Annotated in this window: 40 protein-coding genes and 1 pseudogene; 12 read left to right on the forward strand and 29 right to left on the reverse strand. The window is 60.0% G+C overall.

From position 1 onward, the window contains the following. Positions 1-74: 74 nt before the first annotated feature. The 7 genes from N5J71_RS16955 to N5J71_RS16985 form a co-directional block, all read right to left on the reverse strand. On the reverse strand, positions 75-986 hold the full coding sequence (locus tag N5J71_RS16955) for a DMT family transporter (protein WP_257598743.1): 912 nt from the start codon (positions 984-986) through the stop codon (positions 75-77). Positions 987-995: 9 nt separating this feature from the next. Beyond that, positions 996-1,955 (reverse strand): class I SAM-dependent methyltransferase, encoded by a 960-nt coding sequence (locus N5J71_RS16960; RefSeq protein ID WP_279917276.1) that lies wholly within the window; start codon positions 1,953-1,955, stop codon positions 996-998. 327 nt (positions 1,956-2,282) lie between these two features. After that, entirely contained in the window at positions 2,283-2,855 is a 573-nt protein-coding gene (locus tag N5J71_RS16965) for an acyl-homoserine-lactone synthase (protein ID WP_278325479.1), read from the reverse strand. Between the two features lie 115 nt (positions 2,856-2,970). Then, a complete protein-coding gene (locus tag N5J71_RS16970; RefSeq protein ID WP_279917277.1) occupies positions 2,971-3,693 on the reverse strand; it encodes a helix-turn-helix transcriptional regulator in 723 nt (240 codons plus the stop codon). A gap of 769 nt (positions 3,694-4,462) precedes the next feature. Next, complete coding sequence (locus N5J71_RS16975; RefSeq protein WP_257598702.1) at positions 4,463-5,119, reverse strand: hypothetical protein; 657 nt, start codon at positions 5,117-5,119, stop codon at positions 4,463-4,465. Positions 5,120-5,329: 210 nt separating this feature from the next. Further along, positions 5,330-5,791, reverse strand: a complete 462-nt coding sequence (locus N5J71_RS16980; protein ID WP_279917278.1) for a DUF6957 family protein — start codon at positions 5,789-5,791, stop codon at positions 5,330-5,332. Between the two features lie 2 nt (positions 5,792-5,793). Beyond that, positions 5,794-6,231 (reverse strand): hypothetical protein, encoded by a 438-nt coding sequence (locus N5J71_RS16985; RefSeq protein WP_257598700.1) that lies wholly within the window; start codon positions 6,229-6,231, stop codon positions 5,794-5,796. Positions 6,232-6,330: 99 nt separating this feature from the next. On the opposite strand from N5J71_RS16985, the gene N5J71_RS16990 reads away from it, so the two are divergent. Beyond that, positions 6,331-6,624: a helix-turn-helix domain-containing protein gene (locus N5J71_RS16990; RefSeq protein WP_257598699.1), complete on the forward strand. Its 294-nt coding sequence runs from the start codon at positions 6,331-6,333 to the stop codon at positions 6,622-6,624. Positions 6,625-6,730: 106 nt separating this feature from the next. On the opposite strand, the gene N5J71_RS16995 is transcribed toward N5J71_RS16990, so the two are convergent. Further along, on the reverse strand, positions 6,731-6,970 hold the full coding sequence (locus tag N5J71_RS16995; RefSeq protein WP_279917279.1) for a hypothetical protein: 240 nt from the start codon (positions 6,968-6,970) through the stop codon (positions 6,731-6,733). A 387-nt stretch (positions 6,971-7,357) separates the two neighbouring features. Here N5J71_RS16995 and N5J71_RS17000 point away from each other — a divergent pair, with 387 nt between their 5' ends. Beyond that, positions 7,358-8,266, forward strand: a complete 909-nt coding sequence (locus N5J71_RS17000) for an Abi family protein (protein ID WP_257598697.1) — start codon at positions 7,358-7,360, stop codon at positions 8,264-8,266. A gap of 224 nt (positions 8,267-8,490) precedes the next feature. Here N5J71_RS17000 and N5J71_RS17005 read toward each other — a convergent pair whose 3' ends face one another. Together N5J71_RS17005 and N5J71_RS17010 are read right to left on the reverse strand one after the other, a co-directional pair. Then, entirely contained in the window at positions 8,491-9,651 is a 1,161-nt protein-coding gene (locus N5J71_RS17005; protein ID WP_257598696.1) for an AlbA family DNA-binding domain-containing protein, read from the reverse strand. An 88-nt stretch (positions 9,652-9,739) separates the two neighbouring features. Continuing rightward, the gene (locus tag N5J71_RS17010; protein ID WP_257598695.1) at positions 9,740-10,438 is read right to left on the reverse strand and encodes a hypothetical protein; all 699 of its coding nucleotides are present in this window, start codon (positions 10,436-10,438) and stop codon (positions 9,740-9,742) included. 388 nt (positions 10,439-10,826) lie between these two features. On the opposite strand from N5J71_RS17010, the gene N5J71_RS17015 reads away from it, so the two are divergent. The 3 genes and pseudogenes from N5J71_RS17015 (at position 10,827) to N5J71_RS17025 (ending at position 13,131) form a co-directional block, all read left to right on the forward strand. Beyond that, positions 10,827-11,885: a DUF4365 domain-containing protein gene (locus N5J71_RS17015; RefSeq protein WP_279917280.1), complete on the forward strand. Its 1,059-nt coding sequence runs from the start codon at positions 10,827-10,829 to the stop codon at positions 11,883-11,885. A 306-nt stretch (positions 11,886-12,191) separates the two neighbouring features. After that, positions 12,192-12,473, forward strand: a pseudogene (gene thyA / locus N5J71_RS17020) (thymidylate synthase); the annotation flags it as partial. A 130-nt stretch (positions 12,474-12,603) separates the two neighbouring features. Next, positions 12,604-13,131 (forward strand): REP-associated tyrosine transposase, encoded by a 528-nt coding sequence (locus N5J71_RS17025; protein ID WP_003464065.1) that lies wholly within the window; start codon positions 12,604-12,606, stop codon positions 13,129-13,131. 78 nt (positions 13,132-13,209) lie between these two features. Here the strand turns inward: N5J71_RS17025 and N5J71_RS17030 are convergent, their stop codons facing one another. From N5J71_RS17030 to N5J71_RS17040, 3 genes are all read right to left on the reverse strand, one after another. Then, a complete protein-coding gene (locus tag N5J71_RS17030; RefSeq protein ID WP_003464063.1) occupies positions 13,210-14,592 on the reverse strand; it encodes a GTPase/DUF3482 domain-containing protein in 1,383 nt (460 codons plus the stop codon). 138 nt (positions 14,593-14,730) lie between these two features. Further along, a complete protein-coding gene (locus N5J71_RS17035; RefSeq protein WP_279917281.1) occupies positions 14,731-16,137 on the reverse strand; it encodes a DUF2868 domain-containing protein in 1,407 nt (468 codons plus the stop codon). Positions 16,138-16,182: 45 nt separating this feature from the next. Then, positions 16,183-17,325: a glycerophosphodiester phosphodiesterase gene (locus N5J71_RS17040; protein WP_279869976.1), complete on the reverse strand. Its 1,143-nt coding sequence runs from the start codon at positions 17,323-17,325 to the stop codon at positions 16,183-16,185. A gap of 115 nt (positions 17,326-17,440) precedes the next feature. On the opposite strand from N5J71_RS17040, the gene N5J71_RS17045 reads away from it, so the two are divergent. Continuing rightward, entirely contained in the window at positions 17,441-17,971 is a 531-nt protein-coding gene (locus N5J71_RS17045; RefSeq protein ID WP_279917282.1) for a dihydrofolate reductase, read from the forward strand. A 114-nt stretch (positions 17,972-18,085) separates the two neighbouring features. Next, positions 18,086-18,733: a YitT family protein gene (locus N5J71_RS17050; protein WP_279917283.1), complete on the forward strand. Its 648-nt coding sequence runs from the start codon at positions 18,086-18,088 to the stop codon at positions 18,731-18,733. Between the two features lie 72 nt (positions 18,734-18,805). On the opposite strand, the gene gloA is transcribed toward N5J71_RS17050, so the two are convergent. The 12 genes from gloA to N5J71_RS17110 all read right to left on the reverse strand — a co-directional run bounded on the left by gloA (position 18,806) and on the right by N5J71_RS17110 (position 40,011). After that, the gene (gene gloA, locus N5J71_RS17055) at positions 18,806-19,333 is read right to left on the reverse strand and encodes a lactoylglutathione lyase (protein WP_279917284.1); all 528 of its coding nucleotides are present in this window, start codon (positions 19,331-19,333) and stop codon (positions 18,806-18,808) included. A 240-nt stretch (positions 19,334-19,573) separates the two neighbouring features. Further along, positions 19,574-20,032, reverse strand: a complete 459-nt coding sequence (locus N5J71_RS17060; protein WP_279917285.1) for a metallophosphoesterase family protein — start codon at positions 20,030-20,032, stop codon at positions 19,574-19,576. Beyond that, on the reverse strand, positions 20,032-24,099 hold the full coding sequence (locus N5J71_RS17065) for a DEAD/DEAH box helicase (RefSeq protein ID WP_279917286.1): 4,068 nt from the start codon (positions 24,097-24,099) through the stop codon (positions 20,032-20,034). The genes N5J71_RS17060 and N5J71_RS17065 overlap by 1 nt, the downstream gene beginning before the upstream one ends. A 105-nt stretch (positions 24,100-24,204) precedes the next feature. Continuing rightward, positions 24,205-26,043, reverse strand: a complete 1,839-nt coding sequence (gene ilvD / locus N5J71_RS17070) for a dihydroxy-acid dehydratase (protein WP_279917287.1) — start codon at positions 26,041-26,043, stop codon at positions 24,205-24,207. 247 nt (positions 26,044-26,290) lie between these two features. After that, positions 26,291-31,147: an MBG domain-containing protein gene (locus N5J71_RS17075; protein ID WP_003464050.1), complete on the reverse strand. Its 4,857-nt coding sequence runs from the start codon at positions 31,145-31,147 to the stop codon at positions 26,291-26,293. Positions 31,148-31,224: 77 nt separating this feature from the next. Continuing rightward, positions 31,225-32,889, reverse strand: a complete 1,665-nt coding sequence (locus N5J71_RS17080; RefSeq protein ID WP_279917288.1) for a ShlB/FhaC/HecB family hemolysin secretion/activation protein — start codon at positions 32,887-32,889, stop codon at positions 31,225-31,227. A gap of 124 nt (positions 32,890-33,013) precedes the next feature. Continuing rightward, positions 33,014-33,961 carry an AraC family transcriptional regulator gene (locus N5J71_RS17085; protein ID WP_003464047.1) on the reverse strand — a complete coding sequence of 316 codons (948 nt, stop codon included), beginning with the start codon at positions 33,959-33,961 and terminating at the stop codon, positions 33,014-33,016. Between the two features lie 122 nt (positions 33,962-34,083). Next, the gene (locus N5J71_RS17090) at positions 34,084-34,938 is read right to left on the reverse strand and encodes an ABC transporter permease (protein WP_003464045.1); all 855 of its coding nucleotides are present in this window, start codon (positions 34,936-34,938) and stop codon (positions 34,084-34,086) included. A 7-nt stretch (positions 34,939-34,945) separates the two neighbouring features. Next, positions 34,946-36,181 carry an ABC transporter permease gene (locus N5J71_RS17095; RefSeq protein WP_279917289.1) on the reverse strand — a complete coding sequence of 412 codons (1,236 nt, stop codon included), beginning with the start codon at positions 36,179-36,181 and terminating at the stop codon, positions 34,946-34,948. A 146-nt stretch (positions 36,182-36,327) separates the two neighbouring features. Then, on the reverse strand, positions 36,328-37,401 hold the full coding sequence (locus N5J71_RS17100) for an ABC transporter substrate-binding protein (protein ID WP_074855351.1): 1,074 nt from the start codon (positions 37,399-37,401) through the stop codon (positions 36,328-36,330). A 22-nt stretch (positions 37,402-37,423) separates the two neighbouring features. After that, positions 37,424-38,542 (reverse strand): ABC transporter ATP-binding protein, encoded by a 1,119-nt coding sequence (locus N5J71_RS17105; RefSeq protein ID WP_279917290.1) that lies wholly within the window; start codon positions 38,540-38,542, stop codon positions 37,424-37,426. 269 nt (positions 38,543-38,811) lie between these two features. Next, the gene (locus tag N5J71_RS17110; RefSeq protein ID WP_279917291.1) at positions 38,812-40,011 is read right to left on the reverse strand and encodes a class I SAM-dependent rRNA methyltransferase; all 1,200 of its coding nucleotides are present in this window, start codon (positions 40,009-40,011) and stop codon (positions 38,812-38,814) included. A gap of 137 nt (positions 40,012-40,148) precedes the next feature. On the opposite strand from N5J71_RS17110, the gene N5J71_RS17115 reads away from it, so the two are divergent. The 5 genes from N5J71_RS17115 to N5J71_RS17135 all read left to right on the forward strand — a co-directional run bounded on the left by N5J71_RS17115 (position 40,149) and on the right by N5J71_RS17135 (position 44,987). Next, positions 40,149-41,015, forward strand: a complete 867-nt coding sequence (locus N5J71_RS17115) for an HDOD domain-containing protein (RefSeq protein ID WP_074855354.1) — start codon at positions 40,149-40,151, stop codon at positions 41,013-41,015. Between the two features lie 111 nt (positions 41,016-41,126). Further along, a complete protein-coding gene (gene mutM / locus N5J71_RS17120) occupies positions 41,127-41,939 on the forward strand; it encodes a bifunctional DNA-formamidopyrimidine glycosylase/DNA-(apurinic or apyrimidinic site) lyase (RefSeq protein WP_074855355.1) in 813 nt (270 codons plus the stop codon). Between the two features lie 116 nt (positions 41,940-42,055). Then, entirely contained in the window at positions 42,056-42,634 is a 579-nt protein-coding gene (locus N5J71_RS17125; protein ID WP_279917292.1) for a lysophospholipid acyltransferase family protein, read from the forward strand. A 76-nt stretch (positions 42,635-42,710) separates the two neighbouring features. Continuing rightward, positions 42,711-43,049, forward strand: coding sequence for a multidrug transporter (locus tag N5J71_RS17130; protein WP_100547311.1), 339 nt, complete (start codon positions 42,711-42,713; stop codon positions 43,047-43,049). Between the two features lie 102 nt (positions 43,050-43,151). Continuing rightward, positions 43,152-44,987 carry a Na/Pi cotransporter family protein gene (locus tag N5J71_RS17135; protein WP_257597207.1) on the forward strand — a complete coding sequence of 612 codons (1,836 nt, stop codon included), beginning with the start codon at positions 43,152-43,154 and terminating at the stop codon, positions 44,985-44,987. Positions 44,988-45,082: 95 nt separating this feature from the next. Here N5J71_RS17135 and ggt read toward each other — a convergent pair whose 3' ends face one another. The 4 genes from ggt to N5J71_RS17155 form a co-directional block, all read right to left on the reverse strand. Next, a complete protein-coding gene (gene ggt / locus N5J71_RS17140) occupies positions 45,083-46,741 on the reverse strand; it encodes a gamma-glutamyltransferase (protein WP_279917293.1) in 1,659 nt (552 codons plus the stop codon). Between the two features lie 110 nt (positions 46,742-46,851). After that, a complete protein-coding gene (locus N5J71_RS17145; RefSeq protein ID WP_003464019.1) occupies positions 46,852-47,103 on the reverse strand; it encodes a YfhL family 4Fe-4S dicluster ferredoxin in 252 nt (83 codons plus the stop codon). 197 nt (positions 47,104-47,300) lie between these two features. Then, positions 47,301-47,783: a pantetheine-phosphate adenylyltransferase gene (coaD, locus tag N5J71_RS17150; RefSeq protein ID WP_279917294.1), complete on the reverse strand. Its 483-nt coding sequence runs from the start codon at positions 47,781-47,783 to the stop codon at positions 47,301-47,303. A 104-nt stretch (positions 47,784-47,887) separates the two neighbouring features. Further along, a complete protein-coding gene (locus N5J71_RS17155; RefSeq protein WP_279917295.1) occupies positions 47,888-49,486 on the reverse strand; it encodes a GMC family oxidoreductase in 1,599 nt (532 codons plus the stop codon). Positions 49,487-49,495: the final 9 nt, after the last annotated feature.

The following is a 49,495-nucleotide window of genomic DNA, read 5'->3' on the forward strand; positions in this document are numbered from 1 at the left end:
TTCTGCCTCTGCTTCCTGAAAAAACCCGTCCGCCAGGACGGGGTTTATGGAGCGGTTACGTATTGCCGGAGATCTTACGCCGCTTCAATTGCTCTTTGTCGCGATGGGGCCAGACCTAATAGGACACCTAAAACAACAAGAGCCATGGAGGCCAACTGCGCCAAAGATATCGTCTCACCCAGAAATGCCATGGAGAATATAATGGTAAAAATAGGAACAAGATTGAAATACATCGCCCCTTGCGCAACAGAGGTTTTTGAAATACCTACATTAAATAGCGTGTAAGCTCCGGCAGTAACGATTAACCCTAGATATATAACTGCAATGGCTGAGGTGGCGCCAATTGTCACGCCCTGGGCAAAATCATAGATTCCGAAGGGTAGAAAGAAAATCGCTCCAGTGAAACTCTGGACTGCTGCCAAAAAGAATGGAGAATATGTCCCGCTAAGCCGCTTTAGAAGTACGGTATATACGGCTGCGCTAGCCATGGCCAGCAATTCCAAAAAATTTCCGAATGCCGGCGAGGAAGCATCTGCCGATGGGCTGCCTGATAAACAAAGTATTACCACCCCTATAACAGCAATTACTCCGCCTATGACCTGAGCAAAGCTAGGCTTTTCCCGATGTAAAATATACGAGAATACCAATATCAAGATTGGCAAAAATGCAAATACAACCCCGGCTTGTGATGCTGTGGTGTACATTAGCGCCTTGGTTTCAAATAAAAAATACAAGCAGGGTTCAAAAATACTCATCAACAGAAGAAGCCAGCGATCTTTCGAGGCCACTACCTCTCTAAAGCTAACCCTCCAAAATGCCAAGAAAAAAACACTACCAAGAATTAGGCGTAAGAATATTAGTGCGAAGGGAGGTATATCATTAAGTGCAATCTTGATTGCGATAAATGCGCTACCCCACAATGCCATAGCGCCCGCTAAGCAGAGAAACACAAGTAAGCTTGAGCCTTGGTGCGTATTGGGTGCCATAATAATTATCTAACTGACTGAGGGTGAATTTGAACAAGTATCAACAATCGCCAGGATGTGATTAGCGAAGTTAAGGTAGCGTGAATCCAAGGATGCTCTTGCCTCAAGCGAAAGTAGGTCGTCGATGGGTAGTAGCTTAGCGGTTGGATCATCTCCCACCCATCGCGGATCCGGAGTTAGTCTAGATATGAGCACATCTAGACCGACATATTCTGCGTTTACGGAGAATGGCTGTAATGCATCTATGAGTTGCTGATGAGAAATTAAATTCGATCTAAGAACGTGAAAGCTGCCAGATCGATCTAAAGCATACAAGTGCTCATTTCTTCTATCGAAGTGAAGAATTTCCGACATCGGGGCTGCATAAAATGTTAGTCGACTGAATGGCGGCTTTACAGATAAATAGAGATAGCCATGTGTGGATGTAACAAGCTCTGCAATAGCAAACGCCAGGGCTTTTGCAGGCAAGTGATTCAAGACAGTATGCAAACAAAGAGTGACATCAAATCCTTTTGTCTTTATATGAGCCGGAAGCCCAGAGGACAAGTCGCATATTTCATATGTCACATAAATGTCATCTGCCCCGCATTGAGAAAAAAAGTCATCAAACTGCTTTTTAGCGCTCTCCAGCATCGCAGGAGATAAGTCTAGGCAGGTGATACAAACTGACTGACCTTTACTGAAGCAATAGTGAGCGATACGAAGTGCCCAAGTACCGTCACCACACCCCACATCCAGCAAATTAATCGGCGTGCTGTCACCAGTTTTACGCCGCTGTTCTATCTTAAGCTCAAGCGACTCCTCAATAGCCTGCCACGTCTGAACGTCCCCCCAAGAGAACGCCCTGTTAACATCGCTTTCCTTTAGCTCTAAAAGTTCAGCGAGAGCAGACGTGCCATTAGCATAATTGGTGTAAGACCTGGAGAATCTATCATAAAAATCTTTCACGCCTTCAGTGGCATTTGTCACGGCGAATAGTCCCTATTGATTCAACGGAACAAGCATAGCTGGAAGCCTTTCAAAGTCGAACTATCAATTCTGATAGTCGCTGGCTGGCCAGGCTCGTGTAATGAATTACAAAGCATCCCTTCGTTAGAGACCTTAGAAATGCACGCTTACAAGCCTGGCGATCTAGTGCGACTACAATCTGAAACGACAGCCATGAGAGTGTCAGACACTGATCCACTTTTCCCACTGAAAAGTCCGTGCTTAGTATTTTGCGAGCACGTGAGGAAAACCTTCAAGGAAGAAGGCATATATAGAGCTAGCTACCTTGTTAGACTCCAGCGATAGCTACTATTTCAGCTCAAGTGCAGCGCAAGTCTCTTCTCCTAGGGATATACGCAGGGCAACGGCATTCTCGACCCCGATCTGCTGGGGCCTCCCGAGTCGGTCAGTTCTGATTCCAAGTTTCCGGAGCATTCGCTCTACGCCGACCGTAGTGACTGTCACATAGCTGTGCAGTTTTTGGTTAACTCCAAAGGCAACTATTTCTCTAATAGCATGACGAGCGGTATCTGAGAACTGCATTGATGTACGTTCTTTGGCTTGAACGGCAAAGCGACTTAGCTCCCACACATCTTCTGCCTCTGGAATTTGTTCCTCACAAAGCTCAGGAAAAGTATCCTTAAGCATGTAAGGGCCTGTTGTTGGAAGAATTCGCCAACAGCCCATAATCGACTTGGAATCGCTTGGGTCATCTATGAGGAGATAAAATGGATTGAGCGCGTCGTACCCATCTATCTCCATCCCAGAAAGCAGGGTCACATCCCACCCCTTTCTATGTTTAAAAACCTCAGCGCGCAAAAAATGCATTGAGTTTAACTTGGCGTTATTAAAGTCTGTCCTACGCCCAATTTGAAATTGCATTCTCTCTCTCCTTGCTCGGGGAGGAAAACGCTATTCAAATCAAAACAAGGAGTCACCTATCAAAACAGGTAGTGTAATTGAGGAAAATTAAGTGATAGCCTTTCAATGCGTGTCGTTAGATTGTAACTAGCCCTAGCGAAATGGCTTTTATACATGCAGCTCGCCTAGTCCCAACCCCAAACTTAGAACGAATATTCTTCATATGATACTCTATGTTTGCTTCAGAGCAGTTGCAGATAATAGATATCTCCCAGGTCGTTTTCCCGATAGCGCTCCACTTTAGGATTTCGCACTCTCTACTAGAAAGCTCGATTGGCGCCTCACTAGACATTGGTTTTAGCTGCAATATCAGCTTCTGAAGGATGGTGTCTTTTGCCATTGAAAGGTAGGGCATACTCCGGTAAAGAATGGCAGCTGCTTCAGGCCCCTTTGCTCCTATTTGAAAGCTAAGTGTACCAAACTCGCCTGATGCCCCATGTAGAGGGAATGTCACTCCAGAACCTAAATTAAATGACTTTGCCTCTTCCAAAAAGCCCTTTTGCTCTTCGGTTTTGTAAATCTCGTCACCCCACAAGATCGGAGTTACATTAGAGCGAGCATGTTCCACAACCGGATCTATATCAGCGAAGCCTTTCCTATCGTATATTTCTCGCCAGGCAGAGTTGTAGCTAGTAAAGATTTGTGCTGTGCTGAGGTCACTTTTCGAAGTGTCGATGATTCCAGCCAGGGTGCTTTCCAAGCCTAAATGGTGGGTTAGCTTAAGCACTTTAGGAAACCAATCATCGGGAGAGTAGCTTTGTTCAATTTCAATGAGAAGCTGCAACACCTCAGCGTGCATCGTAGAGCTCCCGATCAGATTTCGGGATTGGCCCATGGTGAGCAAACAGGTCGAAAACCTGTTGGTTTTGAAAAGGTACTTGGTTACCCATAAGCATCCTGTCCGCAGGATGGTGTGATTGTCGGCTAGCCCGGGGAGCCTATGAAAATTTCTTGCATGCGACACACAATATCAAATCCGAGACGCGGCATGCACGGCGGTGTGTAAATTCTGATGTTAGGAAGGGCTGAACCATGCCATATGCGCGACGGGGGTGTTGCTTAGCCCAACCACCTGCTCCACTGTGCTTCGCCCACCCTCCAGATGGGCAGCAGCCTGGCTGTCCCTTGCGCCTGCCCTACGGAATCCAATCCAACTGACCGCAGTCATCTAGCAGAACTGGAAGGGCTGCTTGAAATTCGGGAAATAGATCCGCCAACCCTATCGGTCTCTCGGGCCTCTACAACTCCCCACATACGTTTCGCCTCCCGCTGTAAGGGCTCGGACAGATCCGCTTCATTTTGGCCGTTTGCTGCCATCCGTGGCCGCCTATGTGGCCCGCGCCACCGAGAAGCTCCGCGCTCAGAACTCGCTGTGCAGCACGATCCAAGTAGCTTCAGACTCAGTTAGCGGATGTCGACGGGCCGCGTTACGCCAACGCAGTGAAGCTGGCCTTGCTTGCGCCTACTGATGACACGAGAGAGATTTTGGCACTCGCCCAGAGAGGCCTAGGTCAGATCTACCGCCCAGGGTACCTCAGCCGGAAAACGCTGCAACAGCACATGGAAGCTTAGGGACTCTGAGTCCTTTTGAGTTCGTGGAAACCATGCAGATCTTCATCCTCCCAAAGAAATCCCGCTAGCTTTGAAACGCTGACGAACCACTCTGCGCGCTCGCCTTCAATGATCAGCACGACTCGTCTGTTACTGATGAAGTCACCGTCATAGCTCATCGAGTAGCCATCGACTTGCAGGCGCTCGCCCGGCTGGATGACGGATCCGGCTGCGATGCCATCCTCGAAAGCGCTGCCCGCAGCTGTGTACTCATCGATGCCGTCATCTGCACTCGCAAAAGCGTACAAGCGGCGACGAATGTATGTGACAGCCTGGCTCGTTCTATTCACCAAGAACACGGGCTGTTTATCAGAGCACCAGCAGAAGTAGGGGATAGCCAGGAACAGCCCATCAGCTTTTTCCTGCTCGAAAGCTTCAAGGTTGGCCATGGCCAGTAGATCTGCGATGCCCCTTCGACGCTGGGCAAGAGAATCGAAGACGTCATCGTCCTCAGGTGGCCGGCAGCCAGTGAAAGCGTCGAAGGTGGCGCAGGCGGTATCAAGACGTGCATAGCGGGCCAGATGCGCAGCGTGCTCTTCCGCAACACTCTTGTGACATCTCTGCGCGAGCCGAGATGTCAGTTTCATCACTTCGTCGCTGATTGACTGTCGCATCAAGGCCTCGGCTGTTTTTTGTGCTCAATAACCAGCTCGTGCTCTTGACTCAAATACATTAAAGCACTGAGGAAGCAGCCCTGGCATAGAGGAGCAAAGTAGAGGTCACTTCCCCCATTGTCGTTCGGGTAGTCTCCATGCAAGGCGCCATAACGGCCTTCAAGGCATGGATTACCACATACAAAACAGTGGAAGGGTACTTTATTCTGATTAACCATCATGATCACCTCGCATTTGGACGTTGGCTGTAGAGGGCAGGAGGCCCTGTTTGCGGTCAAAAAAGCTGGCCACCGTTTCCAAGGAGGCTCGCTTGCGGACGCCGTCGCCCATTAAGAGATATGCGGAATTGAGCGTGGCAAAGATGAAGCCCTCTTCCCATTTATACAGTGGGCTCGTGCGCACCAAGTCTCCCACGTCGAAGCGTCGCGAGCTGTCGTAGATGACCGTGTGCGCAAAGATGAGCGACGGCTTACGCTGGTTTCTGGCGAAAGCAGCGCTTTGCTCGGGGGTTAGGTCGAGATCAATCCAGATCCAATCTCGTACTAGGCAGTACTCGAAATACGGAAAGTGCTTGCGCATGATCCGGACGGCCTCGTCCTGGGGCACTTCCACTCCAGGCATAGGAATTCCTTCGCTGTAGATAAGATCGGCAGCTTGTTGGAGGTTGGCCATGATCAGTTCGAGTAATAACGCTTGGGCGGTCGTGCACTGGAGTAAATCCTCACGCTCCAATCGAGATTTTCATGGCTCGATAGCAGGTGGGCCGGGCCGCCGAATCTGAACACGCCGTATTTCGTTTTGAGCCGGTAGAACACTTCCTTCTTCTTCGTCTTTCCTTCAATCAGCTCATAGACCTCTGCCACGCCCACCCCTAAGTTATCGGGGAAGTCAGAAGCGAAGACCACTTGGAATGAACGTACGAAGAGACCTTCTCCAGGCGACATGAGCGTCTGCTTCACGAGCTCGATGTCATTCGATGAGATCGCACGGACAACGACCTGGTCGGCTGAGCTTGCGAGAGTGAGGAGCATCCATGGTTCCCGCCCTTCTAATGAAAGGTTCCACGTGCCCGGAGCAGTGGAGCCAAATGCAAAGTCTGTCTTGCCCTTCATTGCTGCGTCTTGTCCTATCTGAAAATGAACAGTATACGGTGTAGCTGTATACGGTTCAAAAGCAGATAAAGCCCAATTTCCACTATTCAAAATTGGGTTATGAATCTTAAACAGGGGCTCGGCGCAGCTCTCCGAGCTATGCGCAAGCAAAAAGGTCTGAGCCAGGAAGATTTCTCAGAGGTCAGCGGCAGGACTTACATGAGTACGCTGGAGCGGGGGATGTATAGCCCGACCATCGACAAGCTCGATGAACTGGCTTCAGTGATGGGGGTGCATCCGGTGACGCTTCTGGTGGCGGGCTACCTGAAAGCAGAGCCTGGGATGAGTTCAGGAGAGCTCATGTCGCGGGTGCATAGAGAGCTGACAGAGGCAGGGCTGGCTGGATCGGGGTAAGACTGCCCCTTGATCGCCAGGCTACTGATCAGAGCTAGGGGCGTTCCTGATAAATGAGGGCCGCGCTGCCCCATACGTGTATGCGATAGGCAGGAAACTACATTGTTCAACCCTTGAGCTTGCAGGCTACGCTATTTTCTTCCACTGCAACCGTTCTATCCTGCTTCGTTAATGGTTTTATGGTTTGTCCCTCTGCAAGCGCCTCCAAGTGGATCGGGCTCATGACGTCGTAACGCCATAGAGTGGTAGATCCCTTCTGGCAGAATGTGAAACTCTTCGGATATCCAGTTTCAACCAGGGTTGCATCAGTGAAGCCGTTCTTTTTTAGTTCGTTATTGGCCCACATGGAATAGTCCGGTGGCGCTGCGCTTGCAATAGTTGATGCAAGCGGAAACAACGTGGTCGATATTAGAACCGCTTTGAGATACCTCAAACACTACCCCTTCATAGAAAACTGATTGCCCCAGCACGGCTTGGAACGCATGAGTTGCTCATTTTTCGAACGGCTCTACTATCACATAAGCCACGATAAGGGTGTAAATTAACTGTATGTAAATCTCTGGAAGGATTCGGGCTGCATGGGGGGGGCGAGGGCACCGATATTGCTTGGAGCGCTCATTTTCGAGATCGCTTCCTTGGGCCGGGAAGGAGGATGGTGGCTGCTTACGAGTGCATGCGGTGAGCAAAGTCGGATAGAATATAGGCCAGTAAAATGTACGGGTAGGGAAAGAAATTGCGTCCGACTGATGTTTCCCCATTTATTGGCGCTATATCTGCAATTCGATTGAGCAACTACAATTCGTATTTCTCGGCTGTTGATCATCAAGATCTTTATGCTTGCTACCAATGGAATGGAGAACTTTCTCGATCATTTTTGCCATTAATCCATTTGGTGGAAGTGGCACTTCGTAACGCTTATCATCGGGCCCTTAGTGCGCACTATTCGCAGGTTCACACGGGGGTGAGGAGCGACTCATATCGCTGGTATCTTCATACTAATTTCGTGCGTAACTCTCAGAAATCTCTAGAAAAAGCAGCGAATGGGGCAGCAAATTTACCGACGGCCAAGCCAGACGATATTGTATCCAAGCAAACATTTGGTTTCTGGACAAACATTTTGGCGGAGCCTTTAACTCCTTGGGGTGTAGTATTGGGTAGTGTGTTTCCGAATACGACAAAAAGCTGGGTTCATGGTCGAAATAGGGATTTTCTGACCTGCCGGAAACGGCTGATCAATGACCTGCGAAACCGAATTTCCCACTGGGAGCCAGTGTGGAAGCAGCCGGATCTTATGGAGGAGAGAATACTACGCACAGGCTCAAGCCCATTGAGGGTTTACGCGCCTGCTACCACTAATCCGGCTGAGAGTATTGCTCGGCTTCAGTTGATACACGACCGGACAGTGTCTTTGCTGGAAATGATGAATCGAGATCTCTCTAATGCTTATAAAGATTCGTACTCATACGAGCATTTTGTTTGGGTATGCAGCGAGGCCGGTTTGGAATCGTTTCGAGGCTATGAGCGGCGCAAGCAGATGTCGATGACGAATGCAAAACGCAGCTTCTCAAGCATTATGGCTAGCAAATCCATTTTGACGGTTACAAATGGTAAGACGCGAGTCAGGATCCAGCCGCTGGGCTAAATAAAAGGCATAAAAAAACCACCTCAAGAGAGGTGGTTTTAGGTACATCTCGCGGTATCTGATTCCCCAAGACGGGCTTTGAGTTGTCTTGAAGAGGTCTTTTTCCTAGCAAGCTAGGTTTTGGCATCAGACACATTCGCGATCATATTAATACGAATCTTGAGTTTTTGTCAATACGACAGACGCATCGTGCTCTAATTAGTGGTGATGGCTTATGGCTATATTCACTTTTGATGCATTGCCTTTGTTTGCAAATAGCGCATGAAGCCTGAGAAATCTAAAGCGTGAGCTTCTCCTGTGGCCTCCAGTAGGTGCTCCTTTTCAACAGGAACAGCTAGCTCTGCTCCCAGGATGCGTAAGCTCAGGCGAAGCCTGCCTGGTGCATGTGGGATGATCGCGAGAGTTTCAGATCGGGCCTGCTCCCCAGGCAGGAGAGTCCCCAGGCGGATGTGGCATACCTGAGCTAGGCCGTTGTCATCCACTACTAGGTTCAAGTCCTGCTTAGCCAGCACATCCTGCATGGATACAAGGTTGGTCACGTTCCAAGTCGTTTGGGGGGCGTCGGGCAAATCACGGCCAGGGATCATTTCACAAGGTTGAGAGTCGAGTGCTTCGACCGAGACTTCAATCTTCGCGTTGGAAAGCTGTATGCCAGATTGATTAGTCAGCACGAATCGCATAGTAATGAGCGCTTCGTTGATCTGCGTGTACTCAGCGTACTCCCGCCAGAAGTCGCTGTTATCTCTATCAAGACCGATGAACTCCGGTGGGTCAAAGGGCCCGCGTGGTTGCCTTGGTCTCTCGAAATCCGGGAATTCCTCTGTAAACCTTAAGTAGGTATGCGCGAAGCTGTTGGGGAATTCTGTGTTCTCAGGCGTCAGCAAGGACAATTCAATCTTCGGGGCGCTACGCCCGCTATCCTCATTCGCCATTGCTATGGTTTCGACTGGCTCTGCTTCGTCAGTGCTACTGCCTCGGCGCACATACACCACATTGCTCTTAAGCTTGCCGTATGGGCTCGCGAGGTAAAAAGGGCGCTTCTGCTTGGGAATGATGATGACGCCAATGGTCTTACCTTCGTATAGGTGCTCTTCGTAGCGGAAGGTCAGCTTCGGCTTCACCTTGCTGTTCACGAACTGCTGGATTCTGGAGTCATCGATGCTGTCTTGAATGCCTACAACCTCGGCAGGGTGGGGCCGTTGATCCTTGAATCCGAGAAGGATGTAGCCAGTACCATCGCGCCAGGAGTTGGCTATCGCGAGAATGTCCTTGAGCAGCTCCGATTTGTCTGCCTCGGTGCCGTTATTGAAGCGGTACTGGGCAGACTTGAAGTCGATATCCGTGCTTTCACTCTTGTAGCGGAGCATGTTCAGTAGATCGATCATTTACGCATCTTCTCCCTTAGTCATGGCCGACAATCGCGTGAGGTGCGTCAGCGTCTCATAGGCCCCTTTCAGGGGAAAGCAGGCCTGATCATGTAGGTGATGGGGGGAGTTTTTCATCTAGACGAGAGACAAAATCGCGCACATGGTCGTTGAAGAACCACAGAATGGCATCGACCTGGTTTTCATTGAAGGTGATCGATTCACCAGCTTCTAGGCTATCCCATGCGTTGATCATATGTGCCTTATAATCCCGATTAAACAATCCCTTATCATGTACGAACATGTGTCGCAGGTTGATGATGCAGTTGATCCATCTCGATGAGTAGTGGTCACAAATTCTTGCGTTGAGATTCAGTGTGTTGTTAACAAGGTGGGCAATCTTTAGAGCGGCAGGTTTGATGATTGCATCAGGTCTGTTGCGTTCTTTGACGGTCACAGTCTTTTTAATGTCCTGTTGGTCTAACTGCAACAGTCGCCTCACTCCATCGAAGCAATCACCTAGCGCGGCAACCATGCTTACTACGATGAAGGAGCGTGACAGTTGGTCATATCTGCCGTCTTCAATAAGTGCGTGAATTTGGCCAATCGTGCGAATTGATGTCGCATCATCATCAAAGTCGCTGCTTGCTCTAATCGATGTGCCTTGATGCTCTTCTGGGAAGTTTGCATGCTTGCTCAATACTACAGAGCTCAAATAGAAGATCAGTGATCGTTCTTGGCTGTGCAGATATTCATCATAGATTCTGGCAAGCTCTGGGCTTTTGAGGTCAACTTTCCAGCGCTCCATAACGCTCCTTGGCTGTGGTGTTTACGTAGTTAAGTAGTTGCGTAATTACGTAGGTGAGTATTTACGTAGTTTCGTACTCTGTATGTTTTTTGCGTATTTCGAGCGGCGGGCCGCATCTCGTGCCGCTGGGGTCGAAATTTTTTATTGATTTTTATTCACTCGGTTAGAAGTTTGCCAATTAAGGTAAAGTCCGTGTATTCCTTGGGTTCGGCGTCGAGGCGCACTCGATATAATAATATCGTATCGTATACAACTTGAGCGGGATTCATCTGAGGTGGCCGGCAGGCGCTCTGGGGGCGGGGTTTTGCGGGGTTTGGGTGCTTGCAAGAGCTGGATGGCTCTGCGTTGAATAGGCCAGTCCTTTTCCTGACCAACCTAGAGGCGGATGATGAAGAAGTGGAGTCCAACAGAGCGGATTGGTGTAGCAGCTGCGCAGCTAGTTTGTGTGCAAGAGCTAGAGTGGATTTTTAGAGAGATGTCCGTCTCGGATGTTGGCATCGATGCGCAGATAGAGCAGGTTACAAGTGGCGGTGCTACCGGAAAGATAATAGGCGTGCAGATAAAAACAGGGGCCTCATATCTTAAGGAGACTGGTAAAGGTCTTGTGTACTACGGCAGTGAGGCCGACTTGGACTATTGGGCCGAATATTCTCTGCCCGTAATAATGATTTTTCACAATCCCGAAAAGAAAGTTACGCTTTGGGTGAATATAGATGAATCATCTATAACGCGTACCCTTGAAGCCTGGCATATCGTGATTCCAGAAGATAATACCTTTGACCGAAGGTGTAAGGGCGAGCTTGAGCAGATATTTAGGGCTGGCTCAAATCATTTGCCTCTTAGGCGCTCGTATCGGGTAGCTCAGGTTTCTTCTGATGAAGAGGATCTTCTCTTTCACGTTGGTGAAATTGCTAGAAATCTGATGCTGGACTCTTGGGATAGGTGGATTGAGGGCGCTTGTTGTACTCATATAGTGGTTTTACCTGAGGCCTTCGTGGAAGGATTAAAGGAGGCAAGATTCAATGCTATGAAGTTAATAGTGCCGCCTGAGTTTAAGCGTACTGAGTGCGCAATTATCAATTTAATTGAGCGGGCATCTGATTTAATCGACGAGTTCAGGCCAAGGGCGGAATATATACAGATCCAAAAGTCGTACCAAGGAGTTCACTTTTACGCTCGATATGAGAACCCTAACTACGCACGGGATCGTGCAGAGCACGAGGCCTGGTCGCTGGAGTGCGTGGGGCTGGTCTATGAGCTGGCAAAGGCAGCGAATCTCTTTGCCGATTTAGTCCGAGAGGAACTGGATAGAGGGTTCCTTCGGCGGCGCGGGCGTTTCTTGGTGAGTGATGACTTCCAGCACGGGTGCGTCGCGCCTCAGTATTTGGAGGGCCAGAAATCTCGAATATTGCAAGAGCGAGGAGGCACGATTGTGGGTGCGCGATAAGACTGACCCTGCGGCTGGTTGGTGAGCTTTCTGGCTAGCTGCTGGCGTCACTGCCTCGATCTCGCTGGGGGCGTGGCGTGGGGTTCCAAGGTGTTATGGGACTGTAAAAATTCACCGATATCTCTGACCGGCTATGCCATGAGCGATGTTTCGAGGGGCGAGAGGCGGATGAGCGGGTTTGTTGGCAAATTGTTGAATAAAGAGCTTGCCTCTGCTATGTGCATGTTTCATAATGCACACATAGATTCTTCCCGTGAAGGCATTCGATCTTCACATATTGTGCAGCTGGGTGGGGTGGTAAGCCCAATTGGCGTGCCCTTCAACATCGCCAGCTACGCGCTGCTGACGCTGATGGTGGCGCAGGTGTGCGATCTGCAGCCGGGTGAGTTCATCTGGACCGGCGGTGACTGCCACCTGTACGCCAACCATATCGAGCAGACCGACCTGCAACTGACCCGCCAACCGCTGCCGCTGCCGACCATGAAGCTCAACCCCGAGGTGAAGGATCTGCTGGCCTTCAAATTCGAGGACTTCGAGCTGGTCGGCTACGAGGCGCATCCGCATATCAAGGCGCCGGTGGCCGTCTGAGATGGAAATGCGTGGGCTCTGGTGGGCTAAAGCCCACCCTACGGTCTGTAAGTTCTACTAGGATGTAGGGTGGGCTTCAGCCCACCGCAAACACCGCTCCGCATCATTCCCAATGGACAAAGGATTGCCCATGCCCAACTACCGCCGCGAATGGATTGCCGGTGCTACCTATTTCTTCACGGTCACTCTCGCTGATCGTCGTTCCCGCACACTGGTGGAAGAAATCGCGCTGCTGCGCCAGGTCTACGTCGAGGCCAACAAGCGCATGCCGTTCAAGACCATCGCCATCTGCGTCTTGCCCGATCATCTGCATGCCATATGGGAGCTGCCTGAGGATGATCAGGACTATTCCCTGCGTTGGGCATCGATCAAAAGCCAGTTTTCCCGCGCGCTACCCGCCAGGCCCAACGTCAGCGCCAGCAAATCCAGAAAGCGTGAGAAGGGAATCTGGCAAAGGCGCTTCTGGGAGCACCGTATCCGTGATGAGGAGGATCTCGCGAGGCATGTCGACTACATCCATTTCAACCCGGTGAAGCATGACCTGGTGAGTCAGGTTGGTGACTGGCCATATTCGAGCTTCCATCGATATGTCGCGCGTGGGCTCCTGCCGGCAGATTGGGGTGGGCGGGGCGGTGACGATGGGGAGTTTGGGGAGTAGCGGGGAGGTGTGGGCGGTGAGGTGGTGGGCTAAAGCCCACCCTACGCGAGGTTTCGATACGCTCCTGTAGGGTGGGCTTCAGCCCACCAATTGCATGGCGATTTCACTGCACAAACGCTCTACCTGTTCGGCGCGCTCGGCCTCTTCCAGGCGCGCGCCGGGGTTGAGTGATGACCATTCGGGATGCGCCCGTGCCACGTTAAGTGGCGCCGGTAGCTTGCCCTGGCGCCACAGGGTTTCCTGAGGTGCGTTGAGGGTGATGGCGTCCATCGCGGCGTGTCCACGTACGTTCAGTGCAGCCAGCAGTTGCTGCTGACGCAGGGCGAGCAGGCGCAGCACGGCGTCGTCGACGGTCAGCTCGCGCTGGCCCTTGAGTTTTCCCTTCAGTCGTTCCCCGTAGTTGCGCAGGGTCTGCGCACTGCCGCCGATCACCGCGCCCAGCGCTGCGGCAGCGCCCAGGGTGATGCCGCCGACCAGCAGGTCGACGCCGACGCCCGTGGCGGCGCCGGCCGCCATGCCGCTACCGACCTTGATGCCGAGCTGCTTCAGCGTTTCCGGGTTGAACAGGTCGTCGCCCCAGCGGCCGTGGAGCAGCGGCAGGTCGGCCGCCTTGGCATCGCTGCTGCGGAAGGCATACAGGCGCAATAGAGCCTCGACGCAGCGCTGCTCGCGTTGGCGAATCGCATCGCGCAGCTCAGAAATGGCGCCCTGTTCCAGCGCCGGCTGGGCGGCGACGCTGCGGCGGCAGGCGGCGCAGTCGATCAGCAGTTCGGCGATCAGTCGGTTGCCTGCCTGACGACGGGCCTGGCGCTGCGCTTCGTGATCCTCGATCAGGCGTTGCAACTGGGAACGCGAACGCTCCAGCAGCAGGGCCAGGCTTTCGTACAGGCGTCGTTCGCCATCTTCCGGTGGCGCCACGCTGTCGAAGGCCACCAGGGCATGCAGGCCGAGGCGAGCCAGGGCTTCGCGCCATTCACCTTCGCGATGGCTGGCGCTGGCGACGAAATTGAGCACCGGCAGCAGCGGCCGGCCGCACATGGTCAGCACCGCCAGTTCGTCGCGGTACTTGGCCAGCACCGGCTCACGCACATCAATTACATACAGGCCGGCGTCGGAGGCCATGAGCTGGCGCAGCACCTTGGCTTCCTGCTCGTAACGCTGGCGCGCTTCGCTGCTTTCGAGAAAGCGGGCCAGGCGTGCCGGGCCGTCCAGGCGCTCGCCGGGGCGGTCGAGGCGTTCCAGGTAGTCGAGCAGGGTGATGGCGTCTTCCAGGCCGGGGGTGTCGTACAGCTCCAGCAACGCCTGGCCGTCCACCGACAGGCGCGCACCCTCGACATGGCGGGTGGTGCTGGCGCGCGGTGAGACTTCGCCGAACTCCACGTCGCGGGTCAGGGTGCGCAGCAGCGAGGTCTTGCCGACATTGGTGTGGCCGACCAGGGCCAGTTTCAGTGGTGGGCTCATGGCGTGGTCTCGGCCGGGTAGCCCGGAAGCAGAGCGTGCATTGAGTTAGGAGCGAGCTCTGCTCGCGAACCATGGCAAACGGCAAAAGCTTCGCGAGCAGAGCTCGCTCCTACATGAAGCCCGTGTGCCTGCGGCTCTCTAGTCATGTCCGCTCTCCAGCCAGTTCAGCGGCGCCGTATCACCGTGGGTTAGCCCTAGGGTGTCGAGGGCCTGGTGCCAGTCCGTCAGGCGCGCGCTGTCCAGGCTCTCACCGGGCCTCGGCGGTAGCAGCCAGATACGCGTGGCAGAGGCGCAGCGCGCCAGTTCACCGAGCAGCGCCAGGGTGCCGCGATCCGGTGAGCGTCGCGGGTCGCAAGCAATGGCCAGACGTTCGGGTGGGAAGCGGGTCAGTTGTTCGAGCAACTGGCGGCGCTGTTCGCGGCTGTCGATCACCCCGGCATCGGCCACGCCCTTGGGTAGCGGCGCGGGCGGCCAGGGGCGGCGCTCGTCCAGTTCGATGCCGAGCAGCAGCGCGCCGCTGCCGGCTTGGGCACTGGCGCCGCCTTGCGGCTGATGCAGAGCTGCTGGCGCCAGGTCGCAGACGCCGAGGCGTTCGCTGTCCGGTTGCAGGCGCTGGCGCAGCAGGCTGTAGCCCGGCAGGTCGAGATCCAGGCGCAGCGCGCCTTTGCCGGATTGCCAGCGCCACAGGCACAGCAGCGCCAGCAGCAGGCGCGGCAGCAGGCCGTAGACCAACACCACGCCGACCAGCCAGCCGGCCCAGCTCTGCCGGGCCGCTTCACTGGCGATGGCGGCATCGCCGCTGGCACGAATGACGTCGATGTCCGGCAGGCTGAAGCCGAGCAGCGCGGGCAGGGCGCCTATGGTTTGGGTCAGGGCGATGAAGGTGTCGCCACCAAGGATGGTGGTTTCCCAGACGAAGCCGTAGCGGCGCGTGGCGAGCAGCAGCAGCAAGGTGGCCAATGCCGCGAGCATGGCCAGCGTCCACAGGCCGTTGACCATCAGGCCGAGCCCCCAGCGGGTCAGGCGTTGGCGTTGCAGCATCAGCAGCAGGGCCGGGGCCAACTGCGCGGCGCTGGCGTCGCGTGCCAGCTTCTCGCTAAGCCACAGCCACAGGCGACCGAGCGCGCCAGGGTGGTCGCGGGTCAGCAGCAGACCCAGCAGCCAGCCAAGCAGCATCAGCAGGTTGAGCCCAAGCAGGCTGCCCAGCGCCCAGAACACATTGACGGGTTGGCGCCCGTCACCCAACGCGGCCAGAGCCAGACCGAAGCCGCTGAGCAGGGCCAACAGCGCCAGCAGCAGACCGGCCAGGCGTGCGCCCTGCAGCCAGTGCAGCAGCGCCTGCCACTGACCATCACGACGGGCGAGCAGCAGGGCGCGGTGCTGGATGCGCTCGGCCAGGTCAACCTGCTCGGCACGGACCAGGCGATTGGCTTCGGCGTCCTCGAGTGGGCCGGCATGTTCCTCGCGCAGGCGAATGGTCTCGCTGAGCCAGAGGCGTTGGAAAGGCGTGGGGGAGGAGGCGTCTGTCACGCGGCGTCTCGTCATTCGGATCAGGGGTTGAGGATAACCCCTGATCCGCCTTGGTGCTAATCAGCGCTGCTGGCGCAACCGCACGGCGATGTCCGGTTGGTCGATGAACAGGCCGTCGATGCCGGTGGCGAGGAAGGCACGCAGCTCGGCGTCGATGTCGCCGCGATTACTTGGTAAGTCGCCACTGCGCAGGCTGGTGGGCAGGAAGGCGTTCTCGGCGCGGAAGGTATAGGGGTGCACCTTGAGCCCGGCAGCATGGGCGTCACGTACCAGGCTGGTCGGCGCGGTCAGGTTACCGGCGGCATCACGCGGGATGATCATGCCTTTCTCCGGGCCGATGCCGGCGGCGTAACTCGCGATGTTTTTCAGGCCTTCTGGCGTGATCATCTGTTGATAGCCAAGGTCACTGCCCAGTACCTGCTGATCGTAGGGTTGGCCCTCTATCCAGAGCAGCTGCACCAGGCGGATTGGGGTCAGTTTGCTCAGCGTCTTGAGGTTATCCACTTCGAAGGACTGGATGAAAACGGGCGCGTCGGCGCTGTCATAGCCGTTGCGTTCGAGCACCGCCAGCAGCGGTTTCTCCATGGCCAGGTCGAGTTGCTGGAAGTGGGTGGGGTGCTTGGTTTCCGGGTACAGTCCTATGTTCCGTTGCTGGAGGGCTTCCAGCCGTTTCACCAGATCGATGATCTCCTGCAGCGTGGGTATCTCGAACTGGCCATCGAAGCGGGTATTGCCCGGCCGCTGCTGCGGGATGCGTTCGATGGCGCGCAGGGTTTTCAGCTCGGCCAGGGTGAAGTCCTCGCTGAACCAGCCTTCCAGGCTGACGCCATCGACCGTCTGGGTACGCTTGCGTTCGGCGAACTCGGGGCGCTGCGCCACGTCGGTGGTCAGCCCCAGTTCGTTGTCATGGCGGGCGACCAGTTGGCCGTCGCGGGTCATTACCAGGTCAGGCTCGATGTAGTCGGCGCCTTGAAAGGCTGCCAGCGCGTAGGCGGCCAGGGTGTGCTCGGGCGCGTAACCGCTGGCGCCCCGGTGGGCGATCACCAGTGGAGCCTTGGTGTCCCAGGTCTGGGGTTGCTTGGCGCTGGGTTGCTGCTGGGCCCAGTCGATGGCGGCCTGGACGTTATCCTGAGTAGGGCTGGCGAAGACCGACAGTGGCAGCAGTGTGACGCCCAATATCCAGGCAGACAGTGATTTAGACATGACGCTAGCTCCTTGCTCGTGGATGTAGCCGCTAGCCTGCAACGGCGAAGGTGACGATACGACGACAGCGTTGCTTCGGCCACAGGTGGGCTGCGAGGCCGCTGGGTGCTCTGCTATGCTCGCGGCCATGAAAACGACTCTACCCCTTTCCCTGATCGCCGCGCTCGCGCACAACCGTGTGATCGGTCGCGACAACCAGCTGCCCTGGCACCTGCCGGCGGACCTCAAGCATTTCAAGGCGCTGACGCTCGGCAAGCCGATCATCATGGGGCGCAAGACCTGGGATTCGCTCGGTCGGCCATTGCCCGGCAGGCTCAACATCGTGGTCAGTCGCCAGGCGGGCCTGACCCTGGAAGGTGCCGAGGTATTCGCGACGCTGGAAGAGGCCATCGAACGAGCCGACGCCTGGGCGCGCGAAGAGGATGCCGAGGAACTGATGCTGATCGGCGGCGCGCAGCTCTATGAGCTGGGCCTGGCCCAGGCTGATCGCCTGTACCTGACGCGTGTCGGCCTCGACCCCGAAGGCGATGCCTTCTTCCCCGAGGTCGACGAAGTCACCTGGCGCATGACCTCCAGCGTCGAGCACCCGGCTTCGGCCGAGACACCGTCCTACGCCTTCGAAGTGTGGGAGCACCGCGGCGCATAATCCTGCCTAGCTTTCCGGCCATCTCTGCCGCCAGATTCCCCTGTGCGGCGTGATGGCCATTGCCTTGCCTCTGCCGTAACTTTCTTTCGTGCATCCTGATGCAGGTTTTTTTACATGTCTGAGCAATCGCCCGACGACGAGCGCCCGAGCGTCGTCGCTGCACTCTTCGTGCGCCATCCACTCTGGGAAGATGCGCTGGCCCTGCTGTTTGGCACCGCTCTGGTGGCGTTGGGCATCGCCTTCTACACACATGCCGGCCTGCTCACCGGTGGCACCGCCGGCATCGCCTTTCTGGCCAACTATCAGGCTGGTTGGTCGTTCGGCCTGGTGTTCTGCCTGGTCAATCTGCCGTTTTATCTGCTCGGTATCTGGCGCATGGGCTGGGCCTTCACCTTGCGCACGGGCTGTGCGGTGATGCTGGTTTCGCTGCTGGCCGAGCTGACGCCGCACTGGGTCGCCTTCGCCCACCTCAGTGCCCTCTATGCCGCACTGTTCGGTGGCGCTGCCATGGGCCTGGGGTTGCTCATGCTGTTCCGCCACCGCGCCAGCCTGGGCGGGGTGAACATCCTCGCGCTGTACATGCAGGAGCGCTTCGGTCTGCGCGCGGGCGCGGTGCAGATGGCCATCGACGCGAGCATCGTGCTGGCGGCGATCTTCGTGGTGTCGCCAGACAAGGTGTTGCTCTCGGTACTGGGGGCGGTGATGCTCAACCTGGTGCTGGCGATCAATCACCGGGCGGACCGCTACGTCGGCGTCAGCTGAACCCCGCAACGAACGAGGGGCTGCCTCGCTGGAGGCAGCCCCTCGTTGTTTCGTTTTTCGCGGAGGCGAGAATCAGATCACTTCGGTGAATTGGATGATCTCCACCCAGTAACCGTCCGGATCCTTGATGAAGGCGATGTCGCGCATGCGGCCGTCGGTCAGGCGTTTCTGGAAGTCCACGCCGAGGTCTTCGAAACGCTGGCAGGCCGCCTTGATATCCGGCACCGATACGCACAGGTGGCCGAAGCCGCGCGGGTCGCTGTTGCCGCTGTGGTAGGAGAATTCCGGGTCCTTCTCGGTGCCGTAGTTGTAGGTCAGCTCCAGTATGCCGGGGATGGACTTGCGCCACTGATGGCGAGCTGCCGGGTCGGTCGGGATCTGCGACTTGTCATTGATCAGCGCGAGGAAGTACAGGCTGAACTCGGCGTCGGGGAAGTCCTTCTTCTCCAGCAGGGTGAAGCCCAGCACGCGGGTGTAGAAATCCAGCGACTTCTGCAGATTCTTCACACGGATCATGGTGTGGTTGTAGACGAAGTCGGCGGTGGCTGCGTCGGGTTTGGCGGTCACGCCGGGGATGGCGTTGAGCTCGTCGAGGGTCATGGGGTTCTCCATCAGGCGGGAAAAGGGGGCACGGAATGGTCGTGTCTACCTATATGGCTTCGTCCATGGCGTTTTTCAAGGTCGAATGTCACAGCAGGGTGGATGAGACTCTTTCATCTGCCTTGCTAGCGTGGTGTCTTGATTGGTGGGCTGAAGCCCACCCTACAGCCATGCCCGATCGAGCAGGGTGGGCCGGGCGGCGATCCGCTTCAGCCCACCAATTCAATTCCAGCTCCCGCATCAGACCTGCAGCGTGATCAGCTTGGCCCGTGCCCGGCCATCCTCGATATGCAGAATGCCCACGCTGATGGGTAGCTTGAAACGTCGCGGCCCGGCGCTGCCAGGGTTGAGGTAGAGCACGCCGTTACGTTCCTCGTGCAGCGGCTTGTGTGAGTGGCCGGTGATCACCACGTCGATGCCTTGCTCAGCCGGGTCGATATCCAGTTGCTTGAGATCGTGCAGTACATGCAGTGTGACGCCGCCAAGCGTCAGCGTCAGGCGCTCGGGGATGGCGTCGGCCCAGCTGTCCTGATCATTGTTGCCGCGCACCACCGACAGCGGTGCGATGCGTTCCAGATCGGCCAGAATGTGCGGCCCGCCGATATCGCCGGCATGGATCAGGTGATCGACGCCTTGCAACGCTGCTAGCGCTTCGGGGCGCAGCAGGTTGTGGGTGTCGGCGATCAGGCCGATGCGCATCACTGCCCCTTGAGCAGTGCCAGCAAGGCATCGGCATCGAGCTTGCCGCTCATCTCGCCGCCTTCGAGCAGGCTGCTGGCCAGGTCGCGTTTGCGGGCGTGCAGGCTGACGATTTGTTCCTCGATGGTGTTTTCCGTAACCAGTCGGTAGATGGTCACCGGGCGTTGTTGGCCCATGCGGTGAGCGCGGTCGCTGGCCTGGTCTTCCACTGCCGGGTTCCACCAGGGGTCGAGGTGGATGACGTAGTCGGCGGCGGTCAGGTTGAGGCCGCTGCCACCGGCCTTGAGGCTGATCAGGAATATCTCGCCTTCGCCGGCCTGGAAGGCGTTGACCCGCTTCTGGCGCTCCTTGGCTGGGGTGGCGCCGTCGAGGTACTGATAGTGGATGCCGCGCTTATCCAGCCAGGCGCGAACGATGTTCAGGTGGTCGACGAATTGGCTGAAGACCAGCGCCTTGTGACGGTTGTCCAGCAGCTCTTCGACGATTTCCGCGAAGGCCTGGAGTTTGCTGCTGCTCAGGGGGCTACCCGGAATCACCAGTGAGGGATGGCAGCAGAAGCGGCGCAGGCGGGTGATCTCGGTCAGCACCTGAAGCGGGCTGCGCTCTTCGTCGGGTGCGCTGAGGTTGTCTACGGCCTGCTGGCGCAGGGCTTCGTACTGATGGGCTTCGGCCTCGGACAGCGGCACCTTGTAGGTGATTTCGGTGCGCGCGGGCAGCTCATCGAGCACCTGGCTTTTCAGGCGTCGCAGGATGAAGGGTTGGATCAGGTTCTTCAGGGCGCGCCGCGCCGAGGCATCGCCCTGTTCGATGGGGGTGGCGAAGCGTTGGCCAAAGCTGTCCTGGCTGCCGAGCAAGCTGGGGTTGATGAAGCGGAACAGGTTCCACAATTCGCCCAGGTGGTTTTCCAGTGGGGTGCCGGTGGCGATCAGGCGGAAGTCGGCCTGCAGGGCCATGGCGGCCTGCGAACGTTTGGTCTGGGCGTTCTTGATCGCCTGCGCCTCATCCAGCACCACGCTGATCCAGGGCTGTTTGCTGAATGCGTCGGCATCCTGTTGCAGCAGGCCGTAGCTGACGATGACCAGATCCCGTGGGCCTAGACTGTCCAGGGTGCGCGTGTGTTGGTAGTCGCGGATGTTGAGGGTAGGGGCGAAGCGATTGCTTTCGGCCTGCCAGTTGAGCGTCACCGAGGTCGGTGCCACGACCAACTGTGGGCCTTGTGCGGCGCGCAACAGCAGCAGGGCCAGGGTTTGTACGGTTTTACCCAAGCCCATGTCGTCGGCCAGGCAGGCGCCCACGCCCCACTGTGCCAGGCGTGCCAGCCAGGCAAAGCCTTCTTGCTGGTAATCACGCAGTTCGGCCTGCAAGGTGCTTGGCACCGCTGGCTGATAATCCCGCAGGGACTGCAGGCGTTGTAGGTGGGTCTGCCAGTCCTGACCGGCCTTAAATTCGCCGGCTTCTTCGGCCAGTTCGGCGAGCAGCGGGGTGGTCAGCGGGCTCAGGCGCAGGCCATCGTCGTTGATCCGTTCGGCCAGGTGGCTCAGTTCGTCCAGGCGCTTGCGCAGGCTGTTGCCGATGGCCAGCCAGTCATTGCTGCCCAGTGTGATGAAGCGGCCAGGGCTGGCCTTGAGCAGCTCCAGCAATTGGCGTAGCTGCAGCACTCGGCCGTCATCCAGGGTCAGCTCGCCTTGAAGCTGGAACCAGTCGCCTTGCTGCTTGAGGCCGAGCTTGAGTTGCTGGATCTCGCTGCGGCCCTTGATACGCATGCGCTCGCCTTCCGGCCATACGCATTCGAGTAGCTGGCCGTCGATGGCCTGCAGCTCGCTGAGCACCTGCAGGGCGTCCTGCGGGTTTTCCAGTTGCCACTCCTGACCGTCGCTGTCGGCATTGGCCAGGGCTGGGCAGGCGTCGAGGATCTGTTGCAGGGCTTGGCGTTCGTGCTTGAGATTACGCGCCACTTGCACGGTTTTACCGTCGCGCTCACCCAGCAGGCGCTCGCTGCCATGCCCTGGCCGGAACCAGCCACCTTCAGCCAGAGGCCGCACCAGCAATTGCAAGCGCAGCCCCTCGGCCAACGGCAGTAGATGAGCGTAGAGGCGGGTATCGGCGCTTATCTCTTCGACGTGCGCGGTCAGCTCCGGGATATCCGAGTGGATGGGCAGCAACGGGGCGATACTGCCAATGGCTTCGACCAGTTGCGCCTTGGCTGACAGCGGCACGTTGAGGCCGTCACCGATGATCTCGGCGATCTGCCGCAGCTCCTTGCTGACTGGGTAGATCTTCAGTCGCGTGGGGGTTTCCTTCACCAGCAGCAACTCGCCGTGGCCGATGCCCTCAGGCTGAAGCCGCAGGCTGATCTGGCCTTTGCTTTCCTTGAGCTGCAGGCCGGGCTCGCCCAGGCTGACGTCGACCCTTACCTCTGGCGCATCCTGCCAGAACAGATGGGGATGGCCCACCAGGCGCTGCAGTGCAAGGGAAGCCGGCAGGCTGTACTGGCGACCACCGTAATAGCTGTTCTCGACCTGGATCAGGCGGCTGGCCTCACGATCCTGATCGCAGAGAAAGTCCAGGCTGCCGCCGTCCTCGAGCAGACGCTTGAGGGCAACCGGGCGGCCCTTGCTCCATTGCCCCTTGGCGTTGCGTTTTTGCTCGCGGGGCTCGAGCATCAGACCGCTGTAGCGGTCCATGTGGAGCAGCCAGGCCAGGCGCGTTTGTTGCTCGGCGCTCTTGACCGGGTTGGCCGGTGAGCGGATCAGGCTCAGTGCGTTGAGTGCCAGTTGCCAGCTTTCCTGACGCTGATACAGGTCTACCAGGGGCAGCGCACCATCAGGCAGTGGCGCGCTGCCGCCGAATTGGCGGCTGATCAGCGCTTCGTATTCATCGGCGAGCCAACGATAGCCATTTTCACATAGCTGCTGCGCCTGTTCCTGCAAGGCGTTACGCCAAGCCTTTTGCCTGGCCAGCGGCTCATCCAGCCAGTACAGCGCCAGGCCGAGCAGCAACCCATCCAGGCCCGGAGCCAGTGGCGGCAGTTTGTGCAACTGCGGCGGTCGACTGCCTTGGCGCAGGTCGAGAAAACTCAGCAGCAGCTGATAGGCGATGCCATACCCCTGTTTGCTGCCCAGTTGTAGGGCTTGTTTGAGCGTCGGTAACTGCTTGGGATCGTTTTCCTGAATCAGCGCCAGGCAGTACAGCGCGTTGAGTGTCGGCGGGAGGTCGATCTTGCGCTTTTTGGTCTGCTTGCGCAGATCGGCCATCCACTCACGTAGCACGGCCAGCATGTCGCGTAAGGCGCCCTTGGCGAACAGGCTGATGATCACATGCATCAGGCTGCGCGTCTCAAGGGCCATCTGCTCGAGGGTTGCCTGATCGCCGCGCCACAGGGCGTGCAGCAGTACCTGCAAGCCAAGCTCCATATCGTTGTGCTGTTGCAGGCTCTGCAGGGCCATTCGATAGCTCTGCTCGGCCGGTGAGCAGGCTATCGCGGCCAGTTGCAGGTGGTCGTCGAGCAGTAGCTGGCGAACCGGCAGGGACAGTCTGGCCAAGAGGGTCTGCCCGGCTTCGTCGTTGAGCATCTGCCGGATCGGGTGCCATTCCAGCGATTCATGGATGGGGACCACATCGTCCAGTTGCTCCAGCGCCTGTGCCAGGTAATCGGCATCGTCAGCGATGATCGCCAGCCAGACTTCCTCCATGAGCCGTTTGCTGGACGGTGATGACCAGGTGTCGAGCGGGGTTAGCTGTTGCACATGTGCCTTGAGCAATGCGACGCGATCCTCTGACTTGAACAGACGCAGCAGTACTTCGTTGCGTAGATTCGGCGTGATGCCAAACAAGGTGTGCCTGTCGCTTTGCCCCTGGGTTAGCCAGCCGGTTGCGATGAGTTCCTTGGCCACCTCGCTGAAGCAGGTGTGATCAAGCTGCCGTGAGCTGGAGAGGCGCACGTTGAGCGCGCGCAGGTGTTTGAGCAATGCGGTTTTGTTCTGCCCCATGACACAGGGCGCCAGGTTGAATAGCACCGATTGCAAGTGATACGGCAAGGCTTCAAACGCGACGGGTGACTTGGGCATAAGAACGGGGCTCTGGCAACCTGACGGAGGGCAAATGGTAGTGGCTATCGATAAAACGACCAAGCCCGGCACATGGCCGGGCTTAGTTTAGGCAGGGGGCGGGTATCAGCCGTCCAGCATGGCCTTGTTGCGCACCGCACCCTTGTCGGCGCTGGTGGCGAGCAGGGCGTAGGCCTTGAGTGCGGTGGTTACCTTGCGCGCGCGTGGTGCGGCCGGCTTCCAGCCTTTCTTGTCCTGTTCGGCACGGCGGGCGGCCAGTTCTTCATCGCTGACCAGCAGGTTGATGCTGCGATTGGGGATGTCGATGAGGATCTTGTCGCCGTCGTTGACCAGGCCGATGGCGCCACCTGCTGCCGCTTCCGGCGAGGCGTGGCCGATGGACAGGCCGCTGGTGCCACCGGAGAAGCGGCCGTCGGTGAGCAGGGCGCAGGCCTTGCCCAGACCCTTGGACTTCAGGTAGCTGGTCGGATAGAGCATCTCCTGCATGCCAGGGCCACCTTTCGGACCTTCGTAACGGATGATGACGATGTCACCTTCCTTCACTTCGTCATTGAGGATGCCCTTGACCGCGCTGTCCTGGCTCTCGAAGACCTTGGCGTTGCCCTCGAAGACATGGATCGATTCGTCCACACCCGCGGTCTTCACCACGCAGCCATCGAGGGCGATGTTGCCGTACAGCACCGCAAGTCCGCCTTCCTGGGAGTACGCGTGCTCGACGCTGCGAATGCAGCCTTCGGCACGGTCGTCGTCGAGGGTTTCCCAGCGGGTGCTCTGGCTGAATGCGGTCTGGGTCGGGATACCGGCCGGGCCGGCCTTGAAGAAGTGGTGCACGGCCTCGTCGCGGGTCTGGGTGATGTCCCACTGGGCGATGGCGTCGGCCATGCTCGGGCTGTGCACGGTGGCCACGTCGGTGTGCAGCAGGCCGCCGCGAGCCAGCTCGCCGAGGATGCTGAAGACGCCGCCGGCGCGGTGCACGTCTTCCATGTGGTACTTCTGGATGTTCGGCGCCACCTTGCACAGCTGCGGCACGATGCGTGACAGGCGGTCGATATCGCGCAGGTCGAAATCAATCTCGGCTTCCTGGGCCGCGGCCAGCAGGTGGAGGATGGTGTTGGTCGAGCCGCCCATGGCGATGTCCAGCATCATGGCGTTCTCGAAGGCCTTGAAGTTGGCGATATTGCGCGGCAGCACGGAGTCGTCGTTCTCGCCGTAGTAGCGCTGGCACAGCTCCACCGCCAGGCGCCCGGCGCGTAGGAACAGCTGCTCGCGGTCGCTGTGGGTGGCCAGTGTGGAGCCATTGCCCGGCAGGGCCAGGCCGAGGGCCTCGGCCAGGCAGTTCATCGAGTTGGCGGTGAACATGCCGGAGCAGCTGCCGCAGGTCGGGCAGGCGCTGCGCTCGTACTCGGCGACTTTCTCGTCGGAGGCGGTCGAGTCGGCGGCGATGACCATGGCATCGACCAGATCCAGGCCGTGGCTGGCCAGCTTGGTCTTGCCGGCTTCCATCGGGCCGCCGGAGACGAACACCACCGGGATGTTCAGGCGCAGGGCGGCCATCAGCATGCCGGGGGTGATCTTGTCGCAGTTGCTGATGCAGACGATGGCATCGGCGCAGTGGGCGTTGACCATGTATTCCACGGAGTCGGCGATGATCTCGCGGCTCGGCAGCGAATAGAGCATGCCGTCGTGGCCCATGGCGATGCCGTCATCGACGGCGATGGTATTGAATTCCTTGGCCACGCCGCCGTGCTTCTCGATCTCGCGGGCGACCAGTTGGCCGAGATCCTTCAGGTGCACGTGGCCGGGCACGAACTGGGTGAAGGAGTTGGCGATGGCGATGATCGGTTTCTTGAAGTCTTCGTCCTTCATCCCGGTGGCGCGCCACAGGGCGCGGGCGCCGGCCATGTTGCGGCCGTGGGTGGAGGTTTTCGAGCGGTAATCGGGCATGACGGATTCCTGCGGCTAATGCGGTTGTATAGGCGGTGAGCGTCGGTGGGCGGCAGGTCGCCGCGTAGTGTGGGCTGCATGACGAAACGGGATCGCCGTTCGTGCGGCCAGGGCTCACAGGCCCGCCGGAGGATGCCGGGCGGGAAATACGTCGATTCTACGCCGCAGCAGGCGCCAGGGGAAAGGTTGCTGACGGTCACCATTCTTGGTGATCCGTCAGATTCGGGGTGGTGGGATGATGCAGCGATCAATTGCCTCGCGACGCTCCGTCAAGGCCTTCTGGTAGCCGGATGCCGCTATCGGCGATTCGATACAGTTCGTCCGGGTTGAGTGAGGGAGTACTCGCCTCGCTATCAGCGTCGCGTTGAATGGCAGCGAGAATATCGGTGTAGGCCTGAGGTATTTCTGCCGCCGGGTTGCTCGGCTGGCCCTGGGATTGGCCGCTGATGGTCAGGCTGCCGTCTATGAAGGTAATGGCGTAGTTGCCGGAGGTCAGTCCATTGGTGCTGATAGCGTAACTGCCGTTGTTGACCGCACCCTGTGCGCTACCACCGTAGACCAGCGTGCCGCCAAGCACGCCGACATCCTCGCCATTGACGAAGCCGCTGTAGCTGACGCCGTTGCCGCCAGTGAAGGCGAGGCCATCGTAAGTCTTGCTGGCGTCGTTGGCGGTGACGCTGAGCGCGGCCTTGTCGATGGTCAGTGTGCCATCGACGAATATCAGGTTGTAGTTAACGTCCGTGCCAGTGGCGCTATGGGTGTAGCTGCCGGCATTGATGCCAGCGCCGCCGGTGGTGCTGATACCGCTGAGCACGGTTGCTGTTTCACCGTTGACCAAACCGCTGGCGGTGAAGCCGGTAATGCTCTGCTGTTGGCCGTTGTAGGTCACCTGACCGCTATTGGCGGTGATGGTAGCTTGGGCCTTACCGACATTCAGGCTACCTGTGGTGTAGCTGATGGCGTAGTTGTCGGCGCTCAGGCCACTGACGCCCAGGCCATAGTTGCCGGCGTTGACCGCACCCTGTGCACTACCACCGTAGAGCAGCGTGCCGCCAAGCACGCCGACATCCTCGCCATTGACGAAGCCGCTGTAGCTGACGCCGTTGCCGCCAGTGAAGGCGAGGCCATCGTAAGTCTTGCTGGCGTCGTTGGCGGTGACGCTGAGCGCGGCCTTGTCGATGGTCAGGGTGCCATCGACGAATGTCAGGTTGTAGTTAACGTCCGTGCCAGTGGCGCTATGGGTGTAGCTGCCGGCATTGATGCCAGCGCCGCCGGTGGTGCTGATACCGCTGAGCACGGTTGCCGTTTCACCGTTGACCAAACCGCTGGCGGTGAAGCCGGTAATGCTCTGCTGTTGGCCGTTGTAGGTCACCTGACCGCTATTGGCGGTGATGGTAGCTTGGGCCTTACCGACATTCAGGCCACCTGTGGTGTAGCTGATGGCGTAGTTGTCGGCGCTCAGGCCGCTGACGCTGAGGTCATAGTTGCCAGCGTTGACCGCACCCTGTGCACTACCACCGTAGAGCAGCGTGCCGCCAAGCACGCCGACATCCTCGCCATTGACGAAGCCGCTGTAGCTGACGCCGTTTCCGCCAGTGAAGGCGAGGCCATCGTAAGTCTTGCTGGCATCGTTGGCGGTGACGGTGAGCGCGGCCTTGTCGATGGTCAGGGTTGTATCGGCGTAGCTGACGTCGTAGCCCTGCTGACCCGAATACAGCCCGTCCAGGCTGAGACCACCATCGGTGGTGCTGTAGCTGCCGGCGTTCTGCGAGGCGCTGGAGTAGGTCAGGCTACCAAGCAGTAGATCATCATTCAGGGTATCGCCAAGGTCCGTTGTGTATCCGCTGGTGCCGCTGTTCTGGCCATCGTAGGTTTTATTGCCAATGTCCGTCGCCGTGACGGTCACGCTCTGCATGAAGCTGCGCAGCAGTGGCGCAGTATGCCCCTCATAGATCCTCCAGACTGCATTACTGCCGCCGTTGGTGGCCAGGTTCCAGGTGGCATAGTTGGAGGCGTCGCGTAACGCTGTGCTGTCCAGGCCGAGTAGATTTTCCACAGTCGCAACACCACCAATGCTGCCCGCGCCGGGACCGGTGAAGGTGTCGGTGTTCCAGAACGAGTCCGCTACGCGTCCGGTTGCTATATTGCCTACCAACCCCCCTACGGACGTCACCCCGGTCACGCTGCCAGTGGCGTAGGTGTATTCGATCAGGCTGCCGTTATAACCGGCCAAACCACCTACATACTCTGTGCCTTGTACCTGACCGGTGGCATAGGCATTGCGGATGGTGCCGGTGTTGGCACCCACCAGGCCGCCGGTCATTACGACACCGCTGATGTTTCCCGTGGCGTAGGAATTTTCTACCAGGCCCCAGTTTTCTCCGGTCAGCCCACCTACGACGTTCTCCGCGCCGCTTACATCGCCAGTGGCATAGCTGTTGCGAATGATGCCGTTGTCCCGGTTGCGTGCCACCAAGCCACCAGCACCGCGTGCAGTGGAGCTGACGGTGACGTTGGTATGAAGGTCGCTCAGTATGCCGCCGTAGTTGATGCCTACCAGGCTGGCAGCATTGAATCCGCCATGAACGCTGCCACCGACCAGTCCCAGGTCGTGAATCTGCGCCCCGGCGGCTGTCTGCCCGATCAATGCCACTTCGCTTTCGTTTGCGCGATTTATCCTGAGGTCGCGAATCAGGTGGCCTTGACCATCCAGCGAGCCGGTAAAGGGGGTGCTGGAGTTGCCCACTGGTTTGAACCCAGCCACTCCCCAGACATCGCCGTAGTAGCCATTACCGCCTGCTGCAAGCGCGGCACCGAGATCCAGGTCGGTGCCCAGGCGATAGTCGGCTGACAGATCCAGCGCCATCAGTTGCAGGGCGTGGGGCGTGAACAGGGTCGTCGAGTACTCGCCGCGCAGCATGGGTCGTGTATCGCCTTCGAACATCACCCAGGTGTTGGTGAAGTCGAAGCCGGCGTAGGTGGCTTGGGTGCGGGCGTTGGTGGAGTCGATACCAGTGCCGGCTGCACTGCTTGCTTGGCCGGTGGAGTCCATGTCCCAGTAGCTGTTGGTGACCGTGGCGCCGGAGCCGTCAACGTTCCCCACCAGCCCGCCAGTGCCGGTCACTCGGCCGCTGGCGTAAGTATTGGTCAATGTGGTGCCCTGCACGGTGCTGCCGATCAGCCCGCCGATAGCATCACCCGTACCGGTTACCGCTCCCGTTGCATAGGCGTCCGTGACCGAGGCCGCACGATTACGGCCGATCAAGCCGCCTACCTCACTCGCCCCGCTGACCGTCGCTGTGGAGGAGGACTGGCTAACAAAGCCTTGATCGTTCAGGCCCACCAGGCCGCCGACCTGATCACCCAGCGAGGATACCTGGCCGGTGACATGGGTATTGGTCATGGTGCCACCGCTCAGCCTTGCCACTAGGCCTCCTACCGTGCCAATGCCAGTGATGGAAACATTGGAGAGGGTCAGGTCGCGGATGGTGGCTGCCGTGAGGCCGAACATACCGATAACCCCGTTATTGGGGCGATAGATGAAGAGACCGTCAACCGTGTGCCCGAGGCCGGCAAAGGTGCCGTTGAAGCCATCGATGGGAGCGAAGCCGGCTCCTGCGTTCCAGGTACTGGTCGCAGCGGCATCGAGGTCGATGGCGAGCGCGTAGTGACCGTTTCCCGAAATGCCTTGCAGGGCGCTGAGGTCGCGAATCAGGGTGTAGTCGACGCCGCCGAGACTCAGTCCGGCATTGCCTCCTGAGAGGGTGACGCGGGCGCCCTGGTTCAGGCTGTAACCGTTGCCGTAGGCCAGCACCAGCGCTGCATTGTCGCCGCTGGCGGTGATGTCCTTGTTGACGTTTATGCGGCCGTGGGCATCGAGCGTCAGCGTGGTATCTGCGCTCCAGCTCACGGCAGCATTGACGTTGATGTCGCCGTTTTCGCTGCCTCCCGCCACGGTCTGTAGCGTGATGCTGGTGTTCTGCAGGTTGGCGCTGAGGGTGCTGGCACCGATGCCGCTGGGGGTCTGGCTGGCACTGCCGGCGCTGACGGTAAAGTCGGTCGGGTCGATCAGCCAGGTGCCGGTTTGCCCGGTCGTGGCCTTGGTAGTGACGGTCGTGCCCGCGGCGATCTGCACATGGGCGCCGCTGGTGTCGATAAAACCGCCATTGCCGCCATCCGCCGCGCTGGCATCCAGGGTGCCGGCGACCTGCACTGTGCCGCCGTCGAAGTCGCCGAGCAGGACGATCCTGCCTTCCTTCTCGCCTAGGGTGCGGGCCTGGATCACGCCCTCGTTGTTGACCACCGTCTGCAGCAGCGCATCGGCTGCGCTGGCGGTGAGGATGACGTTGCCGCCGTCGGCCTGGATCAACTGACGGTTTTCCACCAGCGCGTCCTTCACCGCCTCGTCGACCTGTACGCTGAGCAAGCCGTCACCGGCGAAGTCGAGGGTGACCGAATTACCAGCGGCCAGGGCCACCGTGCCCTGGTTGGCGACGATCACGCCGTTGTTGCTGACCGTGCCGCCGAGCAGGGCGACGCTGCCGCCATCGGCAGCGCTGATGCGCCCATTGTTGATGACCGAAGCGTTGCTGCCGTTGCCCTTGAAGGCGTAGTTGCCCGCTTCGAAATCGCTCACTGACAGATCCAGGGTGGAAGCCACCAGACCGCCGACGTTGACCTGCGCCCCGGCGCCGAAGAGCACGCCGTTGGGATTGATGATGAACACCCGGCCATTGGCATCGAGCTGGCCCATGATCTTCGAGCCGTCGGCGCCGAGCACCCGGTTAAGGGCGATCGAGTCGGTTCCGGGCTGGTTGAAGGTCACCTTGTTACCGCTGCCGATGTCGAAGCTCTGCCAGTCGATGGCCAGCTTGTTGCTGGCTTGATCGATGACCATCTGCTGGCCGTTGGGCTGGCTGATGCTGCCGCTGCCGGAGACCACCTGACCGCCAGTGGGCAGGTCGGCGGCGAAGGTCGAGCCGGCCAGCACGAGGCTTGTCGCCAATATCGCACCGGCGCCCTTGCCACGTTTGCGGGCGTGTTCATGGGCGACGGCCCAGGCGCCCAGGGCGTGGTTCCAGATTAGAGCGTAGCTGCGGTTCATGGATGTCCCCTTATCAATCGTCTGGCTGCGGAGTGCTGCGTTTCGGCCTGCGGTGTAACCATCAAGGGTTTGCAGCGTTAGAAGAAGCGCACCACCTGTGCCCATACGCGCGGGCTGCGGTCGACATCGCTCTGCGGCTCGCTGTTGCCCAGTTTCCACGCGGTCACGGCGCTGACCTGCCAGCCGTGGGCCGCCCAGCGTGCGCCCAGGCCGGCACCGGAAAGGCTGCGATGGTTCTCGCCGGAGGCCCAGCTGTCCTTGTTCAGGCGCACCTGGCCATGGTCGACGAAGGTGCTGAGCTGCCAGGCATCGGTCAGCGCATAGCGCAGCTCGAGATTGGCCAGCCAGCCTTGGTCGCCGGAGGCTTCGCCCTGCGGGTAGGCGTGTACACCGTAGGCGCCGCCCAGGTAGAGCTTTTCCGAACTGTCGAGGTTGCCGTCGGCCCATTGGCCTTGCAGCTGGGTGTAGAGGCTGAAGCGCTCGCTCAGGCGCTGCAGGCGAACCAGGCTGGGGTTGAGCTTGTGGAAGCGGCCGGCCGTGCCGGCAGTGAGGTCGTCGATACGCTGCGCAGTGGCATCGTCGAGGTTCAGGCTGCCCTGGCTCCAGGCCAGGGCGAAGCTGTTGATGCCACCGCCGAGCAGGGTGTCACGGCTGTTGCCGTTGAGCGTCAGGATGACCACGCGCGAGCGTTTCTCGCTCTTCTGGTCGAACAGGTCGATGTCGTCCTGCAGGCGCTTGTCGTCGAATTGGACCTGCACATAGAGGTTGAAATCCCGCGATCGCATCAGTGGTTGCAGGGCGAAGACGCTGGCGATGCGTGCATTGCCATGGGCATCGAGGTCTTCGAAGTCCTTGGCCAGCTCATAGTCCATGTCCGAATAGGCCACGCCGAGCTGAGTCGACCAGGGGCCGACAGGTAGCTGATAGGCGATGCGGCCGTAATTCTGTTCTTCGTCCGAACCCATGGCGCGCAGGGTCAAACGGTCACCCAGTCCCAGTGGACTGTTGATGTTGAGTGTGCCGCCAAGGCGGTACTGACCGGTGAAGCGGTTGCCGTAGTTGTCGGCGTCGATGGAGCCGGACAGCAGCGGTGCGCGCTCGATATTCACCAGCAGGTCGGTGCTGCCGGTGCTCGTGCCGGGGCGCAGGGTGGACTTCACCTCGACGCCGGGCGTGTCCTGCAGCAGCAACAGGCTGCGTTCGAGCGGCCTGGCCTGCACCGCATCGCCGGCTTGCAGTGCCGCCAGGGGCGCGAGGGCGCTGCCACCCAGGCCGGCCTTGTCGTTGATCTGCACCTGGCCGTAGCGGCCTTCGAGCACGGCGATCCGAACCATGCCGCCATGGATCTCCTGGGCGGGCAGATAGGCGCGTGCCAGTGGGTAACCGCGTTCGCGGTAGAAGCGGGTGATGCGATTGGCGGCGCCCTGCAGATCGCCAAGTGTGAGGGTGCGATTGTTCAGGTCATCGAGCAGCGTCAGCAGTTGCTCATTGGGGATGGCGCTGTTGCCCTCGAGGACGAAACCTGTGACTTGCAGGCTCGGCCCAGCGCTTTGCTCCTGATCACCGGGTGAGTCGGGCAGGTTGATGTCTATGGATTGCCGCTCGGGTAACTGCAGAGGCTTCTGGTCGAGGCTTTGTTGGGTCTGACCAGCATCCGGCGCTACGGCTGCCAGAGCCGGGTTGGTGAGGATATTCCCGGCGGCCAGCAAGGCGACGGACAACAGGCTCGTGGCAACACGCATGGCGATCAGCTTCCTTCTGGGAGACGGCTGCCCAGGCCTGAGTGATCTGCATCAGGCCGAAGACAAAGAGGAAGCCTAGGTCGTGTGACCTGGATTTAGCTTGATAGAACTTGCGGTGTTTGCCTCAGCTCTCCAGGCCGATGGCGATATCCAGACATTGCGTGGCATCACCTGACCAGGGGGGCTGGCGATAGAGTTCATAGCCGCCCTGGGGGACAAAACGCTCACCGGAGCTTTCCGGCCAGGCCACGGCGAGGGTGCGATAGGCCGCGAATACCTGGTTGTAGGGTGCTCGGTGTTGAAGGCAGGCGTAACGTCCGGCTGGCAGCCTCATTCGGCTCAGTGGGGCGTCACCGATGGGGAGTCCGAGATCGACCACAGCGCAGTCGTAGCGCACCAGGTCGTTGGGGGTGATCTCCGGGTTGTCGGTGATGGCTCCGATGGCCCTGGCGTTATCCAATGGATAGCCGATACGTTGCAGTTCTTCGGCAAAGTGTCGCCAGTGCTCCGCAACTCGTGCATAGCTGCCGTAGAAACGCATGCTCAGCAGCGCCAGATCGGGAAGGTGAGTGATCTGTACTTCGCTTGCCCGACGATGTTCCTCAGCTGTGGCGGGGATGCTGGCCTGGCGCGCGAACTGACGGTACTGGGTGGGCGTCAGGGCGAACTGGCGATGGAAGGCACGGATGAAGGCCTCATGACTGGAGTAGCCAACGGACAGCGCGATGGAAAGCACCGACTCCGGGTAGATCAACAGGTGAATCGCCGCGCGGTCGAGGCGGGTGCGACGAATGTATTCGCTTGGGCTTTCGCCCATTACCTCGCGGAAATGGCGCTGAAAGTGGAAGGTGCTCAGGCTGGCGCGAGCCGCCAGACGATCAAGCGAGAGCGGCCGGTCCAAGTGGGCTTCAATGTAGCGAATGGCGCGCAGGATGCGCCGGTCTTCCAGCACATGGGGCGGTGGCTTGTCCCGTTCGTAGGGTTTGCGCGACCCCGCATGCGGGCGTTCGAACAGCAGAGCATGCTCCTGCTCCACCAGGCGCTGCTCATGTACGTCTCGGGTTGCATCCATGGTCAGGGCGTGTCGTGCTCGAAGCTGGTGGATAGGCAGGGCAGGCCGCCGATAATAAAGGTGATGGGCTTCGGACGAACAGGGGAAGCGTTCTGCGTCATGTTCGCCCTTCGGGGCGGGTATCAGTTCGGAATCTCGATCCCTCGCATCCGCTCGGCGCGGCGGCGTAGCAGTTCGATGGTTACCAGCAACGCGATGGATACCAGGATCAGCAGAGTGGCGATGGCCAGGATGCTCGGGTTGATCTGCTCGCGCAGGCCCGAGAACATCTGCCGCGGAATGGTGCGCTGTTGTGGTCCGGCCATGAACAGGATCACCACCACCTCATCGAAGGAAGTGATGAAGGCGAACAGTGCGCCTGAAATCACGCCGGGGCGGATCAGCGGCATGATCACGTCGAAGAACACGCGGATCGGCGTGGCGCCCAGATTCAGCGCGGCGCGTGCCAGGCTGTAGTCGAAACCGGTGAGGGTGGCGGTGACAGTGATAATGACGAACGGCGTACCAAGTGCGGCATGGGCCAGGATCACGCCCAGGTAGCCACCGGCCAGGCCGAGGTTGGAGTAGAAGAAGAACATGCCGGCGGCGGTGATGATCAGTGGCACGATCATCGGCGATAGCAGCAGGGCGGTGATGAAGCGGCGAAACGGCATCTCATCGCGGGCCAGGCCTATGGCGGCGCAGGTGCCCAGAATGGTGGCGAGGATGGTCGAGAGGATGCCGATGAAGAAGCTGTTCTTGATCGCCAGTATCCACTTCGGATCGTTGAATACCTCCCGGTACCAGCGCAGCGAATAGGCCTCGGGGTCGAGGGTGAGCATGCCTTCGGTGAAGCTGAAGAACGGCTCTGCGTTGAACGACAGCGGCACGATCACCAGGATCGGCAGGATCAGAAACAGCAGCACCAGCCAGGAGCTGGCCTTGAGCAGCCAGTGTCCGAGGTGGTGCCAGAAGCCGTAGTAGGCGGGGATCTTCATCGTCTCATCATCCCAACTTGATGTTGCTGGCGCCGACGAAGCGGTCGTACACCCAGTACAGCAGCAGGATCAGCCCGAGCAGCAACGAGCCCAGTGCGGCGGCCAGCTCCCAGTTGTTCGAACGCTGCATATGGAAGGCGATGATGTTGCTGATCATCTGCCCGTCGGTGCCACCGACCAGTGCCGGGGTGATGTAGTAGCCGACCGAGATGATGAACACCAGCAGCGCCCCGGCACTGAGGCCGGGCAGGGTCATCGGGAAGTAGATGCGGACGAAGGCTGGGATCGGTTTGTCGCCGAGGCTGAGTGCGGCGCGCATGTAGCTGGGGTCGATGCCGCGCATCACACTGTACAGCGGCAGAATCATGAACGGCAGCAGGATGTGGGTCATCGCCACCACGGTGGCGAACGAGGTATAGAGCATCTCGAAGGGCTGACTGATCAGGCCGATGCCCATGAGGAAGGAGTTGATCACGCCGTTGGTCTGCAACAGCGCGATCCACGAGGTGGTACGCACCAGCAGCGAGGTCCAGAACGGCAGCAGCACCAGCACCAGCAGCAGGTTGGCGCGGTTCGACGGCAGGCCGGCGAGGTAGTAGGCCAGCGGGTAGCCGAGCAGGGCGCAGAGCAGGGTGATGACCAGTGCCATGTTCAGGGTCTTGGAATACAGCTGCAGATAGATCTGCGTGTCCTGGCGCGCCTGGATGCCCTCGTCGGGGTGCATCTCCAGATCCAGTGCGGTCAGGTAGTAATCGTAGGTGTAAACCTTGCCGGCGCGCTCGATGGCGTACCACAGCTCGGGCATGCTCCAGTTGCGGTGGGCCTCGAGCAGCGTCTGCACGCCTTGGCTTTGCAGCGCCTGGGCGTCCAGTCGGCCAACGCGCCGGGCAGTGGCTTTGACCACGCTGGACATGCCGGTATAGGCGCGGTTGAGTTCTTCGGAGAGCTTGCCGGACAGGCGTTGCTGGTTAAGGCCATGCAGTTCGCTAGCGAAGACCTGCAGGGTTTTTTCGTCCGGCAGTTGCTTGTGATCATCCCAGCGTTCGAGTTCGGCCAGGGTCAAGGGAATCAGCTCGGCCACGGTCGGGTGATGCACGCTGCGCCACAGCATGGTACCGATCGGGGCGACGAAGGTGACGAGGATGAACAGCAGCAGCGGCACCACGAAGAGAAAGGCGGCGAGGCGTTTCTTGCGGCGGGCGCTGGCGGCTTGGCCGGCTTCGCTGGTGGTCAGGGATGACAAGGTGTTACTCCGTAAAACAGGGCGCACAGCAAGTGTCGATCAGTAGCTCCCTCTCCCGTTTACGGGAGAGGGCTGGGGAGAGGGTGACAGATTCACCCTCTCCCCCAACCCCTCTCCCACAAGTGGGAGAGGGGAGCTGATGGCCTTTACTTCAACAACCACTCGTTGAATTTCTCACCCAACGACTCGCCATAGTCAGCCCAGAACTCGGAGCCAGCCTGGATGCCTTTATCCAGGTGAGCGGTCGGCAGGTGCGGCGTCGCAGTCTGGTCTGCCAGCGGCATGGACGACTTGCGGGTCGGGCCGTAGGCGACGTCCGGCATGCCGGCCAGCGGCTTGGAGCCGGTGGCGTACTTGATGAATTCCATAGCTAGGTCTTTCTTCTTCGAGCCTTTGACGATGGCCCAGGCGTCGAGGTCGTAGACGTGGCCGTCCCAGACGATTTCGAAGGGTTTCTTCTCCTGCACGATGGCGTCGTAGAAGCGGCCGTTGGCCGATTGCACCAGCACCGCACCGCCGTCATTGAGCAGTTGTGGCGCCTGCGACCAGGAGTCGAACCAGACGATGTCCTTCTTGATGCTGTCCAGCTTGTCGAAGGCGCGTTGCTGGCCTTCGGGGGTGGCCAGCACGTCGTACACTTCATCGGGCGCCACGCCATCGGCCAGCAGTGCCCATTCCATGTTCACCTGCGGGCGTTTGCGCAGGGCGCGCTTGCCGGGAATCTTGGCGGTGTCGAAGAAGTCGTCGATGCTGGCTGCCTTGGTATCACCGATGGTGTTCTGGTTGTAGGCGAATACCACCGACCAGACGATGTTACCCACCGCGCATTCGCTGGCCAGGGCTTCGGGGATGAAGTCCTGTGCGGCCGGGGTGCCGTCGATGCCGGCCGGCAGTACGCTGTGGTCGAGGGTTTCCAGCAAGCCTTCGGAGCAGGCGCGTTCGAGGTCGATCACCTCGAAGTCGACCACGTCCCACTGAATGTTGCCGGATTCGACCTGGGCCTTGATCTCGGCGACGCCGCCCGAGTAATCCTCGAACAATACCTTGACCCCGGTTTCTGCCTGGTACGGGTCGATGACGTGCTTCTTCTGCGCCGCCCCATAGGCGCCGCCCCAGGACACTACGGTGAGGCTGTCCTGGGCCGTGGCGTTGCCAGCGGTGAGTCCCAGTGCCGCCACCAGGGCGAAGGTGGAAACGCTGGTAGTCAGTGATCTAGCCATTGTTGTGCTCCATGTGCTTCTACTAGTTGTGGGGTGGGACTTCCGATCGGTCCAGCGCCTGACTGTCTTCCGGCAGCCAGGCCAGGGCGACCTCTTCCTGGGTGCTGAGTTGCGGGGCTGAACTGTCGTTCAGGTTCTTCACCACCAGCTCGCTGCCGCTGGCGGTTTCGAAGTGGTAGCGGATGTATTCGCCCACGTAGTGGCGGGTGACGAAGCGGGCCTTGACCTGATTGCCGGCGGCGCCAAGGCGGTCGGTGAAATTGAGTTTTTCCGGACGCACCGACACCGTGGTGGGCTGGCCGACCTCGGTGCAGTTGGCCTTCAGGGTGCTGACCAGGCCGCCATCGGTGAGGCGCACTTGCACGCGATCAGCCTCGACCGCTTCGATCACCCCTTCGAGCTTGTTGCTCTCGCCGATGAAGTCGGCGACGAACAGGTTGGCCGGACGCTCATAGAGCACATGCGGCGCGGCGCATTGCTGCACCACGCCGTTGTTGAACACGGCGATGCGGTCGCTCATGGTCAGCGCTTCGGTCTGGTCGTGGGTCACGTAGATCACGGTGAAGCCGAGCTGCTCGTGCAGGCGCTTGATCTCGAACTGCATCTGTTCGCGCAGTTTCTTGTCCAGCGCGCCGAGTGGCTCGTCCATCAGCACGATGTCCGGAGCGAAGATCAGCGCGCGGGCCAGGGCCACGCGCTGGCGCTGGCCGCCGGAGAGCTGACCGGGGTAGCGGCCGCCGAAGGCCTGCAGCTCGACCAGGGCGAGGTACTGCTCGACCTTGGCGCGAATCTCGTCCTTGGGCAGCTTGCGAATTTTCAGCGGGTAGGCCAGGTTTTCGCGAATGGTCATGTGCGGGAACAGCGCGTACTGCTGGAAGACCATGCCGATATTGCGGTCATACGGGGCGATGCTGGTGACGTTGCGGCCGTTGATCAGGATCTCGCCGCTGGTCACGTCCTCGAAGCCGGCGAGCATCATCAGGCAGGTGGTCTTGCCGGAACCGGAGGGGCCGAGCAGGGTGATGAATTCGCCCTTGGCCACATTGAGGTTGAAGTCCTTGACCACCAGGGTCTTGTGATCGTAGGTCTTCTTGACGTTGGTGAATCGCAGGAACGCGTCGTTCCCAGCCTGCGCAGTCATAGTCCTCCCCGCTATCCGCAATGTGGAGTCAGCTCGTGGCCAAGGCTCCAACTTCTGAGTCGATTCGCCTCCTTCGTGGGCGGCGATCGTTATGGCGATAGGCAAAAGCAATAAGCAAGCCAGATTACGGCTGGCCGGCTGATAGCGCTCTGCTATGCAGGCTCAAGCCTAGTCCATGCTGGGGGAGATGCGAGGCGGGGTGTGGAAGGAGGTAACAGCGGAAGGGGGAAGAGGCACCTGCCGACACGCACTCGGCAGGTGCAGCTTGCTCAGCTGTTGGGCAGCAGGCGTACGGTCAGGCTCTTGATGTAGCGGGTTTCATTGATGGCCGGGTGTACCGGGTGATCCGGGCCCTGGGCGCCGCGCTCGAGCAACTGGATGTTGCGGTCCAGGTGACGCGCGCTGGTCAGCAGGATGTTCTGCAGGTTGTCTTCCTCCAGGTGCATGGAGCAGCTGGCGCTGACCAGGATGCCGTCCTTGTTGAGCAGACGCATGGCGGTTTCGTTGAGGCGGCGGTAGGCGGCCTCGCCGTTCTTGATGTCCTTCTTGCGCTTGATGAAGGCGGGTGGATCGGCGATCACCACATCGAAGCGCTCTTCTGCGGATTTCAGCTCGCGTAGCGCGGCGAATACGTCACCCTCCACGCAGGTGACTTTCTCGGCGAAACCGTTGAGCGTGGCATTACGTTCCACGCCGTCGAGGGCGAAGGCCGAGGCGTCCACGCAGAACACTTCGCTGGCGCCGAAAGCCGCGGCCTGCACGCCCCAGCCGCCGATGTAGCTGAACAGGTCGAGCACGCGCTTGCCTTTGACATAGGGCGCCAGGCGCGCGCGGTTCATGCGGTGGTCATAGAACCAGCCGGTCTTCTGCCCTTCGATAACCGGTGCTTCGAACTTCACGCCGTTCTCTTCCAGCGCTACCCACTCCGGCACCTCGCCGTAGGCAGTCGCCACGTAGCGTTCGAGACCTTCGGCGTCGCGCGCGCTGGAGTCGTTCTTGAACAGGATGCCGCTGGGTTTGCACACCTGGATCAGCGCGGCGAGCACGTCGTCCTTGTGTGCCTCCATGGTGGCCGAAGCCAGTTGGACCACGAGGATGTCGAAGAAACGGTCGACCACCAGCCCCGGCAGCAGGTCGGAGTCGCCGTACACCAGGCGGTAGCAGGGCTGGTCGAACAGGCGCTCGCGCAGCGACAGGCAGACGTTGAGGCGATGCACCAGCAGGGATTTGTCCAGCACGTGCTTGACGTCGCGTGACAGCAGACGCGCGCAGATCAGGTTGTTCGGACTCATGGCGACGATGCCCAGCGGCTTGCCGCCGGCGGCTTCGAGAACAGCCTGGTCCCCGGCGGCAAAACCATGCAGCGGGGTGGCGGCGACATCGATCTCGTTGCTGTAGACCCACAGGTGGCCGGCGCGCAGGCGTCGGTCGGCGTTGGCTTTCAGGCGCAGACTGGGCAGGGAAGACATGAGTTCGGGCTCCGCGGGGAAAGAGCGGGATTATAGCGGTTTGCGCGCCGGGCCGGCGTTTACAAAAGTCGGCTGCGAGCAGGTCGGTGCTTTGGCTAGACTGTGCGCTACTTCTCACCCTGCACGATCCCTCTTTCATGACCTACGAACTTACCGCCGAACAGATCCAGCAAGTCCTGCAGGGGATCAGCGTACCGCCGCAACCACAGATCATGGTCGATCTGCAGATGGAACAGATCATGCCCAGCCCCGATCTGCGCAGCATCGCCAAGCTGATCAGTCAGGACCCGGGGCTGTCCGGCGCGCTGCTGAAGATCGTCAACTCGCCACACTTCGGCCTGGCCAACCGCATCGCTTCGATCCAGCAGGCGGTCAATCTGATGGGCTGCAACACCGTGATCAACCTGATCAATGCGCAGTCGATCAAAGGCGAGCTGACCGACGAAGCGATCCTGGTGCTCAACCGCTTCTGGGACAGTGCTCAGGACGTGGCGATGACCTGCCTGACCCTGGCCAAGCGCCTCGGTTATCACTCGCCTGACGAAGCCTACAGCCTGGGGCTGTTCCACGATTGCGGCATTCCGCTGATGCTCAAGCGCTTCCCCAACTACATGCAGGTGCTGGAGGAGGCCTATGCCAGCGCCAGTGATGAGCGCCGCGTGGTCGATACCGAGAACCGCCTGCTGACCACCAATCATGCCGTGGTCGGCTATTTCACCGCGCGCTCCTGGCGCCTGCCTGAGCACCTCTGCGAGGTCATTGCCAACCACCACAACGCCTTGGCGATCTTCAGCGATGACTCGGGGTGTGACGCTCAGTTGAAGACGCTGCTGGGCATTCTCAAGATGGCCGAGCACATCTGCGAGACGCATCGCGTGCAGGCTGGGCAGGCCATCGACATGGAGTGGCAGCACATCGCGCAGCCGATTCTCGAGTATCTGGGGTTGTCGGAGTATGACTTCGAGAACCTGCGCGAAAGCATCCGTGACCTGGCGGTGCTCTGAGTCTTCATGAGGTTGCGCCGCCGGGCAACTGAGCGGGTAGGCGGCTTACCCTACCGCTTGCTGCGCAGCTCCTGCTAAGGTGGCGCACCGCCGTTTTCCTGTCGTATTGCCATGCCTGAATTACCCGAAGTCGAAACTACCCGCCGCGGTATCGCCCCCTATCTCGAGGGTCAGCGCGTCAGCCGCGTGATCGTGCGTGAGCGCCGTCTGCGCTGGCCCATCCCCGAAGACCTGGACGTGCGTCTGTCCGGCCAGCGAATCGAGTGCGTCGAGCGCCGCGCCAAGTACCTGCTGATCAAGGCCGAAGTCGGCAGTCTGATCAGTCATCTGGGCATGTCCGGCAGTCTGCGCCTGGTCGAATGTGGCCTGGCTGCGGCCAAGCATGAGCATGTGGATATCGAGCTGGAGTCCGGCCTTGCCCTGCGTTACACCGATCCGCGGCGTTTCGGTGCACTGCTGTGGAGTGAGGACCCGCTGACTCACGTATTGCTCAGCAAACTCGGCCCTGAGCCGTTGGGCGGGTTGTTCGACGGTGAGCGTCTGTTTCAGATGTCGCGCGGGCGCAGCATGGCGGTCAAGCCCTTCATCATGGATAACGCCGTGGTCGTCGGCGTGGGCAATATCTACGCCAGCGAAGCGCTGTTCGCCGCCGGTATCGACCCGCGCCGCGAAGCCGGCTCGATTTCGCGGGCGCGCTACCTGCGCCTGGCCGATGAGATCAAGCGTATCCTCGCTCATGCCATCGAGCGTGGCGGCACCACCTTGCGCGACTTCGTCGGTGGCGATGGCCAGCCGGGCTACTTCCAGCAGGAGCTGTTCGCCTACGGGCGCGGCGGCGAGTTCTGCAAGGTCTGCGGCAGCACGCTACGTGAGGTCAAGCTGGGCCAGCGGGCGAGTGTCTACTGTCCCAAGTGCCAGCGCTGAGCAGATAACGATCCGCTGGATATGGGTGAGTCGTAGGGCGGGTGAAACCCGCCGGGATTTCAATGGCGGGTTGCACCCGCCCTACGGCATAAAAATAAGAAAAACGAAGGTGTTAGATGTCCGGCAACTATCTACCGCGCAATCCAGCTGCCGAATGGCTGGGGCGCGGCGTGCTGAAACTCATGGGCTGGCGCATCGTTGGGCAGTTGCCCAAACTCGACAAGTTCGTCGCCATCGGCGCTCACCACACGTCCAACTGGGACTTCGTGATCTTCATTGCGCTGAAGTTCGTGCTGCGCCTCAACGCGCGCTGGTTCGGCAAGCACAGCATCTTTCGCTGGCCCTTCGGCGGCCTCATGCGCAGTTGGGGCGGCATTGCGATTCGCCGGGAGCGCAAGTTGAACACCGTCGAACAGGCCATTCAGGCCTTTCGCGAGCATGACGAGTTCATTCTGGGGCTGTCGCCCGAAGGCACGCGCAAGAAGGTCGAGCGCTGGAAGATGGGCTTCTACCATATTGCGCTGGGCGCGGGCGTACCCATAGTGCTGGGCGCGCTGGATTACCAGAATCGGCGGGTGGTGATCGCTCCGACCTTTTTGCCAACAGGTGACGAGCAAGCCGACCTGGCAGCCATGCTGGCGTTCTTTCGTCCTTACGTGCCGAAAAAGCCGGAGTATGCCTTTCACGGCGATTGACGCCCGTCACGCTGACAATTATCAATGCGCTGTTATAGTTACTGGCACTTTCCCGAATAATCTGAAGGATCGATCCATGAAAGCGTTCCGCACCCCCGCTGTTGTCCTGGCGCTGACCTCTGGCCTGCTGGCGCTATCGGCGCAAGCGGAAGTGGTTCAGCAGAACGCCAGTGGTGATCCGTTGTACACCGTCGAGGCGCCCAAGGGCTATGCCATGATTGGTGATCTGCTCATCGCCCGCCCCCTGCTGATCGGCGCCACTGCGATCGGTGCTGCAGCCTTCATCGTCAGCCTGCCGTTCACCGCGCTGGGCGGTAACGTCGGCGAGGCAGCGCAATCCCTCGTGGTAGCGCCGGGCAAAGAAGCCTTCGTACGCTGCCTGGGCTGCACCAGCAGCGGCTACAAGCAAGACTGATTCGCTGCACTGCTTGTCGCGGCCTCTCTCCTCCTCTCTCCTCCTCATCGAGGCGAGGGGCCGTTTACGTTTTAACGCCGAGAAAAGGAAGAAGCGGTAGTGATGAAGTACCTGCGCTGGGTGATATTGCTGCTGGTGGTAATGGGGCTGATCGCCTCGTTCTGGTTCAGCCAGGGCTGGCTGCAACTCTGCGCCGGGCTGGCGATCTTCCTGTTTGGCATGCAGTGCCTGGAAGACGGCCTGCGTCAGCTGGCCGGCAGCAAGCTGGAGCAGATACTCGGGCGCAGTACGTCCACGCCCTTCAAGAGCCTGTTGTTCGGCGTCGGCGGCACCCTGTTGCTGCAGTCCAGCACCCTGGTGTCGCTGCTGACCATCGCCTTTATCAGCACCGGGCTGATCCAACTGGCGGGCGGCATCGCCATTCTTTTCGGCGCCAACCTCGGCGCCACCAGCGGTATCTGGTTGCTGGCGCTGGCGGGACAGAACCTCAGCCTCAGTCCGCTGGCCTTGCCATTGCTGGTGTTCGGTGTGCTGGCCGGTTTCTTCGGGGCGAAGAGCAAGGCGGCCGGGCGTATCGTGTTAGGCGTTGCCTTCATCTTCCTGGGGATCGATCAGATCAAGGAAGGCTTCGCCAGCTTTGGCGATGGTCTGGACATGAGTGCATACCAGGAAGGCGGGCTACGCGGCGCGCTGCTGTTCACCGCAATAGGCATGGCCATCACCGTGGTGCTGCAATCCAGCCATGCGACCCTGATGCTGACTCTCGCAGCGTTGGCTGGCGGTCAGCTGGAGTTGAGCCAGAGTCTGGCCATTGCCATTGGCTCCAATATCGGCAGCAGTGTGACCACCGGCTTCGTCGGCTCGCTGGGCGGCAACCGCAGCGGGCAGCGCCTTGCCCTGGCCCATGTGCTGTTCAACGTGGTCACTGGCGTGCTGGCATTCATCCTGCTCGAGCCGCTGACCTGGCTGGTGCACGCGCTGGCCGAACCGCTGGGGCTTGGCGAAAACAGCCTGATCCAACTGGCGATGTTCCACACCCTGTTCAATGCCATGGGCGTTGCGCTGTTCTGGCCGCTGCAGGGGCGTCTGGCGCAGTTGTTGATCCGCTGGCTGCCGGAACGTAGCGAGCCACAGGTACTGATCACCGAACTGGCGAGCGAGAAAGTCGCCGAGCCCGAGCGAACGCGAGCGCGCTACCTCAACGAACGGGCGTTGGATTCGGTGGATGCCGCCTCCGGCGCGGTGGTGCAGGAGCTGGGGCACCTTGGCCGCTTGAGCCTCGAGGTGATCTGCCATGCACTCTATCTGCCGGTTGATCAGTTGGCGCGTGCACGGGCGGATGAGCAACTGCTGCAGGCCAAGCCCACGCAGGGCGGCTTCGATGCGGAGCACTTGTACCAATTCCATATCAAGGGTGTGTATGGCGATCTGCTGAGCTTCATGGGGCGCATGGAACTGCCCATGGACGAAGCGCATCAGCAGTTCTGGGTCAGTTGCCAGTTGGCGGCGCTGCAACTGGTGGATGCGGTCAAGGACGCCAAGCACCTGCAGAAGAATCTTGGCCATTATCTGGACGCACCACCCTCGGCGGTGCGTGATGCCTATGTGGAGCTGCGTCGCCATTTGCTCACCACCCTGCACGAGGTGCGTGAGTTGGCACGCTCGGACATGCCTGACGAAATGTGGCAGTCACGCCTGCGTTGGTTGGATGAGCAGGCGGCGAGCTTCGATGCGAGGTTTCGTCAGCGCCTGTTCGCCGAGGTACGCGACGGCCGTCTGGATGGCCTGCAGACCAGCTCGCTGATGAACGACCTGGGTTATGTCAGCCGTATTTTCCAGAGCCTGCGCAACGTGCTGATGCTGAGCAACGAGCAGGCGCTGTTCCGCGAATTGCGCAAGTTCGGTGAGGAGCAGGAGAGCCTGATCAGGCTCTCCTGACACAAGGCGTAGCCCGTAGCCGGATGAAATCCGGGAGCGGTTGTGCAGTTTCCCCGGATTGCATCCGGGCCACGGTCACATTCGGGCGCTGCGCTTCAAGGCGTCGCTGTGCCAATCCCGCGAGGATCGCTCGCGGCCTTCACTTCGCCGCTGACCTTGTCCCAGAACAGCACCTGCTGATTACCGTACTGCCGATCCAGGCGCTTGAGTTCATGGCCACGCCGTTGCAGCTCGGCGATCTGCTCAGCGCTGAAGGTGTCCGGCTCGTGCTCGATCACGTCGGGCAGGAACTGGTGGTGATAGCGTGCCACGGCTGGCCAGCGCTCGATGGGCTGATCGTCCAGGTACTCGAGCATCGACAGCAGCACCATGCTGGGGATACGGCTGCCGCCCGGCGTGCCGAAGGCAGCGAACTCGTCGCTGCTCTCGATAAAGCTGGGGCTCATCGACGACAGCGGCCGCTTGCCTCCGGCAATCGCATTGGCCTGGCTGCCGGTCAGGCCGTAGGCGTTGGCGCCCTGCACGTCGGCGGCGAAGTCGTCCATCTCGTCGTTGAGCAGTACACCGGTGCCGGGTACGGTGAAGGCGGCGCCAAAGGGCAGGTTGATCGACAGCGTTGCAGCGACAGCATTGCCTTCGGCATCGAGCACGGCAAAGTGGGTGGTGTGGTCGCCCTCGTGCCAGGTGCCGGCCGGCGGCAGGCTGGCGCTGGGTGTGGCGCGCTCGGGGTCGATGCTGCCGGCCAGTACAGCCAGATGCCCAGGCGAAAGCAGTTGCTCGACCGGATTCTTGACGAAGTCCGGGTCGCCGAGCAGGCCCCGGTCACGGTAGGCGCGGCGCAGGGCTTCGACCACATAGTGCACGCGCTGTACGGGCTCGGCGTCGCGCCAGGGCAGTTGTTCGAGAATCGCCAGGCTCTGCGCCAGGGCTATACCGCCCGCCGAGGGCGGCGGTGCGCTGATCAGCTCGCGGCCATCTTCCAGGGAGAAATGTAGCGGCGCACGGCGGGCAATACGGTACTCATGCAGGTCATCCTCGGTCCAGATACCGCCGGCATGGCGCACGCCTTTGATCAGGCGCTCGGCTATCGGGCCATTATAGAAACCCTCCCGGCCATGTTCGGCCAGCGCCTGCAGGGTGGCAGCCAGATCCGTCTGACGCAGTAGATGGCCCTCGGCGGGGATTTCGCCCCGGTCAAGAAAGAGCTTGGCGCTTTCGGCATCGTCACGCAGCGCTGCCAGGCGCCAGGTCGCGCGCTCGCGGTAGACACGGTCCACCGCGAAGCCTTCATTGGCCAGGCGAATCGCCGGTGCCAGGCTGGTTTTCAGCGGCAGGCGGCCGTGCTTCTCCGCCAGCTCGACCAATGCTGCTGGCAGCCCCGGAATGGCGGCAGCCAGTGCGCCGTTGAGCGACAGCTCGCGCTGCACCTTGCCATCGCGGACATAGAGATTCGGTTTGGCTTCCAGCGGTGCGCGTTCGCGGGCATCGAGGAAGTCGTAGCCTGGCGTATCGCCGGCAGTTCGCAGCAGGAAGAAGCCGCCGCCGCCAAGGCCTGAGCCGTAGGGTTCGACCACTGCCAGGGCAGCACTGGCGGCGACGGCGGCGTCGAAGGCATTGCCGCCGGCGTCGAGCATCTGCTGCGCAGCGGCTGTGGCAGCGGGGTGAGCGGTGGCAATGGCGGGTTGCTGCGGGGCGGCATGGGCCAGCAGGCTGGCGCCGAGCAGCAAGGTTGATAGCAGGAGTTTGCGCAACATGCGATCTACCTGAGGCGGCTGAAGGAGGCTGGAAGCTTAACAGCCTCGCTCGGGCGAGGGGGCACAATGGGCGCGGAGGAAACGGGAGACCGGCGGTCTCCCGGGGAGAATCAGGCCTTGCCGGTGATGATGCGGTATTTGTGCATCAGTTCATCCTTGCTCTCGACATTGTTCTCGTCGAGCGGGATGCAGTCCACCGGGCACACCTGCTGGCATTGCGGCTCATCGTAGTGGCCAACGCATTCGGTGCACAGGTTGGGGTCGATCACGTAGATCTCCTCACCCTGGGAAATGGCGCCGTTGGGGCACTCGGGTTCGCAGACGTCGCAGTTGATGCAATCGTCGGTGATGATCAGGGACATGGGGCAACTCCTGTCGAGGCGCAGGCTTCGACACTGGCAGACAACAATGGCGCAATTGTGCCGGATTGGTGCGGCTTGTGCCATGAGGCTGGACAGTTAGGCACCGCTCACTGTAGGAGCGGCGCCGCGCCGCGAATCTGAGTTTCGCCAGACAAGCTTCGCCCCGGGGTGGGGCTCCTGCTAAAAGTCGATCTTGCTTAGCTTTTGCGAAAACGCTCGTTCAGCGCGTCGGCCACGGCGGGGTGAACGAACTTGGTGATGTCACCACCCAGGGCGGCGATCTCGCGCACCAGGGTCGAGGAAATGAAGGAGTACTTCTCCGACGGTGTGAGGAACAGGCTCTCGACGTCCGGCGCCAGTTGGCGGTTCATGTTGGCCAGCTGGAATTCGTACTCGAAGTCCGACACCGCACGCAGGCCACGCAGAAACACATTGGCGTTCTGTTCCTTGACAAAGTGCGCCAGCAGCGAGGAAAAACCCACCACTTCGACGTTCGGCAGATGCTTGGTCACCTCTCGGGCCAGCTCGACACGTTGCTCCAGGGGGAACAGCGGGTTCTTCTTGGGGCTGGCGGCGACAGCGATGATGACGTGATCGAACAGCCGCGCGGCGCGCTCGACCAGATCGCCATGGCCTTTGGTGATGGGGTCGAAGGTGCCGGGGTATAACACTCGATTCATCGGGACGTCCTGGCGGGTCGAAAAGGAGTCGGATGGTAGCGCAGCGCATGCCAGCGGCCAAGCCACGGCCTGCGTTGCGTTCTCCCATGCCAGGGCAGTAGCGTCTAGCTCGGGCTTTTCAGCCGCTCGGCCAGCAGCGTCGCAAGCTTGGCGGTCAGGCCGTAGATCGACAGTTGGGGGTTGGCGCCGATGCTGGTGGGAAATAGCGAACCGTCGTGGATCGACAGGTTGGCCAGGTGATGGTGCCGGCCCAGGCTGTCGACCACTGCCTGCTGTGCATCCTCGCCCATGGCGCAGCCGCCCATCACGTGAGCACTGCCCAGGCGGGTGCGGTACAGCGCCAGGTCGAGGTTCTCGATCATGTCCCGGGCCTCCTTCCAACTGCCGACGTAACGCGCATCGGCATGGGTCGGCATCACCGCCTTGGCACCGGCGGCGAACTGGATTTCCGCCATGGTCAGGTAGGCGCGGCGTACGCCGTCCCAGGTGTAGTCGGTCATCTGGTAGTCGAGCACCGGGCTGCCGTCGCCGCGCAGTTCCACACGGCCTTCGGCGCTGTCCGGATGGAAGCCGTCGCGCAGCAGGGCGAGCATCACGTTGGTATGCGGCAGTTGCTCCATGCGCAGGGCGTTCTCGCGGCCGAACTCTCCGAGCAGGGTGGCGGTCAGCGCCGGTTGCAGCGGTGGTACTTCCAGTTTGTAGGAGAGCCGCCCGCTGGTGCCGTCGTCCCACTGGAAATGATCGGAGTAGAGCGACTGCGGCGCACCGTAGAAGGGATTGATCACCTGCTCGAACTGCGCCGCGGAGAAATTCACCAGGTGCAGGTAGGTGCGCCGGCCGACGCGTTTGTGCGGGTCGGGCACCTCGGAGCGCAGCAGGATGCCGGGGGTGTTGATGCCGCCGCCGGCCAGCACGTAATGCCGCGCCTTGACCCGGATGCGCTTGCCGTTGGGTGCTACGCAGCGTTCGTCCATGCCCAGGCAGTCGATGCCGACGACCTTGTCACCTTCGATCACCAGCTTGTCGGCGCGCGCCAGGTACAGCAGCTCGCCGCCAGCATCCAGGGTCGCGGGGATGGTGGTGACCAGCATCGATTGTTTGGCGTTGGTCGGGCAGCCCATGCCGCAGTAGCCGAGGTTCCAGCAGCCGCGCACGTTGCGCGGGATCACTGCCCAGTGATAGCCGAGCTTGTCGCAGCCAGTGCGGATCACCTCGTTGTTGGCGTTCGGCGGCACCACCCAAGGCGCGACGCCCAGACGCTGCTCCATTTTCTCGAACCAGGGCGCCATGGACGCCACGTCATGGCCTTTCACACCATGTGCCTCGGCCCAGTGCGCCAGGGTTTGTGGCGGGGTACGGAAGCTGCTGGTCCAGTTGATCAGCGTCGTGCCGCCCACGGCGCGACCCTGCAGGATGGTGATGGCGCCGTCCTTGCTCATGCGGCCGATGCCTTCCTGATAGAGGGTCGGGTAGGCGTCGGCTTCCTGCATCTTGAAGTCGTCGCTGGTCTTGAGTGGGCCTTCCTCGATCAGCAGCACCTTGTAACCCGCCGCGCTGAGGATTTCCGCGGTGGTGCCACCACCGGCGCCGCTGCCGACGATGGCGACATCGACTTCCAGGGTCAGGTCGTTTTCCAGACGCGAACCGTCATGGGTTTTCCAACCCCTGGCCAGGCCTTGCTTGAACAGATCGGGTACGGGCATTTCGAATTC

The organism is Ectopseudomonas oleovorans, from assembly GCF_029845265.1.
GTDB classification, from domain to species: Bacteria; Pseudomonadota; Gammaproteobacteria; order Pseudomonadales; family Pseudomonadaceae; genus Aquipseudomonas; species Aquipseudomonas oleovorans.

What these genes read in the sequence shown, in the direction of transcription:
- N5J71_RS16955 (WP_257598743.1), bottom strand. Translation starts at nt 986, where the DNA reads ATGGCACCCAATACGCACCAAGGCTCAAGCTTACTTGTGTTTCTCTGC.
- N5J71_RS17085 (WP_003464047.1), bottom strand. Translation starts at nt 33,961, where the DNA reads ATGGATGCAACCCGAGACGTACATGAGCAGCGCCTGGTGGAGCAGGAG.
- N5J71_RS17065 (WP_279917286.1), bottom strand. Translation starts at nt 24,099, where the DNA reads ATGCCCAAGTCACCCGTCGCGTTTGAAGCCTTGCCGTATCACTTGCAA.
- ilvD (WP_279917287.1), bottom strand. Translation starts at nt 26,043, where the DNA reads ATGCCCGATTACCGCTCGAAAACCTCCACCCACGGCCGCAACATGGCC.
- N5J71_RS17075 (WP_003464050.1), bottom strand. Translation starts at nt 31,147, where the DNA reads ATGAACCGCAGCTACGCTCTAATCTGGAACCACGCCCTGGGCGCCTGG.
- N5J71_RS16990 (WP_257598699.1), top strand. Translation starts at nt 6,331, where the DNA reads ATGAATCTTAAACAGGGGCTCGGCGCAGCTCTCCGAGCTATGCGCAAG.
- N5J71_RS17015 (WP_279917280.1), top strand. Translation starts at nt 10,827, where the DNA reads ATGAAGAAGTGGAGTCCAACAGAGCGGATTGGTGTAGCAGCTGCGCAG.
- coaD (WP_279917294.1), bottom strand. Translation starts at nt 47,783, where the DNA reads ATGAATCGAGTGTTATACCCCGGCACCTTCGACCCCATCACCAAAGGC.
- N5J71_RS17125 (WP_279917292.1), top strand. Translation starts at nt 42,056, where the DNA reads ATGTCCGGCAACTATCTACCGCGCAATCCAGCTGCCGAATGGCTGGGG.
- N5J71_RS17035 (WP_279917281.1), bottom strand. Translation starts at nt 16,137, where the DNA reads ATGACGAGACGCCGCGTGACAGACGCCTCCTCCCCCACGCCTTTCCAA.
- N5J71_RS16965 (WP_278325479.1), bottom strand. Translation starts at nt 2,855, where the DNA reads ATGCAATTTCAAATTGGGCGTAGGACAGACTTTAATAACGCCAAGTTA.
- N5J71_RS17155 (WP_279917295.1), bottom strand. Translation starts at nt 49,486, where the DNA reads ATGCCCGTACCCGATCTGTTCAAGCAAGGCCTGGCCAGGGGTTGGAAA.
- mutM (WP_074855355.1), top strand. Translation starts at nt 41,127, where the DNA reads ATGCCTGAATTACCCGAAGTCGAAACTACCCGCCGCGGTATCGCCCCC.
- N5J71_RS17025 (WP_003464065.1), top strand. Translation starts at nt 12,604, where the DNA reads ATGCCCAACTACCGCCGCGAATGGATTGCCGGTGCTACCTATTTCTTC.
- N5J71_RS16975 (WP_257598702.1), bottom strand. Translation starts at nt 5,119, where the DNA reads ATGCGACAGTCAATCAGCGACGAAGTGATGAAACTGACATCTCGGCTC.
- N5J71_RS17105 (WP_279917290.1), bottom strand. Translation starts at nt 38,542, where the DNA reads ATGACTGCGCAGGCTGGGAACGACGCGTTCCTGCGATTCACCAACGTC.
- N5J71_RS17100 (WP_074855351.1), bottom strand. Translation starts at nt 37,401, where the DNA reads ATGGCTAGATCACTGACTACCAGCGTTTCCACCTTCGCCCTGGTGGCG.
- N5J71_RS17050 (WP_279917283.1), top strand. Translation starts at nt 18,086, where the DNA reads ATGTCTGAGCAATCGCCCGACGACGAGCGCCCGAGCGTCGTCGCTGCA.
- N5J71_RS17030 (WP_003464063.1), bottom strand. Translation starts at nt 14,592, where the DNA reads ATGAGCCCACCACTGAAACTGGCCCTGGTCGGCCACACCAATGTCGGC.
- N5J71_RS17010 (WP_257598695.1), bottom strand. Translation starts at nt 10,438, where the DNA reads ATGGAGCGCTGGAAAGTTGACCTCAAAAGCCCAGAGCTTGCCAGAATC.
- N5J71_RS17090 (WP_003464045.1), bottom strand. Translation starts at nt 34,938, where the DNA reads ATGAAGATCCCCGCCTACTACGGCTTCTGGCACCACCTCGGACACTGG.
- N5J71_RS16970 (WP_279917277.1), bottom strand. Translation starts at nt 3,693, where the DNA reads ATGCACGCTGAGGTGTTGCAGCTTCTCATTGAAATTGAACAAAGCTAC.
- N5J71_RS17005 (WP_257598696.1), bottom strand. Translation starts at nt 9,651, where the DNA reads ATGATCGATCTACTGAACATGCTCCGCTACAAGAGTGAAAGCACGGAT.
- N5J71_RS17080 (WP_279917288.1), bottom strand. Translation starts at nt 32,889, where the DNA reads ATGCGTGTTGCCACGAGCCTGTTGTCCGTCGCCTTGCTGGCCGCCGGG.
- N5J71_RS17060 (WP_279917285.1), bottom strand. Translation starts at nt 20,032, where the DNA reads ATGCGCATCGGCCTGATCGCCGACACCCACAACCTGCTGCGCCCCGAA.
- N5J71_RS17110 (WP_279917291.1), bottom strand. Translation starts at nt 40,011, where the DNA reads ATGTCTTCCCTGCCCAGTCTGCGCCTGAAAGCCAACGCCGACCGACGC.
- N5J71_RS16980 (WP_279917278.1), bottom strand. Translation starts at nt 5,791, where the DNA reads ATGGCCAACCTCCAACAAGCTGCCGATCTTATCTACAGCGAAGGAATT.
- N5J71_RS16995 (WP_279917279.1), bottom strand. Translation starts at nt 6,970, where the DNA reads ATGTGGGCCAATAACGAACTAAAAAAGAACGGCTTCACTGATGCAACC.
- N5J71_RS17045 (WP_279917282.1), top strand. Translation starts at nt 17,441, where the DNA reads ATGCTCGCGGCCATGAAAACGACTCTACCCCTTTCCCTGATCGCCGCG.
- N5J71_RS17145 (WP_003464019.1), bottom strand. Translation starts at nt 47,103, where the DNA reads ATGTCCCTGATCATCACCGACGATTGCATCAACTGCGACGTCTGCGAA.
- N5J71_RS17115 (WP_074855354.1), top strand. Translation starts at nt 40,149, where the DNA reads ATGACCTACGAACTTACCGCCGAACAGATCCAGCAAGTCCTGCAGGGG.
- gloA (WP_279917284.1), bottom strand. Translation starts at nt 19,333, where the DNA reads ATGACCCTCGACGAGCTCAACGCCATCCCCGGCGTGACCGCCAAACCC.
- N5J71_RS17040 (WP_279869976.1), bottom strand. Translation starts at nt 17,325, where the DNA reads ATGTCTAAATCACTGTCTGCCTGGATATTGGGCGTCACACTGCTGCCA.
- N5J71_RS17135 (WP_257597207.1), top strand. Translation starts at nt 43,152, where the DNA reads ATGAAGTACCTGCGCTGGGTGATATTGCTGCTGGTGGTAATGGGGCTG.
- ggt (WP_279917293.1), bottom strand. Translation starts at nt 46,741, where the DNA reads ATGTTGCGCAAACTCCTGCTATCAACCTTGCTGCTCGGCGCCAGCCTG.
- N5J71_RS16985 (WP_257598700.1), bottom strand. Translation starts at nt 6,231, where the DNA reads ATGAAGGGCAAGACAGACTTTGCATTTGGCTCCACTGCTCCGGGCACG.
- N5J71_RS17130 (WP_100547311.1), top strand. Translation starts at nt 42,711, where the DNA reads ATGAAAGCGTTCCGCACCCCCGCTGTTGTCCTGGCGCTGACCTCTGGC.